This window comes from Chromatocurvus halotolerans (genome assembly GCF_004340525.1).
GTDB lineage: Bacteria > Pseudomonadota > Gammaproteobacteria > Pseudomonadales > Halieaceae > Chromatocurvus > Chromatocurvus halotolerans.
Genome location: NZ_SLWX01000018.1, coordinates 1 through 57496, shown reverse-complemented (window position 1 = coordinate 57496; position 57496 = coordinate 1). Strand labels below are relative to the sequence as shown.

Genomic DNA, 57496 nt, shown 5'->3' with positions numbered 1-57496 from the left:
TCGGCAAGCGGCTGCTGGACAAGACCCTGGCGGGATTTGAAACCGCACTGGACGAATTGCCGGTCCACCTTCTGCAGGAGTACCTTCAACGCCTCGGCTACGCCACCAGCGACGACCTCATGGACGATATTGCCCGCGGAGAGCGCCTGCCAAGCGTGGTCGCACAGCAACTTCTCGGCGAGCCTGTGGATGCGCGCGCCATGGAGACCAGCAATTCCGCCCCGCTGGCCATCCGCGGCACCGAGGGCTTCATGGTGACCTACGCCCGCTGTTGCCGGCCGCTTCCCGGCGACGCCATCGCCGGTTACCTGAGCCCGGAGCGCGGCGTCGTGGTGCACCGCGAGTCCTGCCGCAACCTGGCCGAGGTCCGCGCCAAACCCGAGCGGCTGATCGCCCTGCGCTGGGACGACAGCATTACCGGTGAATTCATCGCCCATCTGCGTGTCGAGGTGGAAAACCGTCGCGGCACGATTGCCGTGATCGCCACCCGGATCAACAGTATGGGCGTCAACATCGAGAAGATTTCCACCGAGGACAAGGACTACCAGTTCACCTACGTTGACCTGGAGGTCCAGGTCAACAACCGGGTGCACCTGGCGCGCATCCTGCGCCGGCTGCGCGGCATCGCCAGCGTACGCCGGGTCAGCCGCCTCAAGAACTGATCCCGGCAAATCATCCCACAACCCCAACGCAGATGGAGAAGGCCGCATGACAAATCGCGCCGTGATATCAACCGATGAAGCCCCGGCAGCTATCGGTCCTTATTCGCAGGCCATCAAGGTCGGCAATATTGTCTGGCTGTCCGGGCAGATACCGCTGGTGCCGGAAACCATGGAGATCGTCGCGGGGGACATCAGCGCACAGGCACGCCAGGTCTTCAGCAACCTTGCGGCGGTGGCCAAGGCCGCCGGCGGTAGCCTGGACGACGCGGTAAAGCTGAATATCTCGCTCACCGACATGAACAATTTCGGCGCCGTGAATGCCGTGATGGAAGAGTTTCTCAACGCACCATTCCCGGCGCGCGCCTGTGTTGCGGTCGCCGCCCTACCGAAAGGTGTGTCCATCGAGGTTGAGGCACAGCTCGCGGTCTGACGGCCCTGCCGATGCCCGGCAATCAGTCAGCGTCACCGGTTTTCTCCGAGCGGCCCTTGGTAGACACCAGGGCGTCCATGATCTCGATCGGCAGGGGAAACACAATCGTCGACGCATTGCCGTTGCTCATGTCGGCCAGAGTCTGCAGGTAGCGCAGCTGCATGGAACCGGAGCTCGCCGACATGACCTGCGCGGCCTGCAGCAGTTTTTCCGACGCCTGCAGCTCGCCTTCGGCGTGGATCACCTTGGCACGACGCTCGCGCTCGGCCTCGGCCTGGCGACCGATCGCGCGCACCATGGACTCGTTCAGGTCCACCTGCTTGATCTCGACGTTCACCACCTTGATGCCCCACTCCTCGGTCTGGGCGTCGATGATGTCCTGAATGTCCGAATTCAGCTTGTCTCGCTCGGACAGCATTTCATCCAGATCATGCTTGCCAAGCACCGAGCGCAGAGTGGTCTGCGCCAGCTGGCTGGTCGCCGCGCCGAAATCCTCCACGCGGATGATGGCACGCTCCGGATCGACGACCCGGAAATACAGCACGGCGTTCACATGCACCGTGACGTTATCCCGGGAAATCACGTCCTGACTCGGCACATCCAGTGTGATAACACGCAGGTCCACCCGGGTCATCTGCTGCACCCCGGGGATGATAATGATCAGGCCCGGCCCCTTGACGCCCTGAAAGCGCCCGAGGAAAAACACCACGCCGCGCTGGTATTCCGGGAGGATACGAATGGCGGCCCCGATAATGAAAACCAGAATCAGCAGCGGAGCCAGGTAGGGGATGAACTGTTCCATGGTGATCTCTCCCGTTATCGATAAGTGGATCGCAGAATCATGCCGTTCCGGCATCCGTGCTGACATGCGCCGTCAGGCCATCGACATGGTGCACGTGCACCTCGGCTCCCGCCACTATGGGCACTCTGCTAATTGCCTGCCAGCGTTCACCCGACAGCATGACATGGCCATGATAGTCGCCATCGGCATCAATGCTGAAGGTATCGACGGCGCGTGCACTGTGCCCCGGCAGGGTCTCCATACCCACCACTGGCTGGCGGCGCCGGAAATTCAGCAGACGGGTGACCATCCACAGCAGAAACCCGGCCGCGACCGCAGCGGTGCCGCCGATGGCCGGCAGCGAGACCCCCCGGTTGCTGCCGTCCATGAGAATAACGGAGCCGGCAACAAACGCCGCCAGACCGCCGAAACCCAGGACACCGAAGCTGGGCATAAAGGCTTCCGCAATGATGAAGGCCAGACCGAGGAATATCAGCGCCAGCCCCGCATAGTTGACTGAAAGCACCTGAAAGGCATACAGCGCGAGAATCAGGCAGGTGACACCGATCACGCCAGGGAACAGGCTGCCGGGGCTCGCCAGTTCGAAAATGATGCCATAGAAGCCGATCAACATGAGAAAGAAGGCAATGTTCGGGTCGGTGATGACGGAGAGGAGGCGGGTGCGCCAGTCGGGATCGACGCGGACCAGCCGCAGGTCGCGCGTGTCGAGGGTTGTCGTGCCGCGCTCAAGATCGACCTCGAGACCATGCAGGCGCGCCAGCAGCACCTCCGTGTTCTCCGCGATGACGTCGATGACGTCGATGGCCAGCGCCTCGGACGCCACCAGGTTGGCCGCGTTACGCACGGCCTCCTCGGCCCAGTCGGCATTGCGCCCGTTGCGCTCGGCCAGTGACCGGATAAGGCTGACGGCATCCTCCAGTACCTTGCGTTCGCTGGCGGAACCGCCGCTCTTTCCCGAGGCATCGTCGTCCTCGTCTTCGTCCGAAGACATGCCAGGCAAGCCCCCCATCTGCACCGGGGTCGCGGAGCCCAGGGTGGTTGCCGGCGCCATGGCCGCGACGTGGCTGGCATAGAGAATATAGGTTCCGGCGCTCGCGGCGCGGGCGCCCTGGGGTGCGACGTAGGTCACCACCGGCACCGGCGAGGCAAGAATCGCCTTGATGATGTCACGGGTGGACGCCATGAGTCCGCCCGGCGTATCCATCTGCAGGATCACGAGCCCGGCACGCTCCTCAGCGGCGCGCGCAATGCCGCGCTGCACATAGTCCATCGTCGCCGGGCCAATGGCACCCTCTACCTGCAGTAACAGCGCCGTGCCCGGCTCTTCGCCATCCTGTGCGCCGGTGAGGGCGACCGCGCCACACAGGACAAGACAGGCAGCCACCACCAAACGCAGCCAGCGCCCACCCTGACTGATGGCGGGCATCAGCATGCTGCCGACCGCTCCTGCTGCAGACCCAGCGCGGCGGCATAGCCGCTGCGATAATCCGGGTAGCGAAGCACAAAACCACTGCTGCGCCATCGCCGGTTGCTGACACGCTTGTGTCCCCTCGAGCCTGGATCTGCAGCGCTGCCCGGGTCCTCCCCGACCGGAACGGACAGGGCCGCCGCGAGCCACCGGTCAACCTCATGCTGCGGTGCAGGATTGTCGTCCACCAGGTTGTAGCAGTCGGCCGGAACCTCACCGCGGGCCTCGCGCTTGATCAGCTCGGCGATGAAACCCGCCACGTCGTCGCGGTGCACGCGATTGCCGTAATGCACGGGGCTCGCAGGACTCAGCTCACCACGCGCGATTCGTGCTGTCAGCCTGGCACTGGCACCGCCATAGAGACCGGCGCAGCGCAGGATCGTGGCAGGATGTCCGGCGTTCAGGAGCTGCCGCTCTGCGGCGACAATCATACCGGCAGGCGAATCGTCATCAGCCACGGGCGCCGATTCATCGACCCAGCCACCGTCATTCTCGGTATAGACGCGGGTGGAGGAGACAAAAAGAATCCGCCGTGGCCGGTGATGGCCGAGGGCTGCCAGCAGGTGCTTCACGGGTGTCAGAAAGCCCCGTTGATAGGCCTCTGAGTCGCGTCCACCGACAGGCTTCAGCGTGAAAACAATGGTGTCGGGCGCCAGCTGCGGCAGGCTCGCGAAAGTGCTGCCACAGGTATAGTCCCCCGCCAGGCTCTCGATGTTGTCGGGCAGGCGCTCGGGATGGCGACACAGACCAATACAGCGGACGGAGGCCGGCAGTGCCGCCGCCGCACGTATCGCCAGATCACCGCAACCGACAAACAGAGCGGTCTGCTCTGCGGTCCTGGTCGCCTGCTTTGTTGTACTCTGCGTCACTGTGAACCCTCTCGAACGGGTATCATCCATCACTATAGCGCGATTGCACCCGCGACCCTGCCAGAATACGGCAGTGGGGGCGGCACGCAAACCGCAAACCACCGAGGCGAGCGTGGCACTGATAGCCCACAAACTCACCGAGCTGCGCGGCGTGGGCCCGAAGCTCGCATCGCGACTGCAGGATTATGGTGTCCACGGCGTGGAGGATCTGCTGTTTCACCTGCCGCTGCGCTACCAGGATCGCACCCGGGTGACGCCGGTGGCGGCCCTGCGACCGGGACAGGAAGCCGTGGTGGAGGGCACCATCAAGCTCTGTGATATCGCCTTTGGCCGCCGCCGCAGCCTGGTGGCAGTACTGCAGGACGGCAGTGGCGCCCTGCTGACGCTGCGTTTCTTTCATTTCAATGCGGCGCAGCGCAACGGACTGCAGCCCGGCTGTCGCGTGCGCTGCTTTGGCCAGGCGCGCCCGGGACGCAGCGGGCTGGAGCTGATCCACCCGGAATACCGTCTCACCGGCGATGCGCCAGCTCCTGTCAACGAGACACTGACGCCGATCTACCCGACAACCGAGGGTATCGGCCAGTTACAGTGGCGAAAACTGTGCGGGCAGGCCGTGGCGCTGTTGCGGAAAAACCCACCGGCTGACCTGCTGGACGGCGTCTGCAAGCTGGACTTCACGCTTGTCGATGCGCTCATCTATCTGCATGCGCCGCCTCCGGACGCGCCGCTGGCGCTGCTGCAGGCTGGCGAGCATCCGGCACAGCTGCGCCTCGCGCTCGAGGAGCTGCTGGCACACCACCTCTCGCTGCAGGCACTGCGACAGCGCGAGCGCCGCAGTGCGGCACCCGCCATGCCGGTCGAATCCCGCGCCGTGTCGCAATTCCTCGCACGGCTGCCGTTTCGACCCACCGGGGCCCAGCAACGGGTGATGCACGAGATAGCGTCGGATCTCGCCAGCGCCAGGCCCATGCTGCGTCTGGTTCAGGGTGACGTGGGCTCGGGGAAGACCCTGGTGGCGGCCGGTGCAGCGCTGCAGGCGATGGCCGCGGGCTACCAGGTGGCCATCATGGCGCCCACGGAAATTCTCGCCGAGCAGCACCTGTCCAGTTTCGGCGCCTGGTTTGCAGAGGACGACATCGACATTGTCTGGCTGAGCGGACGCATCAAGGGACGGGCGCGACAGCAGGCACTGGCGCGTATCGCCGGCGGTCACGCCCCGCTGATCATCGGCACCCACGCGCTGTTCCAGGACGATGTCATCTTCGCCCGCCTGGGTCTGCTGATTATCGATGAACAGCATCGCTTCGGCGTCCACCAGCGACTGCAGCTCAAGGCCAAGGCCAGCGACTGGCGCCCGCACCAGCTGGTGATGACGGCGACGCCGATTCCACGCACGCTGTCCATGGTTGCCTACGCCGACCTCGACTGCTCGGTGATTGACGAGCTGCCGCCGGGTCGCCAGCCGGTCACCACCGTGCTGGTCGACAACCAGCGCCGGGAGAGCGTGATCGAGCGGGTCGCCCATGCCTGCAGCGAGGGTCGCCAGGCGTACTGGGTGTGCACCCTGATTGAGGAAAGCGACGCCCTGCAGGCACAGGCGGCAGAGGCAACCCATGCAGAGCTGGGCGAAACACTGCCTGAGCTGCGTATCGGACTGATTCACGGGCGGCTGCCAGCGACGGAAAAAGCTGCCGTCATGCAGCAGTTCAAGGCCGGCGACTACGATCTCCTGGTGGCGACCACCGTGATCGAGGTCGGTGTCGACGTGCCCCGGGCCAGCCTCATGATCATTGAGAACCCTGAGCGTCTCGGTCTCGCCCAGCTGCACCAGTTGCGCGGTCGCGTCGGTCGCGGCAGCACCGCGAGTCACTGCGTGCTGCTCTATCAGGCCCCGCTCAGCGCCAATGGCCGGGAGCGTCTGCAGGCCATGCGAGAGAGCAGCGACGGCTTTTTCATTGCCGAGAAGGACCTCGCCCTGCGCGGCCCCGGTGAAGTGCTGGGCACGCGGCAGACCGGGCTCATGGATTTTCGTATCGCCCGCCTGCCGGAGCACGACCATCTGCTCGACCACGTGCAGGTGGCGGCCGCCGCGCTGCAGGCACAGCACCCAAAGCGGGTGGCCCCCCTGATCCAGCGCTGGACCGGCAGTCGACAGGTATTTGCCGATGTCTAGCCCGCCGTGCAGCGGTCGGGCGGGGTGCTCACGCTCGCCACGCCTTGCATGCGCGGCAAAGTTGTCGCATTCTCGCGCCTTCGCGTTTGAACACAGATACCGTGGCTTCAAGACATCCGACAACGGCCCTTCGCCTGCCCGTGAATGACAAGCAATGGGCACTGCTGCAGCTGATACGCTGGGACAAACCCATCGGCACACTGCTGCTGCTGTGGCCGACGCTCTGGGCGCTGTGGATTGCGTCAGAGGGCGTGCCGCCGCTCAGCCTGCTGCTCATATTCACCCTGGGCACCTTCCTCATGCGCTCTGCCGGCTGCATTATCAACGATCTCGCGGATCGCAATGTCGATGGCGGAGTCAGCCGCACCGAGTCCCGGCCCCTGGTCACCGGGCAGGTCAGTATCAACGAAGCGGTTATCCTGTTCTGCATGCTCTGCCTGCTGGCCTTCGGGCTGGTACTTATGACCAACTGGCTGACCATCGCGCTCTCCATCCCGGCCCTGTTGCTGGCCTCGACCTATCCGTTCATGAAGCGCTATACCCACCTGCCACAGATCGTACTGGGGCTGGCGTTTTCCTGCGCCATTCCCATGGCTTTTGCGGCGCGACTGGAAGCCCTGCCCCACGGACTCTGGCTGCTGTTCACCGCCAATGTGCTGTGGACCGTGGTCTATGACACGAAGTACGCCATGGTCGACCGGCGCGACGACCTCAAGGTCGGCATCAAGTCGCTGGCCGTACTGCTGGGTGACGCCGACCGCTACGTGATTGCATCGCTGCAGCTGCTGTGCCTGACCGCACTCTATCTGGCGGGAAAACATTTTGGTCTGGGGCTCTACTACAACATCAGCCTGCTTGTGACTGCCGTCCTGTTCGGTTATCACCTGTATCTTATTCGTGACCAGGACGAAGCCGCTTGCTTCCGGGCCTTCAAACACAATCGCTGGGTCGGGATGACCATCTTCCTGGGTATCGCCGCGCACTACGGATTCCCGAACCCCACCTTCTGACGTCGGGTGCCACGCATGTCTGAACTGACGCTCGAAGCGGTCAGCACGCTCTCGTCCATCGCACCCGCCCAGTGGGAAACGCTGCGCAGCAATGACTATCCCTTCCTGCGGCATGATTTCCTGCTCGGACTTGAAAGCACGGGCTGCACAACGGCCGCGTCCGGCTGGCAGCCACACCACCTGGCCGTGCGCCGCGGCAGTACACTGCTCGCCGCGGCACCGGCCTACCTGAAATCCCACTCCTACGGCGAATACGTATTCGACTGGGCCTGGGCAGACGCCTGGCGGCGGATCGGTCTTGATTACTATCCCAAGCTGGTGACGGCAATACCCTTCACTCCCGCCACCGGACCACGGGTGATGCATGCGCAGGAACTGGATGCCGCGGAAACCTGGTCCATCCTTCTGCAGGGTGTACAGGCGCTGGCGCAACAGCAGCGGCTGTCATCCTGGCATATCCTGTTTCCCGAGCCGGACGTGGCGGAGCTGCTTGAATCATTGGGTCTGCATACGCGCCACGCCGTGCAATTCCACTGGTTCAACCGAAATTACCGCGATTTCGATGATTTTCTCGCCACTTTCAGCAGCCGCAAGCGCAAGGCCCTGCGGCGGGAGCGGCGGCGGGTCACAGAGCAGGGCATTGCGCTGCGCACGCTCACCGGTGACGAGATCAGCGCCGCTGACTGGCAGACCTTTCACCGCTTCTACCAGCTCACCTACGCCAAGCGCAGTGGTCACGGCGGCTACCTCACCCGGGAATTCTTCACCCGCACCGCCGCGGGCCTCGGTGCCCAGGTGGTCATGGTGCTGGCAGAGCAGGGGGGGCGCGACATTGCCGGCGCACTGTATTTCCGCTCCGGCGATACCCTGTTCGGGCGCTACTGGGGCTGTGAGGAAGAGCTGGACTGTCTGCACTTCGAAGCCTGTTACTACCGCGGCATCGAATACTGCATCGAGCAGGGGCTGCAGCGTTTCGATCCCGGCGCCCAGGGCGAGCACAAGATACAGCGCGGGTTCGAGCCGACGCGCACACTCTCAAGCCACTGGATCGCACACCCGGAGCTGTCCCGGGCCGTTGGCGATTTCACCCGGGAAGAACAGGTTCACGTGGAAACCTATCGTCGCGAGGCCGCGACATTGCTGCCCTTTCGCGCCGAGGGCAGCTAGGCCTGCCTGCGCCGCCAGATGATCAATCGATTGTTTGCCGGCATGGCGTGATCGGCCTGTCGCCTGAAACCCGCCGCCTCAGCGAGACTGTCGACAGCCTCGAAATCGCGGATGCCGCTGTGAGCTGAGCGCGCCCGCAGGGAAGCGTCGAACTGCGCGTTGCTCGGGGACGTAGGCTTCCCGTCGTAATTGAAAGGACCGTACACCACCAGACGACATCCGTCAGGGGCGTGCCGGTGGAGTCCCTGGAAAAACGCCTCCACCGCCGACATCGCCATGATATGCAGGGTGTTGGCGGTAAAGACGGCGTCGGGCACCGGCAGCGGCCAGGGCGCGTCGGAGACGTCCAGGGGTTGTGGCGCCAACAGGTTATCGAGCGCGCTGGCAGCGCAGCGCGGCGCAAGCGTTGCCAGCGACTGCGGGATCTCCGTTGGCTGCCAGGTCAGCCACGGCAGGTGGCTCGCGAACCACAGCGCATGCTGGCCCGTGCCCGAACCGATTTCCAGAACGCCGCGAACGCCGTCGGCAAATTCCTGCCGCAAATGCGCCAGAATGGTGTCCTTGTTGTTTTCGCAGGCGGGGGAAAAGGGCAGGTGGTCCATGCTCACTCGGGGGTATCGCGGGTGAATACCCACTCCTTCGCGGTCGATTCTTTCGCACTGTAGCGATAGCCCCCGACCCGGTATTTCTTCAGGCCCTCGGGGTCATCAAGACCATTCTCGATGATGTATCGCGCCATCTGTCCCCGGGCTTTTTTGGCGTAAAAGCTGATCACCCGATATTTCCCGCTCTTCAGGTCCCGGAACACCGGCGTGATCACCTCGGCATTCAACGCCCCGGTGGAAACCGCCTTGAAATACTCGTTGGACGCCAGATTGAGAAGCACCGCGCTGCCGGTTTTCTTCAGCTGCCGGTTCAAACTCGCGGCGATGGACTCGCCCCAGAACTGGTAAAGATTGGCACCGCCACTGTTGGCAAACTTCAGCCCCATTTCCAGCCGATACGGCTGCATGAGGTCCAGCGGACGCAAAACACCATACAGGCCGGACAGAATTCTCAGGTGTTTCTGCGCAAAAGTGAGCTCTGCGGCGCTAAGGGTTTCTGCTTGAAGCCCGGTGTAGACATCGCCCTTGAACGCCAGCAGCGCCTGCCTGGCGTTGTCGAGATCGAACGGTTGCTGCCAGTTCATGAAGCGCCGATGGTTGAGATCCGCAATGTTCTCACTGACGCCCATGAGTCCACGGATATCGTCCGGCGACAGCTGGCGCGCGTCGTCCACCAACGTTGCCGCCTGCTCAATGAACTCGGGCTGGGTTGCCTTGCGGGTGGTGGGGGGCGTCTCGAAGTCCAGGGTCTTGGCAGGGGAAATCACGGTCAGCATGTCACAGGCTCCTTGTAGCGGACGCCGCGCGTGAGCGCGCATGGCCTTCGGCGGCAACAGCGGTCTATGATAACCTCCGCTCCAATAATCAAAAAGGTCACAGCGCATCATGTCAGCGAGCCGGCGCCTGGTGAGTGCCATCGATACCTTCACCGAATGGACAGGAAAGATCATCGCCTGGCTGGCAGCGGCCATGGCAGTGCTCACCACCGTGGTCGTGGTAATGCGCTACGGCTTCAGCACCGGCTCCATCGCGGGACAGGAAGCGGTGACCTATCTGCATGCAACACTGTTCATGCTCGGTGCTGCCTATGCCCTGAAAACCGACGCCCACGTTCGCGTCGATATCTTTTACCGACGCTTCAGCCCGACCGCACAGGCATGGGTCAACGCTCTGGGTGGCATTGTTTTTCTGCTGCCACTTTGCCTCCTGATCATGATGATCAGCAGCGACTATGTGCGGCAGGCCTGGCGCATCCGGGAAATCTCCATGGATTCCGGCGGCATTCCCGCCGTTTTCCTGCTGAAGTCACTGATACCGGCCATGGCACTGACCCTGCTGCTGCAGGGCATTGCCGAGATTCTGCGCAATCTGGCGCGGCTGCAGCAGGATGCCGCCCGCTGATGGAGGGAACGCTGTCCCTGTGGCTGTTTGCCGCCGTCTGCGTGTTGCTGATGCTCGGCTACCCGGTGGCGTTCACGCTGGCGGGCACCGCCCTTATGTTTGCCGCAGGGGGCATTATCGCCGGCGTTTTCGACGCCAGTTTTCTCAGTGCGCTGCCGTCACGCCTGTTCGGCACCATGAGCAACTCCACGCTGATCGCCGTGCCGCTGTTCGTGCTGATGGGCGTCATCCTGGAACGGTCCCGGGTCGCAGAGGAACTGCTGGACAACATGTCCCGGCTGCTCGGTGGCCTGCGCGGCGGCCTCGCGCTCTCGGTCATCCTCGTGGGCATGCTGCTGGCGGCCAGCACCGGCATCGTCGGCGCCACGGTCGTCACAATGGGGCTGCTGTCACTGCCGATCATGCAGCGCGCGGGCTACAGCCCGGCGGTAGCCACCGGCACCATCTGTGCGACCGGCACCCTGGGCCAGATTATCCCGCCATCCATCGCCCTGGTCCTGCTGGGCGACATCATTTCCAGCGCCTACCAGCAGGCGCAGCTGTCGATGAATGTCTTCAATCCGAAGACAGTTTCGGTCGGCGACCTCTTCATTGGCGCCATCATCCCCGGCATGCTGCTGGTGGCGCTGTATGCATTGTTCATTCTGGGGCTCGCCTGGCTGAGGCCCGGCCTCATGCCCGCCGCAGAACGCCAGAGTTTCGACCTGTGGGCGCTGATCAAGGGGCTGGTGCCGCCGCTGTTGCTTATCGGCGTGGTGCTCGGCTCCATCCTCGCCGGTGCCGCGACGCCGACCGAGGCGGCGGGCGTCGGCGCCTTCGGCGCCTGGCTGCTGGCATCACTGAAGCATGAAATGGGTCTGGCGCGGCTGCGGGAAGTCCTGCAGAGCACCCTCAAGATCACGGCGATGGTGTTTATGATCCTGATTGGCGCCGCCGTCTTTTCCCTCGTTTTCCGCGGCTTCGGCGGTGAGGAACTGATCCACCGTTTTCTGTCCGGGATGCCGGGCGGCGTATTTGGCGCCACGCTTGTCGTCATGCTGATTATCTTCCTGCTGGGTTTCATTCTGGATTTCATAGAGATCACCTTCGTCGTGGTGCCTATCGTCGGCCCGATCCTGCTGGCCATGGGCGTGGACCCGGTGTGGCTTGGCATCATGATCGCAATCAATCTGCAGACATCTTTCCTCACGCCACCCTTCGGCTTTGCCCTTTTCTATCTGCGCGGGGTTGCCGATGACGCCATACCGACCCTGAGCATTTATCGCGGCGTGATACCCTTTATTGTGATTCAATTGCTCGTGATCGCCCTGCTGTGGCGCTGGCCGCAGCTGGCCACCTGGCTGCCAGAGCAGCTGAATCCCTGACAACCTGAGCGACCGCCGTCATGAACGATATTGATTCCACACCGACGCCGCAGGGTGAACTGGCCCTGCAGACCATCGCCATGCCGAAGGATACCAACGCCAGCGGCGATATCTTTGGTGGCTGGCTGCTGTCACAGATGGATCTCGCCGGGGCCATCACCGCCCGGGAGGTCGCCGGCGGTCGCGTCGCGACGGTCGCCATCGAGGGCATGGCCTTTATCACCCCGGTACACGTGGGCGCCGTCGTGACCTGCTACTGCGACGTGATCGAAATCGGTCGCAGCTCCATCCGTATTGTGGTGGAGGTGTGGATAGACTCACCCCACGATGGCGAACCGATCAAGGTCACCGAGGGCGAGTTCATTTTTGTGGCGATTGACGACAAGCGTCGCACGCGCACCATCAGTCGGAAGGGTTGACGCCGGGAATGGTTTCTCCGTAAGCCCGCGACCGGGCGTTGATATAGCCCTGCTCGGAAATGCGGTGGTAGGCGCGCACATCATCGTGAAAGCGATTAAACGACTCATACACCTTGCGCGCCATGCGATCGCTCTCGACCAGCCGCTGCATGACGGTGCGGCTGTTCTGGTACAGCGCATCCAGCACGTCCTCGGGCAGTTCACGCAGGGTGGCACCGTGCTCGTCGATCAGTGTTCGCAGTGATGCGTTGTTGCGCGCCGTTGCCTCATCCAGCATGTCCTGGTTGGTGGCGCGGGCCGCATAGCGCACGATCGCCTGCAGGTCCTCGGGGAGGGAAAGCAGCGCTTCCCGGTTGACGATGAACTCCAGCATCGCGCCAGGCTCGTGCCAGCCGGGATAGTAGTAATATTTCGCGACCTCCTGCAGCCCGAGCGCCGCGTCGTTGTAGGGCCCCACCCATTCCACCGCGTCAATCACCCCGGTCTGCATGGAGGTATAGATCTCGCCACCGGGAATATTGACGGCGGTCCCGCCGGCGGCAGTGAAGACTTCCCCGGCAAGTCCGGGTATGCGCATTTTCAGGCCCTTCAGGTCTTCGGCCGAGTTGAGCTCCCGATTGAACCAGCCGGCCATCTGCACGCCGGTACTGCCACCGGCGAAGGGCACCACGCCAAAGGGCGCATAGGTCTCCCGCCACAGTGCCTCGCCACCGCCGTAGTGCAGCCAGCCGTTCATCTCCTGCGCGGTCATGCCGAAGGGAACCGCCGTGAAGAATACCGCAGCGGGAATCTTGCCCTTCCAGTAGTAGGAAGCGCCGTGCCCCACCTGGGCCACACCGCCGGACACCGCATCGAATACGCCCATCGCGGGCACGATTTCTCCGGCGCCATAGACGCGCACCGTGAGCCGGCCTCCGCTCATTTCCCTGACCATGCGGGCGAAGGTTTCCGGCGCTTTGCCCAGCCCGGGCAGATTCTTAGGCCAGGTGGTCACCAGTTTCCACTGATACTCGCGACCGGCATAGGCACTGCCGCCGTCACCCCCGGCGTCCGGCCGCGTGGCGCGGTCCTTTGCCCACAGGCCGACCACCAGTACCAGGGCGCCGATCAGCGCAAGAATGATCACGGGTTGTAATCGCTGACTTACCATCTGGCTACCGTTGTTGATTGTTATCGAATGGGCGTCCGGCGCCCCGGCGGCTACATGGCTTGCAGCTTTGCGTACTGCAGGACGAGCCACTTGCTGCCCTCGGCATCGAAGTTCACCTCGACCCGCGCGCTGCCGCCTCGGCCCTCGAAGTTTAACACGACACCTTCGCCGAAAGTCGGGTGCAGTACCCGCTGCCCCAGGCTGTAGCCGCTGTCCGGTATGGCTGCGTGGGATAACGCGCTCACCGGCCGGCTCAGCCCCGCCTGTAGACGCACCTCGTGGAGCAGCTCCGGGGGAATCTCACGAATGAAGCGCGACGGCGGATTATACGACTCGCTGCCATGTATACGGCGGGTTTCCGCGTAAGTGATCACCAGCTTTTGCATAGCGCGCGTGATACCGACGTAGCACAGCCGGCGCTCCTCCTCGAGCCGCCCGGGCTCTTCCAGCGACATGCGGTGTGGGAACAGGTTCTCCTCCATGCCGGCCAGGAAAACCAGCGGGAATTCCAGCCCCTTGGCCGAGTGCAGCGTCATCAGCTGGACGCTGTCCTCGTGGGCTTCGGCCTGGTTGTCGCCGGCGTCGAGGGCGGCATTATCGAGAAACTGCTGCAGCGGCGACAGCTCGTCATCCACTGCCATGAACTGCCGCCCGGCGGTCACCAGTTCCTCGAGGTTCTCCACACGTGCCTGGCCCTTTTCGCCCTTTTCCTTCGCGTACAGCTGCAGCAGGCCCGAGGCCTCGATCACGCGCTCGGTGAGTGCCTCCAGCGTCATGTCATCGGTGCCGCTGTCGAGCTCATCCACCAGCACGCGAAAGCCTTCGAGGGCAGCGAGAGCCCGCGCCGGCAGCATCTTCTCCTCGCCCACAATGGCCATGGCCTGCCACAGCGAAACATCGCGCTCTCTGGCCAGGGAACGCAGGGTGTCCAGTGTCTTGCCGCCGATACCGCGGGGCGGGGTGTTGATGACACGCTCCATCGCCGCATCGTCGCCGCGGTTGACCAGCAGGCGCATGTAGGCCATGGCGTTGCGGATTTCCATACGCTCGTAAAAGCGTTGGCCGCCATAAATCCGGTAGGGAACCGCCGCACGGATGAGCGCTTCTTCCAATACCCGTGACTGGGCGTTGGAGCGGTAAAGTATGGCTGCGGAGGAGCGCGCATTGCCCTGCCTCAGCCAGTCCTCCAGCTGGTCGACAATGAAGCGCGCCTCGTCCTGCTCATTGAAGCCCGCGTAGAGCTGCAGCGGGTCACCGCCTTCACCCGCGGTCCACAGCTCCTTGCCGAGGCGGCCGCTGTTGTGGGCGATGACGCCATTGGCGGCCTGCAGAATGGTCTGCGTAGAGCGGTAGTTCTGCTCCAGCCGGACGACCCGCGTGCCGGCGAAATCCTCGCCGAAGCGCTGGATGTTCTCGATGCGCGCACCGCGCCATCCGTAGATGGACTGGTCGTCGTCACCCACCGCTACCACGGGGATGCTGCCGCCGGACAGCACCCGCAGCCAGGCATACTGAATGGTGTTGGTGTCCTGAAACTCGTCCACCAGGATCTGCCGGAAGCGCTGCTGGTAATGCGCCAGAACGTCGGGCTTTTTTAGCCACAGCTCGTGCGCCCGCAGCAGGAGCTCGGCAAAATCCACCAGTCCCCCACGCTCACAGGCAGCCTCGTAGGCCGCGTAGATCTGCCGCATGGTCTGCTGGAAGAGATCACCAGGGGCGGGCTCTATGTGCGCCGCGCGCAGCCCCTCATCCTTCTGTGCATTGATGAACCACTGCGCCTGCCGCGGCGGCCAGCGCGACTCGTCGAGCTGCAGCTCGCGGCAGACGCGCTTGATCAGGCGCAACTGATCGTCACTGTCGAGTATCTGGAAGTTCTGCACGAGACCGGCATCCTGCCAGTGCGCCTTCAATAACCGGTGTGCCAGCCCGTGAAAGGTGCCGACCCACATGCCATGGGCGGGAATGGCCAGCATTTCCTCAATGCGGCCACGCATCTCGCGCGCGGCCTTGTTGGTGAAGGTGACCGCCAGAATGGTCTGCGGCGACAGACCCTCGGCCCGGATCAGCCAGGCGATGCGATGCACCAGAACACGGGTCTTGCCACTGCCGGCGCCCGCCAGCACCAGCAGGTTGCCGCTGTCGGCTGCGACGGCATCGCGCTGTGCATCGTTCAGGGGAGAGAGTATGTCGGTAACGTCCATGCGCGCATTCTAGCCCAGTTGTCCGGCGCGCTCACGGATTCACTGGCATCGCTGCGCAATGCATTGGCGTGGGCAGCGGGAAAACCCTCTGGTACCATCTGACGCCAAGGCGATCCAGGGGTGAGCATCGACATGACAGGCAAAGACGACAGGGGCAAACCGCCTTTCGATGACAATGATGACTGGATTGATCGCGATGATGACGCGGCATCCGGCCCGCTCATCGATCGCGATGACGACGAGATTTTCGGCGCCGACCCGCCCCGGAGTGAACCCGGGTTTCCTGAGGAGCGCGACTACCCGCCTGTGCCGGAATGGGACGATGATGGCAGCGATCCCGGCTCCATGCCCGATTGGGATGCACCCTCGGCAGATAACGACGACCTGAACCGCGTGGCAGCGCGAGAACTGAATGACCTCGGGGATGATCCCTATGCGGCGCCGACCGAGGAGCCGCTTCCCCCGATGAGCGCCGGCCCCGCCACCGGGTCCGTCCCTTCGTCCCTGGAAAGCCACGATTTCCTGGATTCCGACTACGACGACGACTTCGGCGATGCGGATCATCAACATCCCGATGATGCCCACGTCGCACCCCCTGTGAGGGACGACTCCCTGCCGCGGAGAGCGCTTTCCGACGATGCGGATGACGCTGCGCCCCGCTTCGGTGACAGTCGGGAAGACTGGCGCGATGACAGCAGCATGGACTCGGGGGATGATTCCTGGAGTGACGAATCCGTCCCGCCAGCCGCCACGGCGAGAGACAGCGGCCCCGCCTACAGCGCGGGCGATGACGCGCTGCGCGAGATGTCGACAGCCGCAGCGCCGGAAGAAACCGGCGCAAAACGCTGGCCGATCGCCATGCTGGCAATCGCGGCCGTTGCCGTGATTCTACTCGCGGTGGGTGGCTATGGCGTCCTCAGTGAGCGCTCGGCGCTGGAGGGCGAGATACGTCAGCTTCAGGCACAGCTGGCCACCGCCGTGAGCCCGGAGGAGGTCCGCGCCAGCCGTGATGCGCAACAGGCCATCGAGCAGGAAAAAATCGCCCTGGAAGCCGAGGTGAGCGCACTGCAGTCGGAAAATGCCGACCTGCGAACAGCAATGCGCCAGATGGAAGCCAGTCTTGAAGAGCAGGCGAAAGAGACGGAGACCGCGATCGCTGCGGCTGAGGAAGCCGCCCGTACCGCCGCCTCACGCAGCAGCGCTGCAGCCGGCACGTCAGCCGCCGCGGGAGACTGGTTCGTGAACTTTGGATCCTATGCGCGGATTGCGGATGCACGCCGCTGGGCCGGCCGCCTCGAGGTCGACAGCGGCAATGTGGTGGTGCAGGATGCGATTTCACAGGGTCGAACCATACACCGCGTCCGCGTTGTCGGACTCGCCGACAAGTCGACGGCGGATCGCGTCGCAAGCCAGCTTGAGGCGGCGCACAAATTGCCGAAACTCTGGGTCGGTCGGAACTGACGGCCAGCGGCGGCGGACGGCACGACATAATAGGAGACAGCAGGAGAGCCCAATGAGAATTCTGAGGTGTGCAGTTCTGGTAGCGGCCATGGGCGCCGCAGCGTCCCACGCAGATTGCGAGGCGCCGGATGAGCCAAACATACCCGACGGCGCGAACGCCAGCATGCAGGACATGCTCGACGGACAGGAATCGGTAAAGACGTTCCAGGCCGCCAACATGGACTACCTGAGATGCCTCGAGGCGGCGTTTACAGAAGCGGAAAAGACCGCAAAGAACGCTGAGGAGAAGACCGAAGCCGCCCGGGCAATGGTCGCCTACTCGAAAGCGGTGGAAGCCTATAACGCCGCGGTATCGAAGGAAGAGAGCGTCGCCGGCGAGTTCAACACCCAGATTCGTGAATACCAGGCCAGGAGCGCCGACAAGTAGACCGGGCTCTCACGCCTGTGACGAAGACGTCGCGACCACATGACCCGCCGCGATCAGGTCGGCAATACCGTCGGCCATTCGCGCTTGCAGCTGCGCCAACGGCAAGGCTTTCCCCCTCAGGGTGAAAGACCGCGCGCAGAGATGCCGGCTCCCCGAGGTCTACCGCTGCAAAGGTCTGCCCCCGCGTTCGCCAAAGCCCGCTATCCGTCGCAATCAGCAACCCGCCATCGGCCGTTTCCGCGAAATCGTGGACATCCAGGGCATCCGCTGCCCTGTGCTCTATCGCGTGAAAACGGTTGTCCTGCCGGTAAAGCGGACCGCGGGTTGTACCGATCCACAGCCGCCCGACGGAATCGAGGTACAGCGCCTGAATATTCAGCGTGGGGATGGCGGGATTGTCCGCCGGCTCGAAAATCTCGAACCGCTTGCCGTCAAACCGGCTCAGGCCGGCCTGGGTGCCGGTCCACAGGTAGCCTTCCGGACCCTGGGCGATCGCCTGAACGGTAACCTGGGGCAGGCCATCCTGCAGCGTCCAGATCGTGCTCTCGAACTGGTGCAGGCGAAGATCGGGGGACAGGGCCTGGGCGGGCGCAACCAGGGAAAGGACCGCGAGCAGGTGCAGGAGCGATGCCAGGCAAGCCTGCGCCGCTAGGGAGGACACGGCGCCGGGAATGGATCGCTCACCGCTCATGCCCGGCAGTCCACCCTGTGCCGGCGCGGGCTCAGGGCAGGGCACCGACGATAACCGCCGACATGAGCGCGATCGTCGCATAGGCCAGCAGGACCATCAGGCCGTCGTGGGCGACCAGTGCCAGGCCGAAGGCGCAGAGCGCAAAGCCGGCAACAGACGAGGAAAAAGGCACCAGTTCCATCAGAGGCATCAAGGCGGCAACGACCAGGCAGACCAGAGCGATCAACCCCTGTGATGGCCCCCTGACCAGATAAAGCAGCCGCGGCTGCAGATAGCGGTCAATGAAGGCGCAGGGTGTCTGCAGCCAGTCGAGGACCCGCAGCAGCTTTTCCCGCTCCAGCGCGCGCGCAAGCAGCCACGCAGGTAGCCAGAAGTGCTGCCGTCCTACCAGCATCTGCACTGACACCAGCAGCACAATGAAGGCCATCGTTGAGGGAAAGAGAGGAATCCCGCTCAGGGGCGAGACCAGCAGGGTACCCGTCAGCATCAGCAGCGGCGCGAATGAGCGGGTCCCGACTGCCTCGAGTATATCGCCCAGCGTGACCCGGGTATGCTCACCGTGCACCGCCATCGCAATCTGCTCCAGCAGCTCTTCGAGATCCCTGGCGACGTGCTCACCCATGGCGACGGGCTATGACGGCAGTCAACCGGGAAGACATCCTGTCTACTCAACCGTCACCGACTTCGCCAGGTTGCGCGGCTTGTCGACATCCGTGCCTTTCTGCAGGGCAACATGATAGGCCAGCAGCTGCAGCGCCACCGTGTAGATAATCGGGTTCAGGGCCTCGGGCGCATGGGGCATCGACAGCACATGCACCCCGGGCTCATCGGTAAAACCGGCGTTGCGATCGGCAAACACATACAGCTCGCCACCGCGGGAGCGGACTTCCTCCAGGTTGGACTTGAGTTTGTCCAGCAGCTCATCCGTGGGCGCGACAGCGACCACGGGCATGTCGGCATCCACCAGCGCCAGCGGCCCGTGCTTGAGCTCTCCCGCGGGATAGGCCTCGGCATGGATATAGGAGATTTCCTTGAGCTTCAGCGCTCCTTCCATGGCGATGGGGTATTCAATGCCTCGGCCGAGGAACAGCGCATGGTGCTTCTGTATGAAGGCCTCCGCGACCTTCTCAATCTGCGAATCGAGCGCCAGCGTTGCCGTCACCAGGTCCGGAAGACTGTGCAGCTGCTGCAGGAGATCCTGCTGCTTTTCAGGTGTCATTCCGCGACGCCGTCCCAGCACCACCGTCAGCATGAGGAAAGCGACCAGCTGGGTCGTGAACGCCTTGGTTGAGGCAACACCGATTTCCGGACCGGCGCGGGTCAGAAAGGCCAGATCGCTTTCTCGCACCAGTGAGCTGTTATCGACGTTCGCGATCACCAGGCTGGCGATAAACTCCCCCGGCGCGGCGTGGCGCAGGGCCGCGAGCGTATCGGCGGTTTCGCCGCTCTGGGATACAGTCACGAGCAGGGTATCGGGGTGCTGCACGCGCTTGCGATAGCGAAACTCCGACGCCACTTCCACCTGGCAGGGAATACCGGCGAGCTCCTCTAGCCAGTAGCGTGCCACCATGCCGGCATGGTAGCTGGTGCCACAGGCAACAATCTGGACGGCGCGGGTGCGATCGAAGATTTCCATAGCTTCAGCGCCAAAGGCCGACTCATCCAGCTCACCGGCGCCGTCGCGGGTAAACGTGGCGGCAAGCGCCCGGGGCTGCTCGTAGATCTCCTTGAGCATGAAGTGCTCGTAATCGCCCAGCTCGGCCGCCTCAATGCCGGTGGAGATGCGCTTTACCGGGCGCTCCACTGGAACGCGTTCAGCATCCCAGACCTGGAGCTGCCCCGCAGACAGCAGCACACTGTCACCCTCTTCAAGATAGATGAAGCGGTCGGTGACCTGGCGCAACGCGAGGGTATCGGATGCGAGAAAGTTCTCACCGATACCCACGCCGATGACCAGCGGGCTGCCGATGCGGGCCGCAACCACCTGTTCCGGGTGTGCGGTATCCACCGCGGCCAGCGCGAAGGCGCCGGTGAGTCTCGGAATCACCGCGTGCAAAGCATCGATCAGCGATAGCCCCCCCTGAAGCTCGCGATGCATCAGGTGCACCACGACCTCCGTGTCTGTGGCGGAGACAAATTCGAAACCCTCACTTTTGAGCTCCTCGCGCAGTGCCGCGTGATTCTCGATAATGCCGTTATGCACCAGCGCGATGCGCTGTCCCGACAGGTGGGGATGCGCATTCACCGCGGAGGGCGGCCCGTGGGTGGCCCAGCGCGTATGGGCGACGCCGACGCAGCCGAGAATGGGATTCATAGCCTGTGCGTCTTCAAGGCGCGCGACTTTGCCCTGGTGCTTGTGCAATTGCAGGCGCTGCTCGTTATCGATCAGCGCCATACCGGCGGAGTCGTAGCCGCGGTATTCCAGCCGCCGCAGTCCCTCAAGGAGGATTTCCGAGACTTCCCGCCGCGCACAGGCAGCTACAATGCCACACATGGTCTAACTCTCCGATTTGTCGTTGCGAGGCGCGTTGCGCGCCTCGCCGTCACTGCCGGGTCGGCGCCAGCCGCTGATATTGCGCTGCCTGCCGCGCGCAACAGCCAGTTCCTCGACACCGATATCGCGGGTGACCGTGGAACCGGCGGCGACAAAACCACCCTCGGCAACGGTGAGCGGGGCTACGAGCGTGGCATTGGAGCCCACGAAGGCGCCATCACCAATGGTCGTCTGGTGCTTGTTGACGCCATCGTAATTGCAGGTGATGGTTCCGGCACCGATGTTTACACCCTCGCCGAGGACAGAGTCACCGAGGTAGCTAAGGTGGTTGACCTTGCTGCCGTTGCCGACATGCGTTTTTTTCGTCTCGACAAAATTGCCGACACGGGCGTCATTGCCCAGTCGTGTCCCCGGGCGCAGGCGGGCGAAGGGGCCGACGCTACAGCGCTCGCCGACTTCCGCCTGCTCCAGATGACTCATGGCATGGACAACACTGCCCGCGCCGATCACGCAGTCGCGCAGGACGCAGTTTGCGCCGATACTGGCACCGTCACCGATCTGCACATCGCCCTCGAACACCGCATTGACGTCGATGAAAACGTCGCTGCCACAGCGCAGATCGCCGCGGATATCAATCCGTGCCGGATCCGCAAGACCGACACCGGCCAGCATGAGTGCCCCGGCCCGGCGGCGCTGCAGCTCTCTTTCAAGCGCCGCGAGCTGTGCGCGATCATTGACGCCGAGAATGTCCATTTCGTTGGCTGCCAGCACGCTGCCGATCTGGCGACCGGCGGCCAGCGCCAGTGGCAGCACGTCGGGCAGGTAATACTCTCCCTGGCTGTTGGCATTCCCCACCTGCGGCAGGAAAGCCTTGAGGTCGGCGGCGGACATGGCCAGAACACCGGTATTCACCTCGGCAATCGCCTGCTGCGCCTCGCTGGCATCCTTGTGTTCCACAACACCGAGCAGATGATCCGCGGCATCGCGAAGAATACGGCCGTAGCCGGCGGGATCCGCCAGTTTTGCCGTCAGCAGGGCAGGGCCGCTGGCAACCAGGGTTCGCAAGGTGTCTGCCGTCAGCAGCGGCACGTCACCGTACAGGACGAGCACGTCGCTGCCATCATCCACTGCGGGAAGCGCCTGCAGAACGGCATGCCCGGTCCCGAGCTGCTTGGCCTGCTGCACCCACTGGATATCGTCCGCGTGAAGTGCGGACTGCACCTCGTCGCCTCCATGGCCGACAACAACATGCAGTGCCTTTGGCTGCAGTGCGCGCGCAGTTGCCAGCACGTGTGCGAGCAGCGGCTGGCCGGCGAGGCTGTGCAACACTTTCGGCTTTCGGGAGCGCATCCGCGTGCCCCGGCCGGCGGCGAGTACGATAATCTCAAGCGACATGCGTCGGCCCTTCACCAGATTTGAACTGAAACAACGGAAACAGCGTGCATCTTAGCGTCAGTGCCGGGCATTACAACGACGGAATGACCGGGTCTGTGACCCGATACACAGGTGGCGGGCAGTCGTCGGACACAAAAAAGCCGGGAACCTGTCCCGGCTTTTCCGATGTTGCGTACTGCGAAGCGCCGCCGCAGTGATAACACTGCGCGCGGGACGCGCTCAGCCGCGACCCGCGCGATTGCGCATCTTGCGCAGGGTTGCCAGCTGTGCCGCTGCCTCGGCGAGCTGCGCAGAAGCGCGACCGTAATCGAAGTCACCGGTCTGGTTGGCCAGCGCATGTTCCGCCTCGCGGCGCGCACTTTCAGCAGCGGCTTCATCGACATCATCGGCGCGCAGCGCGGTGTCTGCCAGAATGGACACCACGCCCGGCTGCACTTCCAGGAAGCCACCGGAGACGTAATACACGGCTTCCTCGCCCTTCTGCGTGACGATCCGCACCGGACCGGGGCGCAGCGCCGTCAGCAGTGGTGCGTGCCCGTAGGTGATGCCAAGTTCGCCCATGTCCCCCGTGGCGACCAGCGTTTCCACGAGCCCGGAGTAAATGGATTCCTCAGCGCTGACAATGTCGCAATGGATCGTCATAGCCATGTTGTCGTCCCGTTCTCAGGTAAGAAGCCGAATGAAGGTTCGATAAAACGCCGCTTACAGTTTTTTCGCCTTTTCAACGGCTTCTTCGATGCCGCCGACCATGTAGAAGGCCTGCTCCGGCAGGTGATCGTATTCCCCCGCGAGAATGCCCTTGAAGCCGGTAATCGTGTCCTTCAGCGACACATATTTGCCCGGCGCCCCGGTAAAGATCTCCGCGACGTGGAAGGGCTGGGACAGGAAGCGCTCGATCTTCCGTGCTCGGGCGACCGTCTGCTTGTCTTCTTCCGAGAGCTCGTCCATGCCGAGAATGGCGATGATGTCCTTCAGCTCCTTGTAACGCTGCAGCACCGTCTGCACACCGCGGGCGGTATCGTAGTGATCATTGCCGATCAGCAGCGGATCGAGCTGGCGCGAGGTGGAGTCCAGCGGATCGACCGCCGGATAGATACCCTTGGCGGCAATATCCCGCGCCAGAACCACCGTGGAGTCGAGGTGGGCGAAAGTTGTTGCCGGCGATGGGTCCGTCAGGTCGTCCGCCGGAACGTATACCGCCTGGATTGACGTGATCGAGCCGACTTTGGTGGAGGTAATACGCTCCTGCAGAACACCCATTTCCTCGGCCAGTGTCGGCTGATAGCCCACCGCAGAGGGCATGCGACCGAGCAGTGCCGACACCTCGGTTCCCGCGAGGGTATAACGATAAATGTTGTCGATAAACAGCAGGACGTCACGACCCTCGTCGCGGAACTTCTCGGCCATGGTCAGGCCGGTCAGGGCCACGCGCAGGCGGTTGCCGGGCGGCTCGTTCATCTGGCCATAGACCATGGCCACTTTCGAATTACTGAAGTTCTCGACGTCGACAACCTTGGACTCCTGCATTTCGTAGTAGAAGTCGTTGCCCTCCCGGGTGCGCTCACCAACGCCGGCGAACACGGACAGGCCGGAGTGCTCGGTCGCGATATTGTTGATCAGCTCCATCATGTTCACGGTCTTGCCCACACCGGCGCCGCCGAACAGGCCCACCTTGCCGCCCTTGGCAAACGGGCACACCAGGTCGATCACCTTGATTCCCGTTTCGAGCAGTTCGTTGGATGCAGCCAGGTCCTCGTAGGCGGGGGCATCGCGATGGATGGACGCGCGCTCGTTTTCACCGATGGGGCCACACTCGTCAATCGGGTTACCAAGCACATCCATGATGCGGCCCAGCGTCTCGATCCCCACCGGCACAGAAATGGGTGCCCCGGTGTTGGTGACCGCGAGGCCACGGCTGATGCCCTCGGAGGAGCCCATGGCAATCGTGCGCACAACGCCGTCACCAAGCTGCTGCTGCACTTCCAGGGTCAGTTCCTTGTCACTGACCACCAGCGCGTCATAGATCCGCGGGACGTTTTCGCGTGGAAATTCCACGTCGATTACCGCGCCGATAATTTGTACGACTCGTCCGCTACTCATGTCCGGATCCTCTGTTGCTGTTGCGTTCGTTCTGGTCGCGGCGCCGATTCCCGGCACCGCCCATTGTCTGTGTCGTTATCCGGGCGTCAGCTGATTGCCGCTGCGCCGCTAACGATTTCCGACAGTTCCTGCGTAATCGACGCCTGCCGTGCCTTGTTATAGACAAGCTGCAGATCATCAATCAGGTCGCCGGCATTGTCGGTCGCGTTCTTCATCGCGAGCATGCGGGCCGCCTGCTCACAGGCGCCATTCTCCACCACAGCCTGGTACACCTGTGATTCGATATAGCGGGTAAGCAGCCGCTCCAGCAGCTCTTTGGCATCGGGCTCGTAGATATAATCCCAGTGGTGTGCCATGTCGTCGCTTTCTTCCGCTTCCAGCGGCAATAACTGCTCGACGACAGGATTCTGCGTCATGGTGTTGACGAACTCATTGCCCACCAGGAACAAGCGGTCGATGCGGCCATCCTCGTACGCATCCAGCATGGTCTTGATGGCGCCGATCAGGTCCGACAGGCTAGGCGCCTCGCCGATGTCCCGCACCGCAGCAACGACGTTGCCGCCGTAGGCGTTGAAGAACGCGGAGGCCTTGGCACCAATCAGCGACAGGTCGATTTCCGCACCGGCATCCGCCCACTCCTTCATCGACCGGATGGTAGCCTTGAACAGGTTGACGTTGAGACCGCCACACAGACCGCGGTCCGTCGCGATCACGATGAAGCCGACCCGCCGTGCCGCTCGCTCCTGCATGTAGACATGCCGGTACTCCGGCGCCGAATTGGCGATGTGGCCAACAACGGAGCGCATGCGCCGCGCGTAGGGCTTGCCGACCTGCATACGCTCCTGCGCCTTGCGCATCTTGCTTGCGGCGACCATTTCCATCGCACTGGTGATCTTCTGCGTGCTCTTGATGCTCGAGATCTTGGTGCGAATTTCCTTGCCAACTGCCATCAGTCTCTCCGGTGCTTACCAGGTTTGCGTGGCCTTGAATTTCTCGATCGCTGCCTTGAACGTGGCAGCGACGTTATCGCCGTAGTTGCCGGACTCCGCCAGCTCCTTCATCAGGTCACCGTGCTCCGCGTGCATGTAGGACAGCAGGGCGCTTTCGAAATCGCCTATCTTGTTGACCTCGACGTCGTTGAGGAAGCCTTCATTGGCGGCATAAAGCATGATGCCCATTTCGGACACGCTCTGCGGCGCATACTGCCCCTGTTTCATGAGCTCGGTCACGCGCTCACCGTGGTCCAGCTGGGCCTTGGTGGCGTCATCGAGGTCCGATGCAAACTGGGAGAAGGCCGCCAGTTCCCGATACTGGGCGAGGGCAGTACGTACGCCCCCGGCAAGCTTCTTGATGATCTTGGTCTGCGCAGCACCACCAACCCGGGAGACCGAGATGCCGGCGTTCATTGCGGGACGGATGCCGGCGTTGAACATGTCCGCCTCAAGGAAGATCTGGCCATCGGTAATGGAGATCACGTTGGTCGGTACGAAGGCAGACACGTCGCCGGCCTGGGTCTCGATCACCGGCAGGGCGGTCAGCGATCCTGTCTTGCCCTTGACTTCGCCATTGGTGAACTTCTCGACGTAATCCGGATTCACCCGGGCGGCACGCTCGAGCAGACGCGAGTGCAGGTAGAATACGTCACCGGGATAGGCTTCGCGGCCCGGCGGACGGCGCAGCAGCAGCGAGATCTGACGGTAGGCCCAGGCCTGCTTGGTCAGGTCATCGTAAATGATGAGGGCATCTTCACCACGGTCGCGGTAGTACTCACCCATGGTGCAGCCGGCAAACGGCGCCAGATACTGCATGGCCGCGGGGTCTGAGGCGGTTGCAGCAACCACGATGGTGTGGTCCATGGCACCGTGCTCTTCCAGTTTGCGCACGACCGCGGCGACGGAGGACGCCTTCTGGCCCACCGCCACATAGATACACTTGATGCCGGTATTCTTCTGGTTGATGATGGCGTCGACCGCGATGGCGGTCTTGCCGATCTGGCGGTCACCGATGATCAGTTCGCGCTGTCCGCGGCCGATCGGCACCATGGCGTCAATGGCCTTGAGGCCGATCTGCACCGGCTGGTCAACCGACTGACGAGCAATAACGCCGGGCGCCACCTTTTCCAGCGCATCGGTCATTTTCGCGTTGATCGGGCCCTTGCCATCTATCGGTGTTCCGAGGGCATCGACGACGCGACCCTGCAGCTCAGGTCCAACAGGGACTTCAAGGATACGGCCGGTACAGCGGCAGGACTGGCCTTCGGCAATACCCTTGTAGTCACCGAGGACCACGGCGCCGACGGAGTCACGCTCGAGGTTGAGCGCCATCCCGTAGGTACCGCCATCAAACTCGATCATTTCACCGTACATGACCTCATTCAGGCCGTGTATGCGGATAATACCGTCGGTGACCGAGACAACGGTGCCCTCATTCTTGGCTTCACTGCCGACCTCCAGCTGGTCAATACGCTGGCGGATGATGTCACTGATTTCCGAAGGGTTCAGTTGCTGCATGCTCTGTTCCTCAAATTCTAGTTTGTCAGTGCTTCGGCAAGCTTGTTCAGCCTGCCGCGCACGGAGCCATCGATAACGGTATCGCCGGCCCTGATAAGGAGCCCACCGAGCAGGCTGCTGTCTGTTTCACTGCTGAGCCGTACCTCGCGCTCGAGTCGCTTGCCAAGGACATCGGACAAACGGTCACGCGCTTCCTGCGAGAGCTCATAGGCTGAAATGACGTGCACGTCGATGGATTTCTCTCGCGCTGCTCGCAGCTCGGCAAACTGCGCACTGATCTCGGGCAATAGCGTCAGGCGACGATTGGCTGCCAGTACGCGAACGAAATTGGCCATCGGTGCCGATATCGCCTCGCCGCACAGCTCGATGAACAGCTCTGCCTGCTTTTCGGTCGTCAGCGCCGGCCGCGAGAGTACCTCGCGCACCCGCGCTTCCGCTGCGATAGCGGCGGCGGTCGCAAGCTCCTCCAGCCAGGCATCCAGTGCCGAATGGCCATCGGCGTATTCAAACGCGGCCCGGGCGTAGGGACGTGCCAGCGTGCTTAATTCAGCCATGGAACCCTCTCAATTACAGCTCGGCGACAAGCTTGTCCACCAGCTCACTGTGTGCCTGCTGGTCTATGGAAGCACCCAGGATCTTCTCCGCACCCGCCAGCGACAGGGCACCGACCTGGCCACGCAGCTTCTCGCGTGCCCGATTGACCTCCTGCTCGATTTCAGCCTGCGCAGAAGCCTTGACACGATCGGCTTCAACGACGGCAGTCTGCTTCGCCTCGTCGACGATCTGACTGGCGCGCTTGTTTGCGGACTCGACGATAGACGCCGCTTCCTGCTTGGCTTCCTTCAGGCGTTCGACCGACTTTTCCTTGGCCAGCTCCAGATCGTGCTCGGCTTTCTCTGCGGCTGCCAGACCATCGGCAATCTTGCGCTCGCGCTCCTGCATGGCGCCCATGATCGGTGGCCACACATACTTCATGCAGAACACGACAAAGGCGACAAAGGCCAGCATTTGCCCGATCAGCGTAAGGTTAATATTCACACCTTGCTCCTCACGAATCCTGGGGGTGGACAAGCCACCCCGTTGAAATGGTTACCGCTGTTGTTCAGCCGGCAACCACGAAGATCAGGTACATCGCGATACCGACACCGATAATCGGGATAGCGTCCACGAGGCCGGCGCCAAGGAAGAACGTGGTTTGCAGCTTGGGTGCCAGCTCCGGCTGACGCGCAGAGCCTTCGATCAGCTTTCCGCCGAGCAGTCCAACACCGATAGCGGCGCCAAGACCACCGAGACCCATCATTATTGCGGCAGCAACGTAAATCAGTTCCATCATTTTCTCCTAGGGGTTGATTACCTGACAGTGGGGTAATTAATGATCTTCATGAGCCATGCTGAGATACACGATCGTCAGCACCATGAAGATGAAAGCTTGCAGTGTAATAATCAGAACGTGGAATATTGCCCAGCCGATCTGCATGAGCGCAGCGGGCAGCAACCACATGATACCGGCGCTGAACAACGCTGCAATCAGAATGAAGATCATCTCACCGGCATACATGTTGCCAAACAGCCGCAGCCCGAGCGAGAACGGCTTGGCCAGAAGACCCACAACCTCCATGAACAGGTTGATGGGAATGAACACCGGGTGGTTGAACGGTGTCAGCGTCAGTTCCTTGAGAAAACCCACGCCCTTGATCGTGATTGAGTAGTAGAGCATCAGAATGAAGACACCCAGCGCCATGCCCATGGTGATATTCGGATCGGTGGAGGGCACGATTTTCTGGTATTCAACGCCAAGCAGCATGAGGGTATGCGGGATAAGATCGACCGGCACCAGGTCCATGAGGTTCATGAAGAACACCCAGACAAAGATAGTCAGCGCCAGTGGGGCAATCATGCTGTTGCGCGCGTGAAAGCTGTCCTTGACGGTGTTGTCGACGAAACCGACGATCATTTCAACGGCGTTCACCACGCCGGAGGGCACGCCCGAGCTCGCCTTTCTGGCCACGGAACGGAACAGCAGGCAGAAGACGACGCCAAGGCCGATTGACCAGATCATGGAGTCGACGTGAATCGCGGAGAACCCCATGGCCGCCGCTTCGTCACCGCCGTGGGCCATGACCCATGCACCGCCGTCTGCTACCACAGAGCCATCATAACGCTCGTACCCGCCGGGCAACTTGCCATAGGTCAGGTTGGTGAGGTGGTGGACAATGTATTCTGAAACCGTCTGGTTTTCGCCTGCCATGAAACTCACTCTCTGCGCTTTGTATTTCCTGCTACCCAGGTCTGTGCGGGACCCCGCCCCGCAGCCTACTCAGTAGCCCGCTCTCAGCAACCGTGCTGATCCCACCGTCTGCAGCGTCCACATGATGCCGAACCCGGCGAACACTGCCGGCGCACTGACCGGCCTTAGCAGCGCAAACACCAGGGCAAACCCCGCTGCGCTCAACAAAAACTTGCCGGCGTGTGCCGCGTAAGCACCCCGCGCAGCCCGCAGCAGGGATCGACGCTGCCGGAAACCGAACACCAGCACGGCAAACCACGCCTGGGGCAGGATACTGACCGCTGCCCCGGCAGCAAACGACACGGCACTGGTACGGTCGAACAACCAGGCGACGACGGCGAAAGAAGGGAGGAGGACAGCCAGCTGCGTCAGTGTAATGTTGTGCACTGGCGGCGGCCTTAACCGGACTCTGTTCCCATTGTCACCGGCACTTTTCTGCTTGCCGTCAGCCACGCGAGTGTGTCCTCGTTTCGGCGCGCGCATTATAGGGATAAAGTGGACTACGTTCAACTTTATCCCGGACAGCAGCGGAAGTTCACCGCGTGCTGAGGCGTGAGGGTACTACATATGGAAACCCCGGCAGGATAACGGCATAGATATGGTATGCAGCTGCGCAGGATTTGTTTACTTGATATGCGCCAGTATACCGTCGAGTTCATCCAGGCTGCTGTAGTTAAGAACCAGCCGACCCTTGCCGCCCGCACCGTGCTGAATGCTGACCCGGGCACCCAGTTTATCCGACAGCTCGTCCTGCAGCTGCCGGATGTTCGGATCTATCGTCGGCGCTGCCTTGTCATCGCCCTGCGGGCTGGCCAGCCATTGCCGCACCAGTGCTTCCGTCTGTCGCACGGAGAGCCCGCGTCCCACAACCGTCCGCGCGGCATGCGACTGGGTCTCGCCCTCAAGCGCCAGCAGGCAGCGCGCATGGCCCATATCGAGGTCCCCATGCTCAAGCAGTCGGCGCACATCCGGCTGCAGAGCCATCAGGCGCAGAAGGTTGGCAACCGTGGAACGGGACTTGCCAACCGCTTCCGCCACCTGTTGCTGAGTCAGTTCGAATTCTGTCTGCAGCCGCTGAAGTGCTGCGGCTTCCTCGATCGGATTCAGGTCCTCCCGCTGGATATTCTCGATCAGCGCCATTGCGATGGCCGCATCATCGCCGACATCCCTGACCATTGCCGGAATCGCATCCAGACCTGCCAGCTGGGCGGCACGCCAGCGACGCTCACCGGCAATGATCTCGTAGCGCTTGTCGGATATCGGTCGAATCACAATGGGCTGCATCAGCCCCTGCGCACGTATGCTGTCGGCCAGCTCCTGCAGGCTTTCCGGCTCGATGTCGCGTCGCGGTTGATACTTGCCACGCTGTATAAGATCCACCGGTACCGATTTCAGCTGCCCGTCCACCGCAGTCTCGTCCACAAGCGGCTCGTCGGTACGCACGGATGCCGTGTTGGCAGATGCCAACAAGGCGTCCAGACCACGTCCCAGGCCGCGTTTTCGACTGCTCATGGCATCGCCTCGTCTGTTGCTACCCCGGTAGCCGCCGCAACCCGCTGCTCCTCACGCCGGATGATCTCGCCCGCCAGGGCCATGTAGGCGCGGGAGCCGCGCGAGTAACGGTCGTAATACATGGCGGGCAAGCCGTGGCTGGGGGCCTCGGCGAGGCGGACATTGCGCGGAATTACCGTGCGATAGACCTTGTCGCCAAAATAGCCATGAAGCTGGGACGACACATCGTTGGTCAGGCTGTTGCGCGGGTCGTACATGGTGCGCAGTATACCTTCGACCTGCAGTGAGGTGTTGACGCTGTCCGCCACCCGGCGAATCGTGTCCATGAGAGCAGACAGGCCTTCGAGGGCGTAGTACTCGCACTGCATGGCGATGATCACGCCGTCTGCAGCCACCAGTCCATTCAGCGTCAGCATGTTCAGTGATGGCGGACAGTCAATGAGAATGTAATCGAAATCCTGGGCGGCGGTCGCAAGACTGGCCCGCAGTCGTCGTTCGCGACCCTCCACCTGCATCAGCTCCACCTCGGCAGCGGTCAGATCCCCGTTGGCAGGCAGTACGTGGAAGCCCGACTCACCGGCCGGCTGCGCTACCTCGCTGACCGGGGTGCGATGAACCAGAACATCGTAAATACTCTGCTCAACCGCATATTTGTCGACACCGCTGCCCATGGTCGCATTGCCCTGGGGATCGAGATCCACCAGCAGCACCCGCTGTTTCATCGCTGCCAGCGACGCCGCGAGATTGACACAGGTCGTCGTCTTGCCGACGCCGCCCTTCTGGTTCGCTATCGCTATGATGCGTGGCAACTGTCTATCCCCGAGTTTTCATGTGGTCGCTGCCACGTCGGCCGGCATCTCGCTTGCCCGGCGGGTAAATTGTCACGAGACTTCTCGGCTCATCCAATCCCGGTACATGCAGTGGTTCGCAATGCGCCGGCATCCCGGACTGCTGGAGGCCATGGGTCTCATCCTCGCCGGCTGCCCCCCTCATGGCATACAGGTGGGCACCGTCTAGCATGAGGTGATCGCACAGAGTAACCATGTCAGGGAGGGATGCAAAGGCACGCGACAGAACCCCGTCAAACGGCTGCGCTGGACGATAGTTTTCAATGCGGGAATCGACGATCTCGACGTTGGCCAGCGACAGTGCCAGGCGCACCTGAAAGAGAAAGCGGGTTTTCTTGCCATTGCTGTCGAGCAGCACGAACTGCCGCTGGGGCTCGAGAATGGAAAGGGGGATACCCGGAAGCCCCGCGCCCGTGCCGATATCCAGAAATCGGCTGCCCCGAAGATGAGGCAGCACCGACAGACTGTCGAGGAGGTGGCGTACCAGCATGTCGCTGCGCTCGCGAATCGCCGTCAGGTTATAGGCACGGTTCCACTTTTCCAGAAGATCCAGATAATCTAGGAGCGTATCGAGTGCGCCGGGCGGTGTCGACACCCCAAGCTGCCGGCATCCGTCCCTCAGGATCCCGACTTCTTCGCCACGACTCACGTCAGGCGCTTTTACGCGTGTCGGATGCGCCCCTGGCAGCGTCACCACCCGCCTTTTTCAGGTGCACCAGCAGGAGTGACACGGCAGCCGGCGTGACACCGGGCAGACGCCCGGCGTGGCCGAGGGTCTCCGGTCGTGCCGCGGCCAGCTTGAGACGGACTTCGTGGGAGAGTCCTTCCACGATATCGTAATCCAGCGTATCCGGCAGGCGGAGGGACTCGAATCGCACCATGCGCTCTATTTCAGCCTGCTGCCGCTCGATATAACCGGCGTATTTGGCCTGGATAGCGACCTGCTCTGCCACCTGCGGGTCAGCGCTTGCTCCTTCGAACAGGGGCGCTATGTCCGCGTACTCGATTTCCGGTCGCTTCAACAGATCAGCCAGAGAATATTCGCGCGACAGGTCGCTGCCGAGACGCGCTCTCAATTGCTGGGCCTGTGGGCTACCCGCCTGCACATAGTGCTGGCGCAGCCGCGCCTGTTCCCGCTCGATCCCCTCGCGTTTTTCCTCGAAGGTCTGCCAGCGGGCATCAGTCACAAGCCCCAGGCGCCGCCCATGGTCAGTAAGCCGCAGGTCGGCATTGTCCTCACGTAACAGCAGGCGGTACTCGGCCCGGGAGGTGAACATGCGATAGGGTTCAAGGGTGCCCATACTGATGAGATCATCCACCAGCACCCCGATGTAGGCCTCGTCGCGTCGTGGACACCAGGGTTGCTCGCCGCGTGATGCCAGCGCTGCGTTGATGCCGGCGAGCAGACCCTGCGCCGCCGCCTCCTCGTAACCGGTAGTGCCATTGATCTGGCCGGCAAAGTAGAGCCCCCGCACCGCCCGGGTCTCGAGGGAGTGTCGCAGATCGCGCGGATCGAAAAAATCGTACTCGATCGCATATCCCGGTCGAGTAATAACCGCGGACTCCAACCCGGCAATGGAGCGCACCAGAGCCACCTGGATGTCGAAAGGCAGGCTGGTGGAAATGCCGTTTGGATACAGTTCGTTGGTGGTAAGGCCCTCGGGTTCCAGAAAAATCTGGTGGGAAGTCTTGTCGGCGAAGCGGTGTATCTTGTCTTCGATACTCGGGCAGTACCGCGGCCCCACACCCTCGATAACGCCGGAGTACATGGGCGACCGGTCAAGTCCAGTGCGAATGATGTCGTGAGTCTGCTCGTTGGTATGGGCGATCCAGCAACAGCGTTGCTCGGGATGCATGCCGGTGTTACCGAGGAAGGACATCACCGGCTCAGGCTGGTCACCCCATTGCTCCTGAAGCCGCTGGAAATCCACCGATCGCGCGTCAATGCGCGGCGGCGTGCCGGTTTTCAATCGGGCGACGCGGAATGGCAGAGCGCGAAGTCGCTGAGCGAGCGCGTTGGCGGGCGCGTCGCCAGCTCGGCCACCGGCCGAGGTTTCCAGACCGATGTGAATCTTGCCACCGAGGAATGTCCCGGTAGTGAGAATGACGCGATCCGCCAGGAAATCGACCCCCATCTGCGTGCGTGCACCGATGACACGGTCACCGCTGATCATCAGGTCATCGACAGACTGCTGGAAAATGTGCAGATTTTCCTGACGTTCCAGCGTCTCCCGAATGGCGCTGCGGTAGAGCACGCGATCGGCCTGGGCGCGAGTCGCGCGGACTGCAGGTCCCTTGCGCGCATTGAGGACGCGGAACTGTATTCCGGCGCGGTCGGTGGCCAGTCCCATCGCTCCACCAAGAGCGTCAATTTCGCGGACCAGATGGCTTTTGCCAATACCACCAATCGCCGGGTTGCAGGACATCTGCCCCAGGGTGTCAATGCTGTGAGTGAGCAGGAGCGTGCTACAACCCATACGGGCCGCGGCCAGGGCCGCTTCCGTACCGGCGTGCCCGCCGCCAATCACAATGACATCGAATGTTTCCGGAAACTGCATGCACCCAACCCGTATTTACATTTTCCCCGTACCGGGGGCGACGCAGTATACGCCCGCAGTGAACAGTCAGCAAAGCGCTGCGTGGCGAAATTTTAACCAGTCACAGGTTTAAAAGATTTATAGATTAGAAATATAGTTTAAAAGATATATAAAGGATTACTACTGTTACTGATGGTCAAGCGACTGTCTGTTGAAAACCCCGACTATGTTATATAAAACAATGATTTACGCCAATAATATCCCTGTTCAGCAAGAGGCCCCGACTCCGGTATTGACGGTGCACGCCGTGTTGATGGATCTCGGGGCAAGCACGCGTTGCAACGGTATATCCATGATTGTCCACAGGGGCACACCGGATACCCAGTGGTTTTACCCGACTTCTCCAGTGCAGATTTCTATGGTCCCGCAGACGTTTTTTTAAACGCCTGCAGGATTGATACACGCGTTGATGGAGCCAGCTGCCTCACTTGCCAATACAGAAACTGCTGAAAATCTCCCCCAGCAACTGATCGCTGGTCACCCTGCCAGTGATGTCTCCGAGCTGATCCTGGCAGCAGCGCAGGTCCTCTGCCACCAGCTCTCCTGCACCGGCGTCGCGCAGCTGGGCAATGGCGGAAACCAGATAGCGTCGCGCTCTGGCGAGGGATTCCAGGTGCCGGCGACGTGCACTGAAAGGGGTTTCCACGACACTGGCATCGAGTCCCGCGACGTCACGTAGATGCTGTCGAAGCGTCTCTACACCGAATCCTGATCGTGCGCACAAGGTGATTTCAGCGCCTGTTTCCGTAGCAACGATTCCCGATGGACGGCCGCTCAGATCGCACTTGTTGCGGATCAGGGTAAGGCCAGTACCGTCGGGGAGTGGCACGATGCCGGGAGGCCAGAGCATGGCCTGGTCAACGGTGTCGGGAAGATGACTGTCGTCCACAACCAGTAATACCCGATCGGCCTCCTGGATTTCCGCCAGAGCCCGTCGAATTCCCTCCTTTTCAACGGCATCCGCGCTGTCCCGCAGGCCCGCGGTATCCACGATATGCAGTGGCAGGCCATCGATGTCGATATTCTCATGCAGGAGGTCGCGCGTAGTTCCGGCCACGTCCGTCACGATGGCCGTATCGCGGCCCGCCAGGGCGTTGAGCAAGCTGGATTTACCGGCATTGGGCGCACCCGCAATCACCAGCTTCATGCCCTCACGGATACGACTGCCCTGCCGGGCGGCAGTCATCACTGCGTCCAGCTGCGTCAGCAGATCCTCGAGCCGGGCGCCGACGTCACCCTCAGCAAGGAAATCGACTTCCTCCTCCGGGAAGTCCATGGCGGCTTCCACGTAGACGCGCAGACCGATGACTGCCTCTACCAGGGCATCGATCCGCGCAGAAAACACGCCGGTAAGGGAACGGCTGGCATTGCGCGCAGCGGCGGCGGTGGTGCTGTTGATCAGATCGGCGATCGCCTCGGCCTGTGTCAGGTCGATCTTGTCATTCAGGAAAGCCCTGCGGGAAAATTCACCCGGCAGCGCAGTGCGGGCGCCGGCGTGACAGGCCGCCTGTACCACCAGGTCAAGCAGTATGGGCCCCCCGTGACAGTGCAGCTCAACCACATCCTCACCGGTGAAGGAGTGCGGCCCCGGGAAGCGCAGCGCCAGCCCGTCGTCCAGCAGCTCGCCGTTGGCATCGTGCACGGTGACGCGGGTCGCGTGGCGCGGTTTCAGCGCTGTGCCCTGGGTAAGCCTGGCGGTGATCGTGTCGGATTGCGGACCGGAAAGACGGACAATACCCACACCGCCCCGTCCCGGTGCGGTGGCGATCGCGACTATCGTGTCGTCGGGCAATCCTGTGAGCGTCATTCCATGCCTTGCCGATAGAGACCGAGCCCGAAGGCCCGGCTCAGGCGGGTTTCTGGGCCGCGTTCTCTATCTGTCGGGTGATATACCACTGCTGCGCCATCGACAGCAGGTTGTTGACCACCCAGTAAAGGACAAGCCCCGCCGGGAACCAGAGGAAGAAGAAGGTAAACACAACGGGCAGCCACTGCATGATCTTGGCCTGCATTGGGTCCGGTGGTGGCGGGTTGAGTTTCTGCATGAACCACATGCTGGCACCCATCATCAGAGGCAGCACGAAGTAGGGGTCCATGACCGACAGGTCGTCAATCCAGAGCACGAAGGGAGCGTGGCGTAACTCGACACTTTCCATCAATACCCAGTAAAGGGCGATGAACACTGGCATCTGCACGAGAATCGGCAGACAGCCACCGAGAGGATTGATCTTCTCCTTGCGATAAAGCTCCATCATGGCCTGCGACTGTTTCTGCTTGTCGTCGCCGTACTGTTCCCGGATATCCTGCATTTTCGGCTGCACGCGACGCATGTTCGCCATTGAGCGATAGCTGGTGGCGGACAGCTTGTAAAATGCCGCCTTGATAACCACCGTAAGGAGAATAATGGAAAGTCCCCAGTTCACGACAATGTTCTGTATTTGCGTCAACAGCCAGAACAGCGGCTGCGCAATCCACCACAGCCAGCCATAGTCGACGCTCAGCTCCAGGTAGGGCGAGATTTCCTCGAGTCGATACTGGTTCTTGGGGCCGGCATAGAACTGGGCCGCGGTGGAGCCGGTGCTACCGGGATCGACCACCAGGGCCGGGCTGGTAAAGCCAGCAATGTTGAAGCCGTCGGCGGTCACCCGGGTGCTGTAGCTGTGGGTCTGCTGCGGATTGGGAATCCAGGCGCTGAGAAAATAGTGCTGGATCATGGCCATCCAGCCACCCGTGAGCTGGCGCTTGAACGGTTCCTCCGCCATGTCATCAAAAGAGAACTTGGTAAAGCGATCATCCGGTTGAGTCGTCGCGGCGCCCAGGAATGGCTGCATTCCCATGCCGGCATCGCTACTGGGTGCCGGCGAACTGTCGCGCTTGATCTGTCCGAACAGGTTGGCCTGCCAGCGCTGGTCGGTATTGTTTTCGACCAGATATTTGACGTCCACGACATACAGATCCCGGCGAAGGGTGTAGCGCTTGGTAACGCGGATGCCGTTGTTGCCTTGCCACTGCAGATCGACAGTGAGTGTGTCTTCGCCGGGCGCCAGTTCATAGCGTCGCGAATCGCTGGTAAAGCGCGCCCGCTGCTGTGAATCGATACCGTCTTTGCCGATGAGACCACTCTGGGCGACGTAGGTGCGTCGACTGTTTCGCTCCAGCAGAACAAACGGGGTGTCCGGGTCATCAATTTCTGCCAGGTGCTTGGGCAGGGCAACTTCCACAATGTCGCCGCCGTTCAGATCAATCGCGAGCTGCAGTGTTCCCGTAAAGACCTGGATAATGTCGTCGTTCGTTTCACTCGTGTTGCGCTCCTCGACCGATTCGCCGGTGTTGTCGGGCGCCGGGGGCAGATCCTGGGGCAGGTCGTTGACCGTGCTCTGTGCTGTAGCGGTGTCGGTGATGGCCGCGGATCTGGCTGAGCCAGGCTCGCTGACAGAGGGAGTGTCCCGCGTCTGTGTGTCGCCATTGGCGGTCAGGCGCTCCGCGCCCTGCTCGAGGACGCTCCTCCTTTCGTCCTTGAATGCGACCCACTCCGTGAGCAACATGAAAGACAGAAGAACGATGGCACCAATCAGAAGCGTGCGTTGTATATCCATAGAAGCGTCAACAATTATCCGGGCAGGGTGGAACGGGATCGACACCGCCTTCGTGCCACGGATGGCATTTCAGCAGGCGGCGCAACGCGAGCCAGGAGCCACGCAGACTGCCATGCGTGGCAATGGCTTCACAGGCATAGGTAGAACAGGTTGGGTAGAAGCGGCAGTGGTGACCGACGAAAGGGCTGACACACCACTTGTATAGCTTGATGATGAAGATCAGCACCTGCTTCATGACGGGGTGTCTGCCTGCACGGCGGCCTTACTGCACAGGCGTTGAAGCTGGCGCGGCAAATCCCTGGTGTAGACGTCATTGCTGGTTTTCGCGGCACCCGGTCGGGTCAGGAAAATAATGTCCAGCCCCGGCTCACTGTCGGGCAGATGGCGAAAGGCCTCGCGAGCGCCGCGCTTGATGCGGTTGCGCTGCGTGGCGTGGCGCACGTGTTTTTTTGCCACGGCAAGCCCCAGTCGGTGATGACCGCAGTTATTGGATCGCGCGAGGAGCAGAAATTCGTTTTGTCCTGCCCGCAGAGAGGCACCGCTGAATACCACACGGTAATCGCTCGCACTGAGCAGTCGCTTGTGCCTGCCAAAATGATTTGACATCGGACACGGCAGAGAGGAGCGGATACCCGCTCGCTACCGTTACCCGGGCGTCAGGCCGAGAGGCGCTTGCGGCCCTTGGCGCGACGGCGGTTGATCAGGGCGCGTCCTCCCCGAGTGGCCATTCGCGCGCGAAAGCCGTGTGTGCGCTTGCGCTTGAGGACGCTGGGCTGGAAGGTTCTTTTCATGACGGAATCTCGTGGTTGCGTAAAGGCCGCGTCGGTGTACAGGGTCGCTTGGCGACCGACCCAGCGGACGGTAAAAAAGGAGGTGCATTCTAGAGAAAGCCTCCGGGCAATTCAATGACTTGCAGGCTTTTCTTTGTCGCTGGCTGCCTGCCAGGCTGCTGGCAAAGCCGTTCGCGTTAGCTTCACGTTGTTTTCAGGTCAGTTGAGCGAGTAATGTTCGGGCGTCGCGGTGTATTACCGATGCCCTGACCCCGCCCTCCCGTCGGCGGTGTTGCCGAGTAGTGGTGGCTGACACACGTCACTGGCATCGCCCCCCGAACATGCCGCGGCGCGCCGACGGGAGGCCCTGTGAACACGTGACCTGTGGCCATCGACAAACAGTTTCCCCCAAAGAAATTAACAGGTTATCCACAGAAAACCGTGTGCTCACGCGGAATTGGGTTATTTCTCAGAAATGGGCGATAAAACCGGTAAGTAACTGAAATTAATAAGAAATAAAAATAAAAAATATTGAGTAAATGTGTGGATAAGTCAGTTTGCGGCGGTTATGATGACGTTTTTCGGGGAGAGCCCGCCGGGTTCGTCAACAGAGCCGATCGAAGCACATCAGCTGATAACAAGAAGTCACGGTTTGAGCCCTGGTGGTTCAATCGGAAGAGGGTAGGTTTTGTCTCAGGTATCATGGTCACAGTGTAAAACCCGGCTGCAGGACGAGCTGCCGGCCCAGCAGTTCAATACGTGGATTCGCCCCCTGCAGGCGAGCGAGGAAAGTGGGCTTCTGCGTCTGTTTGCCCCCAATCGTTTCATCCGCGATTTCGTGACGGATAAATTCGCCGGGCGAATATCGGAGCTGGTCAGAGAGTATCCCGGGGGCGCGGGGGTTGATGTTGTTCTGGAAATCGGCAACGCACAGGCGACCTCGGGAACACAGGCATCGTTTGCCACCTTTTCAGCCAGTCCCTCCACGCACACGGCACCGGCGGGTGATTCGCTGTCCTATGCGTCGCCTGCGCCATCTGCGCTCTCGTCCAGGAATGCAGACGAGAGCGCACCGGCAGCGCGCGCTATGCCGTCAGCGCCGACAGCCAGCTTTGGCCGCGCCAATGATTCCGAGGTGCACGAAGCACTGCAGCATCAGCACAATCTTGTCAGCAACTATACCTTCCAGAATTTTGTCGAGGGTAAGTCCAACCAGCTCGCGCTCGCGGCGGCACAGCAGGTCGCAGAGAATCCCGGGGATGCCTACAACCCGCTGTTCCTGTACGGCGGCGTGGGTCTTGGCAAAACACACTTGATGCATGCTGTGGGTAACGCGCTGAAAGTCAACAATCCTGAGGCGCGTATTGTCTATCTGCATTCCGAGCGCTTTGTCGCCGATATGGTCAAGGCGCTGCAGCTCAACGCCATCACGGATTTCAAGCGCTATTACCGCTCGGTGGATGCACTGCTGATCGACGATATCCAGTTTTTCGCGAAAAAGGACCGGTCGCAGGAAGAGTTCTTCCATACGTTCAATGCCCTGCTTGAGGGTGGACAGCAGATGATTCTTACCTGTGATCGCTATCCGAAGGAAATCGATGGCCTTGAGGAACGTCTGAAATCCCGGTTTGGCTGGGGTCTGACGGTTGCTGTCGAGCCACCCGACCTGGAGACACGGGTGGCGATTCTCATGAAAAAAGCGCAGCAATCACAGGTTGACCTGCCCCCTGAGTCGGCCTTCTTTATCGCCCAGAGGATCCGATCCAATGTGCGCGAGCTCGAGGGAGCGCTGAAGAGAGTGATAGCAAGTGCTAACTTCACTCGGCGCGCCGTGGACGTTGACCTGGTCAAGGAAAGCCTGAAGGATCTGCTGGCGCTGCAGGACAAGCAGGTCAGCCTGGACAACATCCAGCGCACGGTGGCGGAATATTACAAGATCAAGGTGGCAGACATGATGTCACGCCGTCGCAGTCGCTCCGTGGCGCGTCCTCGGCAAGTCGCGATGGCACTGGCCAAGGAGCTGACTAATTACAGTTTGCCGGAGATCGGCGACAGTTTTGGTGGACGCGATCACACCACAGTTCTTCACGCCTGTCGAAAAATCAAGGAATTGCGAGAAACAAGCTCGGATATACACGAAGATTACAAGAACTTGTTGCGATCTCTAACGACTTGAGCACAATGTCAGGGTCGGCCGTAGGCGTGCCGATCATCAGACCCGTGACTGCAGCTGCGAAGGAAAATCCATGAAATTCAGTGTTCCGCGAGACGCCCTTATCAAGCCCCTTAGCCTCGTTGCGGGTGTCGTGGAGCGTAGAAATACCCTTCCCGTGTTGGCCAACGTTCTGCTGCAGATTGATGGCGAGCAGCTTTCGTTAACCGGTACCGATCTGGAAGTTGAGCTGGTGGGGCGCGTGGCGTTGCCCGCCGGCGCAGAGCCGGGTGAAATCACGGTTCCGGCCCGCAAGCTTCTCGATATCTGCAAGTCGCTCCCAGAGGGCGGCGACATCCAGTTTCACGTCCAGGATGGAAAAGCGGTATTGACTTGCGGGCGCAGCCGCTTTTCGTTGCTGACCTTGCCAGCCAGGGAGTTTCCGAACATAGAAGACAGTATCGGCAGTCATCATTTCGTGCTGTCAGCGCATCAGTTGCGGCGATTGATTGACCGGACATCGTTTGCGATGGCGCAGCAGGACGTGCGCTACTATCTGAACGGTATGCTCTGGGAAATACGAGGTGGGCGATTGCGTTTCGTGGCCACCGACGGGCATCGCCTGGCGATATGTACATTACCTGACGCGCTCGAGTCGGTGGACGATATCCAGGTCATTCTGCCACGTAAAGGTGTTCTTGAGCTGGGCCGACTGCTAGGCGATGACACAGACGAAGTTACGGTCATTCTCGGCGATAATCATTTTCGTGCGACCACGCCGGGCTTCAGTTTCACCTCCAAGCTTGTGGATGGGAAATTTCCGGATTATGAACGCGTGCTGCCACGATCGGCCGAGAAGGTCGTTGTTGCTGATCGGCTGCAGCTTCGTCAGGCTTTTACCCGCACGGCCATCCTGTCCAACGAAAAATACCGCGGTGTACGACTGAAGCTGTCGCAGGACACGCTGGAAATCGAGGCAAATAATCCCGAGCAGGAACAGGCGGAGGAAGTCGTACCGGTCGAGTATACCGGCGACGCCCTGGAAGTCGGGTTCAATGTTGGTTATCTCCTGGATGTGCTCGGTGTCCTGTCTGGCGAAGCGGTGCGTTTTTCCCTTTCTGATCCCAACAGCAGTGCGGTCCTTGAAGAGTCGGATGCCGGTGACTCGCTGTATGTCGTCATGCCCATGCGGCTGTAAAGCGAATATTTCTCCGCTGATTCATTTTTGTCCAAGACAGCAGTCTACGGCTTCTATTACGGAGAGATTGCTGGATTCGGCAGCACCGACGCGGTTTCCATGCTGACACGTCTGGATATTCACAATGTCCGCAACCTCGCGCAGGTGCGGCTTACCGATCTGTCGCCGGCAAATATACTCTATGGCGCTAACGGTAGTGGCAAGACGAGTGTACTGGAGAGTATCCACCTGCTGTCTGCCGCACGCTCTTTTCGTTCATACACCGCTCGCTCTGTCATCAGTCATGGTGCAGGCAATCTCACTGTCTACGGTGAAGTTTCGTCAGGCAACGAGGAACGGGACGCGCGAGAGCGCTCATTGGGGGTTCAGCGACATAGAAACGGCGACGCTGACATAAGGATTTCCGGGCTACCGGTTCGATCTGCCGCTCACCTTGCCGCAGAGCTGCCGGTATTGGTGCTTAACAGCGACAGCTTTGATCTGCTGACTGGCTCTCCTCGTGACCGCCGTCGCTTTCTCGATTGGGGCGTGTTCCACGTGGAACACACCTTCTTTACGGTTTGGCAGCGCTATCAACGTTGCATCAGGCAACGCAATACCCTTCTGCGGCGTGGTAATATACGGGATGCTGAGTTGATGTCGTGGACTCACGAACTCGCGGCCGCTGGCGAGTCGTTGACGCTGAGCCGACAGGTTTACTTCAGCAGGCTCAGCACGCGATTTGCGCAGGTCGTCGCGTCAGTACTTCCGGACAGTTTGCCGGTTACGCTGCAGTTCAGACGGGGCTGGGACCGAGAGAGATCATTGCTTGAAGTCCTGAATGCCGGTTTGGTGGTGGACCTTGAGCAGGGCTTCACCCACAGCGGGCCGCAGAGAGCCGACATTCGGATTCTCGCCGGTGATGCTTCCGCGTCGGACACTTTGTCGCGTGGACAGCAGAAGCTGGTGGTAAGTGCGCTCAAGCTTGCTCAGGGGCACTTGTTCGCCGAAGACGGGGGCGGAGACAGGTGCATTTTCCTGCTGGATGATCTGCCGTCAGAGCTGGATGATGAACATTTGCGTTTGGTCTGCGAGGAGGTAGAGCAAACCCGCGCGCAAGTTTTCATCAGCTGTATTGATCTGGCTGATCTACACGACGTCTGGAGGCCGCCAGATCCGTTGTCAGTGTTCCACGTGGAACATGGGCAGATAGTGAAAGAGAAATGATACGCATGGGGACGCATTTCTGTTGCGGAAGACGCTTCTTCCCGGCCGCGCCTATTGAAACAAAGAGATCAGACATATGACCGATCACGACAACGACCACGCCTACGATTCTTCGAGTATCAAGGTCCTTAAAGGCCTGGATGCAGTACGCAAGCGACCGGGTATGTATATCGGCGATACGGATGATGGCACCGGCCTGCATCATATGGTGTTCGAGATCGTTGATAACTCCATCGACGAGGCTCTGGCCGGCCACTGCAGCACGGTCGACATCGTGATTCACCCGGATGAATCGGTCACTGTCAGTGATGATGGGCGCGGCATACCGACGGAAATGCATGACGAGGGTGTTTCCGCCGCGGAAGTCATTATGACGGTACTGCACGCCGGCGGAAAGTTCGACGATAACAGCTACAAGGTATCCGGTGGTCTCCACGGCGTTGGTGTATCAGTGGTCAATGCGCTCTCAGAGAGTCTGACGTTGAGAATCTGGCGCGAAGGGAAGGTGTTCGAGCAGGAATATCGCCACGGTGTTCCCCAGGCGCCGCTCGCCGAGGTTGGAACCACCGAAAAATCCGGCACGCTGATTCATTTCAAGCCCTCTTCGGAAACCTTCAGCAATATCAAGTTTCATTTTGACCAGTTGGCCAAACGCCTGCGTGAACTGGCATTTCTGAATTCCGGCATCAACATCAACCTCAAGGACGAGCGTTCTGGCAAAACCGATAATTTTCACTACGAAGGCGGCCTTCAGGAGTTTGTTCGATACCTCAACCAGAACAAGACACCGGTCAACCAGGCATTTCACTTTCTGCTGGAAACGCCCGACGGTATCGCTGTTGAGGTCGCCATGCAGTGGAATGATTCTTTCCAGGAGAACATCTTCTGTTACACCAACAATATTCCCCAGCGGGATGGTGGAACCCACCTGGCCGGCTTTCGCGCAGCGCTGACGCGAAGCCTGAACAACTACATAGAGCGGGAAGGTCTTGCCAAGAAGGCCAAGGTGAACACAACCGGCGATGATGCGCGGGAGGGGCTGACCGCGGTGATTTCCGTGAAGGTCCCCGACCCCAAGTTCTCCTCGCAAACCAAGGACAAGCTGGTCTCGTCTGAGGTGAAGACCGCCGTGGAGCAGGCGATGGGCCAGCATTTTGGTGACTACCTGCTGGAGAACCCCCAGGAGGCCAAGGCCGTAGTCGGCAAGATGCTGGATGCTGCCCGCGCCCGCGAGGCGGCCCGAAAGGCCAGGGATATGACCCGGCGCAAGGGCGCACTCGATATCGCTGGCCTGCCCGGGAAGCTCGCGGATTGCCAGGAGAAAGATCCCGCGCTTTCAGAACTGTATCTGGTGGAGGGTGATTCGGCCGGTGGTTCCGCCAAGCAGGGCAGAAACCGTAAATACCAGGCGATTCTGCCCCTGAAGGGCAAGATTCTGAATGTGGAAAAGGCCCGGTTTGACAAGATGTTGAGCTCGGTGGAAGTTGGCACCATGGTGACCGCCCTTGGCTGTGGCGTTGGAAAAGAAGAGTTCAATGCGGACAAATTGCGTTACCACAGTATCATTATCATGACTGACGCCGACGTAGATGGGTCCCATATTAGAACCCTCCTGCTGACCTTCTTTTTCCGACAGATGCGAGAGCTGATTGACCGTGGGCATGTGTTTATTGCGCAGCCACCGCTGTTCAAGATCAGTCGCGGCAAGCAGCACCAGTACCTGAAAGATGAAGCTGCCCTGACAGACTATTTGACCTCCTCCGCGCTCGACGGCGCCGCGCTGTACGTCAACCCCGACGCCCCGCCGATTACAGGCGAGGGGCTGTCAGAGCTGGTAGCAAAGTATCGTGCCGTGGCCGCTACCATCGATCGTCTCTCCCGGGTCTATGCGCCTCCCGTGCTGTGGCAGATGGTTGATGGTCTGCACCTGACCGTCGAAGACATGAAGGACGAATCTGCGGTGACCGGCTTTGCAGAAGCGCTTCGCGATCGCCTGCAAACGGCGACGGAAAAAGGCTTCCGCTACACGGTTCTGGTACGCCGTGAGCCGGAGCAGGGCTATTTCTACCCGGTGGTGCGCCTGTTGGCCCACGGCGTAGAGACAGACACCGAAATCCGTCGGGATTTCTTTACCTCCGGCGAATATCGCAGCCTGCGTTCACTGGGTGACGAGCTGAATAACCTGATCGAGGCCGAAGGCTACTTCCGGCGTGGCGACAAGACGCTCGCGACGCAGGATTTCGCTGAAGGTCTGACATGGCTCATGGCAGAGGCACGCAAGGGCTATAGTATTCAGCGTTATAAAGGCCTGGGCGAGATGAATCCAGATCAGCTCTGGGAAACCACCATGGATCCTGAAACCCGTCGTATGCTGCAGGTCACGGTTGAGGACGCGATCAAGGCCGACCAGATTTTCACGACACTGATGGGTGACCAGGTTGATCCACGGCGGGAGTTTATCGAGCAGAATGCTCTGTCGGTAGCTAACCTCGACGTCTGATTGCGAGTTTTGTTCGCGTTGAAAAGTAATGGGCGATCATGTGACTCCAGCGCCATAGCCACCGTGCTATACTGCACCAATAGTATGAAGCGAGTGCAGGGATTCAGCGATGGCCACGGTACGTAAGACGATTACTTTGACGGATGCCCAGGACGACTGGATCAAGGCGCAGGTCGTCAGTGGCGATTACACCAACGACAGCGAGTACCTGCGAGACCTGATTCGGCGCGAGCAGGAAAAGGCCAGCGCGCTCAAAGCCGCCATCGATGAAGGCCTTGCCAGCGGGCCGAGTGATCAGATTCTTGACGATATCTGGGCCAGCGCGGAGGCCCGATACCGTTCGTCGGATGGCTGAGTATCGCTTTTCACGTCGCGCGGCAGTGGATCTTGAGGCGATCGCCGACTACACCATCAAGCGCCACGGGATTGAACAGTCGCGGTGCTATCGCGATGAGCTCGGCGCATGTTTCGATCGACTTGCAGACAATCCCAGGCTGGGGCGTCGCGCCGAACACCTCGGAGCGGGACTGCGCCGATACGAACACCGCTCGCACATCATCTTCTACCAACAGACTGGTACGCACCTTCAGATAGTGCGCGTACTGCACTACCGCATGGAGGCCCCCCGGCACCTTTGGTAGTTTCAACCTGAGCGATCGAAATCGAACAGCGCAGTGCCGTTATCCGCTCGCGACAATTCAGATTATCGCCGCACCGAGCCCCGGTATTCGGTGGCGGTCAGCTTCCGGCCGATAGACCGCGCGCCCACAGTCACGTGCAGTCTTTCGCAGCGTCAATATGCTGCCGCATGGCGATACCGGTAGCACCAAACTTCTCCACCCGGGCAATCAGCTCATGGCTCTCCGGGATCGGCGCATCGGATAGCAGCAGCACATCATTGAGGCTGGGTGTACTGCGCATTTGCAGACAGTGATCGTAGTAGCCGGAGAGCTTTCCGATTAATTTACGTGTTTTGTAGTCGCTGCTTATCGCGATGTTTACCACAACAACCCCGCCGGGGGCGAGGTTCGCCCTTATGTCCCGGAAAAAGCGGTGTGTTGTCAGGGACATCGGAAGCTCGTCGGCATCGTAGGCATCGAGAAAGATGTAGTCATAGAGCGTGTTGCGCTGCTTTACAAATTCCACCGCGTCCACAACGTGGACTCGCAGCTTTTCTGCCTCCTTAAGCGAGAAGTATTTTTTGGCGATTCGGGCAACTACAGGATCGATCTCAACGGCATCCACGTAAACTTCGGGTAGCCGTGCCTGCACGAAACTGGGGAAGGCACCGCCGCCCAGCCCGATCATCAATAGCCTTTCCAGCCTAAGGGGCACGGCCAGGCCAACGGCCGCGCTGCGGAGATAGGGCATGGGCAATTGCTCCGGATGGCCAAGCCGGATCCGGCTCTGATCTTCGCCAGACAGGTTGCCAAAGCGCATGGAGCGGAAGCCGTCCTTGTCCACGACAAAAACGCGGCGGTTGAAGTCACTGGGCGCCTCGAAAACGACCTGTGCTGGCGCCGGCGACTGGATCTGTAACGGTGGCGCGGCTTGCGACCGCGCAGTAGTCGCCAAACAGCATGTGTACAGGGCGAACGCCAGGGAAAAGCAGATTCCGGTGCTGCCGCCGCGCAGGATTTTCATAGCTTCAGTCTCGCATTGAGGCTGCACTTGCCCATGCAACCGGTCGATCAAGCGCTCACGAATCCCGTAATCAGCGCAGCTTCCGCTTCCGGTACAGCTCAGAATCTGCGCGCGCCACGAGGTCCTCGCTCGAGTCCTCTGGTCTCAGCTCAGCGAATCCGGCGGTCACAGAGGCTGGCGACGGGCAACGCGCCAATTCCTCATTCACCTGCGCCAGCCGTAGCTCACCAAAGGAGCTGTCCGAGTCAGGGAAAATGCAAACGAACTCGTCACCACCGTAACGGAAGATAAGGTCGGAAGCCCGCAGTCGGCTGCGCAACGTGCTGGCTACGTTCAGCAACATCTGGTCGCCTGCGGCGTGGCCCTGCCCGTCATTGACAGTTTTCAGATGATCGACGTCGATGAAGCAGACCACGAGAGGAATGTTCGTACGCCGGGCCCGGGCGATATCGCGGCTCAGCGCTGCGAAGCCTGCTCTGCGGAGAAGGACCCCTGTGAGTGGGTCGATGGAGGCGTCCTCGCGATCTACCGCTGATACTTCGCGGTCAATGCGGGCGCTTGACCGGTCAAGTTGCGCATTGGCGCGTTCGGACAGCCCTGCGGCTCGGTCGCTGGATGCGGTGTTGCGATCGGCTTCGGCGAGCCTACGCTGCCGGGCACCGACGTGCCGGTCTGCCAGTGCTGCCCGGCGATCGCGTTGGGCCTCTGTCCTCTCCTGTGCACTTGCGCTGCGATCCTGAAATGCGGCCTCTCGGTCGGATGCCGCCTCATGGCGAGCAAGTTCTGAACGGAGAATCCGATTTGGAGATCGGCTCCGGTTCCGCGAATCAAACTCCTCGGCAGTCCGGTCACGCTGTTCAGCGGCAGAATCGCGCAGTCCGGCCACATGATCGCGGACGTCCCCGGCATTATCCCGCTCATCCCCAGCGCCGTCTCGTGCCTGACCCGCCAGATCAGACATGTCCAATTTATCGTCCCGTGCCTGACCGGCCAGATCACGCTGATCTGCACGCCGGTCTCGCCTGTTGGAGGCATCATCCCGCGCACCGCCAGCAGTCTGCCGCTTATTTGCGAGATCATCCCGGGTCTCACTAGATTTTTTCATCGGAGCGATTGCCTGAGGTTTGGGGCCGAGGGTCGGCTGGAGGGCACCATGAATGCTCAGTCTAGCACTTGACCAGCCATTGACATGGAAAGCTGATGGGGTGGGTCCGTGTACGAGCACAGCTCCCGTCCCGTAAATTGAACAAGGGTGCGATCCACCAGCGGCTTTCAGGGTAGTTCTGCTCCCTCGCCAGGTCATGTCTCTGCACAGTCCCGAGTCAGCCTATTTTCACCAGGTGATGGTTTTTCTGCGCCTCGGGGACTGATTTAGCTGACCGAAAGCCCCGATGAGCCCAGCTACCGCGTATGCTATGGACTGCAAACACTGAGAGGTGTGATGGGTTCATCGCGTGCCTCGAAAATCATCGTCAGGTAAAGTAGGTACAGCATCATGGCCAAGAAGAAAGAGGAGCTCTCGCGCCGGGAGCTTGATCAGCAAATTCAGACTTACAAGCGAGATGGCGGGAAAATCACGGCAGTCCCCTCCGGGGTCAGCGGCGTTCAACCCAAAGAGAAGAAGGCGACTCCTGCCTGACGTGTAGAACATGGGCGCAGTCAGCGCCGGGTGATGGATGGTTAATGGGCAGTTTGTCGCCACAGATCAGGCGCTGCGTTGCAGTAAGGCGAAAGCCCTCTGGTTCCCGTCAGGGGAATATGGGTCCGAGCGTTCCTTGCCTACGGTCCGGTATTTCACGACGTCCCATCCGCTGCGCTTGAACAGACGATGGAGGGCAGTTTCGCTGAACACCCAGAAGTTCGTAGGATCGTTATTCGCTTCTCGTGAATCGAGGAAGTAAGCGAGCGGCAGATCGGCAATGCAAACGGCATCTGCCTCGGGACCTGCGTGGGACGCAACCTTCGTAGACAGAAGCAGGGTGTTTACGCGCTTGCCGATCTGCTTTAACGCGTAAACCGGATTCTCCAGATGGTAAAGCACGCCCAGAAGCAGGCCGACGTCATAGTCTTCGGGTAGCTCGAAGGAGCCGTTGAGATCAATCTCGTGAATCGGCACCTTCGACTGAAGCGCATCCTTCATGGCCCGGATGCCCTGCATTCCATTGTGATTGGTGGGCGGGTTATCGATAGCCGTGCAGTTGATCCCCAGGCTTTCGTAAAAGAAAGCGTTGTCGCCGTCCTGCGCACCAAGGTCAACCAATGACTTCCCCTTGAGCAGGTCCATCAACTCTTCGTCGGGGAACATGGCATCGAGGTGCCACAGGCTGCTCAAGGTCCCATAGGGATACCACTTGAAGGCGGTTATCTGCTCCTTCTCGACATCGAAGCGTTTCTTCGTCGCCATTGCGGCTTCTTTTAGCTCATCGATATTCACTGCGTGTCGTTACACCGGCAATTCATGGGACATCAACGGTACCGGTCTGTGGTGACGGCGTAAACAGTGCCAGACCCCCCTAACGCATGGTGCCCCGCCGCGCGCTGCTTACGCCTGTCTTGCCGTGCAGTGAGCGGTACAGCGGCACGCGAGTCCGTTTTTCATCAACTGTCTTCATCGCTGCCATCCAGCCGCCGGGCCTGCATGGCGAGATCGATTCGCTCGCCTTCGCTGTCCAGGTGCAGCGACTCCATGTCGGGCAGAGTCTTGCTGGCGCGCGCCGAGAGTCCCTTGAAGCGATCAACCTTGCCATGTAACCCCTGGTTTCCCACGAGAGCGGTGACGGTACTGTTGTAGTGATTGCTTGCGGCGGTGAGAGACTTTCCGAGTCCGGAAAGTCGCTTTGACAGGGTGCTTACCTGATTATAGATATCGCCGGCGGCGTCGGCGATTTCGCGGACTTCACGATGGCTGCGGTCAACCATCCACAGGTTTGCCACCGTTCGCAGTACCGGCATCAGGGTCGTGTGCGACACCAGCACCACATTGCGCTGATAGCCGTAGTCGAAGAGTCCGCGGTCGGCTTTCAGGGCTTCGATGTAAGCCGGTTCCACGGGCATGAACATCAGCACGAAGCTGGGGCTTCCCAGTTCAGCGAGGTTGCCGTAATCCTTGGCCGCCAGATCATCAATGTGCCGTTTCACAGACTTTGCGTGAGAAGTCAGCGCTTCCTTACGTTCGGTTTCGCCGGGAGCGGACACTGCGCGGCTGTAGTCGAGCAGAGATACCTTGCTGTCGATGACCAGGTGTTTGCCGTCGGGAAGCTTGATGAGAAAATCCGGCAAGCGTCGACGCCCATCCGGGTCGGTGAAAGCGCGCTGGCTGTCGTAGTGATCGCCGCGCAGCAGTCCCGACAGCTCCAGCGTGCGCTCCAGCTGCGCTTCACCCCAGTTGCCCATGGCCTTGTTGTCGCCTTTCAGGGCCTGTGCCAGATTGCTCGCCTGCACGTTCATCTGCAGGCCGGTCTCGAGGACCTTGCGGATTTCCCCCTCCAGCAGGGTATTGCCGCGCAGAGCCTCGGCGTGCACCTCGTTGACGCGCGACTGGAAGCTGTGAATCTGCTCCCGGAAGGGCCGCAGCAGTGCCTCGAGGGATTCACGACTGCTGGCGTTGAAACGCCGTCCCTTGTCGTCGAAGATGCGGTTGGCGAGATTTTCGAAATCGCGCGTCAGCTGTTCCCGGCTGTCACGCAGAAACTTTACCTGCTCGCGATAGCGTCGATCACGCTCCTGCAGCGTCGCCTCGCTACCGGCAAGACGCCGGGAAAGGTCGGCGTGCTGTTTCTGCAGTCTCTCCAGCCGGCGCAGGCGCGGCCAGACGAGGGCGAGGCACAGCAGGACCCCGGCGACGGCACCCGATACCAGACAGGTGGCAATCAGCGGATACAGCGATGCGTCGATAGCGGGCATACGCAGAGCGTATCCGTATCAGCGTGACACCACCAGCTGTGAGATATCCGCTACCTGCATGAACACCTGCCGAAGCTCGTGCAGAAGATTCAGCCGGTTGCGGCGCAGGGACTCGTCCTCTGCATTGACCATGACCCTGTCAAAAAAGGCGTCGACGGGATCGCGCAGTGCTGCAAGCTCAGCCAGCGCCTCGGTGTACGCACCGGCAGCGAGCTGTTGTCGGGCGGCATCGCCGGACTGCGCCAGGGATTGCCATAGCGCGCCCTCTTCTGTTTCAACAAAGCGTGTCGGATCGACGCTGGCAAAGCTGTGTTCGCGATCGAGCTTGCCCAGGATATTGGCAACGCGCTTGTTCGCCGCGGCGAGAGCCGCGGATTCCGGAAGCTGGCTGAAGCGATGCACGGCATGCACCCGCTGCTGGAACTCCAGCGGCCGGGTGAGACCCAGCGCGGCCACAGCGCGGAAGTGCTCAGCCGGAATGCCCTCGTCCTCGAACCAGGCGCGGAAGCGCTCCAGCATGTAATCGAGCACGGGGTCGATACTGTCGGTGCCTAGCACGCCCTGCGGATACTGGTCCCGCGCCAGCTCTAGGCAGACGCGCAGGTCGGTATCGATGGCTTTCTCCACCAGGATGCGCAGCACCGCGAGGGAGGCGCGGCGCAGTGCAAAGGGGTCACGTGATCCGGTGGGTGGCTGTCCGATCCCGAATATCCCCACGAGCGTATCGAGGCGATCCGCCAGTGCCAGGCAGGTCGCCACCGGTTCCGATGGCAGCCGGTCGCCGGAAAAGCGCGGCCAGTACTGTTGCTGCAGCGCGGTAGCTACCGCCTCCGGTTCACCGTCGTTGCGAGCGTAGTAAGCGCCCGCTATCCCTTGCAGGTCAGCAAACTCAAGCACCATCTCGCTGACAAGATCGGTCTTGGCCAGCCTGGCTGCACGCTCGCAGTGCGCGGGATCGGCGCCCAGGGTGCCCGCCAGCCCGCGAGCCAGTCCCGTCAACCGCAGGGTCTTGTCGTAGAGCGTGCCGAGTGCTTTCTGGAACACGACCTGCTCGAGTGAGTCCACGCGACTGTCGAGGGTTTTCCGGCGATCCTGCTCATAGAAGAACGCGGCATCGCTCAGGCGCGGTCGGATGACGCGCTCGTTGCCCGCGATCACCTGAATCGGGTCCTTGCTCTCGATATTGCTGATGGTGATGAAATTCGGCAGCAGCTTGCCGCCGTCATCCACCAGGTGAAAATACTTCTGATGTTCCTTCATGGAAGAGATAAGCGCTTCGGCGGGCACGTCGAGGAAGCGCGCTTCAAACGCGCCGGTGAGGGCGACAGGCCATTCCACCAGGCCGGTGACCTCGTCCAGCAGATCGTCGTCGATGACGGCGTGCGCGCCGATGGCGCTGGCTTCCACCTTTACCTGATCGAGAATCATCTGGCGGCGACGGGCAACCTCAGGCACCACGCGTGCCGCTTCCAGTGTTGACACGTAATCGCCGGGGGCAGACAGCTCAATGTCGTGATTGCTGTGCACGCGATGGCCGCGCGTCGTCCTGCCAGTGGCGATACCGAGTACCTCGCCCTGAACGACGTCTTCATCGACGAGAGCCACCACCCAGTGCGCGGGGCGGACAAATTCAACGCGGCTGCTGCCCCAGCGCATGCGCTTCGCGATGGGCAGGTTGGATATGCTGCTGTTGATCGCATCGATCAGTACGTCGCGGAGACTGGCGCCGGCCTGCTCCTGCTGCAGGCCCAGTCGAAGACCTTTCTCCGTATCGATTTCCTGCAGCTGTGCAGGCTCAATGCCCTGTTTGCGCGCGAAACCGAGTGCGGCCGGGCTCCAGTCGCCGGTGTTCGTGCGTGCCCTGTCTGCCGGTGGCCCCAGCAGGGTGATGGTGGTCGCCGCCGCCTGTGTCTCCACGGCGTCAATCACCACGGCAAGACGTCGGGGCGTGGCATACCACTGCGCATCGCCGTGAATGACCAGCCCCTGCTCTTTCAGCGCAGCGACGATACCGTCGCGGAACGCCAGGCCCAGTGCTGCCAGCGACGTTGGCGGCAGTTCTTCAGTGCCCAGCTCTACCAGTACGGCCGCGGTGCTCATGATTTCGCCTCCGCTGCCTGCCACTGTGACAGGGCCTGCTCACGGTGGGCGTCGGATGCCATGGGGAAGCCCAGGCGCGCGCGGGCGTCGACATAGGCACCGGCAACTGCCCTGGCCAGGGTTCGCACCCGCAGGATGAATCGCTGGCGCTCGGTGACCGATATGGCGTGGCGCGCGTCGAGCAGGTTGAACGTGTGTGATGCCTTCATGACCAGCTCATAGGCCGGCAGGGGCAGCGCTGCCTGAACCAGCCGCTGCGCCTCTTTCTCGCAGTGGTCAAACTGCTGGAACAGGAAATCGACATCCGCCTCCTGAAAATTGTAGCGCGACATTTCCACTTCATTCTGATGGTAGACGTCGCCGTAGGTGACAGGCCCCGCTGGCGTCTGCGCCCAGACCAGGTCGTACACGCTATCGACGCCCTGCAGATACATCGCGATCCGCTCCAGGCCGTAGGTAATTTCACCCGTGACCGGGAAACACTCAAGGCCGCCGGCCTGCTGGAAGTAGGTGAACTGCGTGACTTCCATGCCGTTGAGCCACACTTCCCAGCCCAGACCCCAGGCACCCAGAGTGGGCGACTCCCAGTTATCCTCGACAAAGCGGACGTCGTGGATTTCCATGTCCACCCCGAGGGCAGTGAGGGATTGCAGGTACAGCTCCTGGAAATCCGGCGGTGACGGCTTCATGACCACCTGGAACTGGTAATAATGCTGCAGGCGGTTCGGATTCTCGCCGTAGCGGCCGTCGGTCGGTCGACGGCTGGGCTGGACGTAGGCGGCATTCCAGTTTTCCGGTCCCAGAGCGCGCAGGAAGGTTGCCGGGTGGAAGGTGCCAGCGCCGACTTCCATGTCCAGAGGCTGCAGTATCACGCAGCCATGTTCGCCCCAGAAGGCCTGCAGGCGCAGGATCAGGTCCTGAAAGGTGAGGGTCTGTTGCATAGGGTTGCGCGTGCCTTTGCCTGTCCTGTTGCGATCACTGGAAGTCAGTGGCGCAAAAAGGGCGCTATTATACAGTGTCTTTTGGCGGCATAATATGCGGCGATGTCGCGTCGCTCTCCCCCGTTAACACCCTCAACATTGCCCCGATCCGTCAGGGCTGGCGCAGTGCGCCTCCTGCTGGGTATTTGCGCCTGGCTGCCGCTGTCTGCAGCCCGCGCGCTGGGGCGCGTCGCGGCGCGGGTCGCATGGCTGCGGTCCCCGCCCAGTCGCCGCATCACCGAGCGCAATGTCCGCCTGGCTTTTCCGGAACTTGGCCCGCCTGAGCAGCATCGACTGGCTCGTGGGAGTTTTTCCGCCACCGCACAGGCTGCCTGTGAAATGGGGCATGTGTGGCTCAGAGACATCGGGCACGTAAAGGGACTGATTCGCGAAGTCTCTGGAGAAGACGCCGTGCGTGCCGCCTTGGCTTCAGGCCGTGGCGTAGTCGTTCTCGGACCGCACCTCGGCAATTGGGAGGTGCTTGGCCTGCATGTTGCGTTGTTGGGTCCCCTGGTATCGCTTTACGAGCCGCCTCACATGCGGGAACTGGACGGACTGCTGCGCAGCGCCAGGGAGCGCAGCGGGGCCCGGCTGGTGCCGACGACTCCCCGCGGCCTGGCGGCCCTGGTGCGCAGCGTGCGCGAGGGGCAGATTTCCGGCATTCTTCCGGATCAGGTGCCACGGGCGATGACGGCGGGTCTCAATGTGCCATTCATGAACATTCCATGTTTTACCGGTACGCTGGCGAGCAAGGTCATACAGCGTAGCGGCGCGCTGGCCGTTTTCGGCTTTGCGCAGCGAGTGAAGGGCGGGTTCCACATCCGCTTTCTGCCCGCCGAGGAGGATATCTACTCTGCCGACCTTGAGCGCTCTCTGGCGGCCCTGAACCGAGGCGTCGAGGCCTGTCTGCGCCATTGTCCCGAGCAGTACCAGTGGGAGTACAAGCGTTTTCGACAGCGGCCCGCCGTGTACCCGGATCATTACAGAAACCTTTAGGATGCTTCCATCCATGATGCCTCCATCCATGACCGATTCAGGCAACGCTTATGTTCTACGGTAAGCTCGTAGCCGGCCTCATCGGTCTTCTGGTCGCCGGCCCGGTGGGACTTATTCTCGGTCTTCTCCTCGGCCACGCGTTTGATCGCGGGCTGCTGAAAACGCTGCACTACGGCTCCCCCGAGCAGATAGCCAGGACGCAAAAAAGCTTTTTTGACACCTGTTTCCTGTTGCTGGGCCATGTTGCCAAGGCCGATGGTCGGGTGTCAGAGAAAGAAGTTGCGCACACCGAGGCCCTGTTCCGGCAAATGGGTCTCGATGCGCACCAGCGTCAGGAGGCCATCAGCCTGTTCAAGCGGGGCTCTGCGGCGGGTTTCGACCCTGAGCCGGTGGTTGCCGAGTTCCTCAGGGCCTGCCACGGTCAGCGCCGCCTCAGGCAGACGCTGCTGCTCTTCCTGATTTCGCTGGCGCTCGCGGATCATGCGCTGGAGCCCGCGGAGCGTGCCGTGCTCGGTCGCCTGGCCGGCCTGCTGGGTTACAGCGATGCCCAGCTGGAGCAGCTGCTCAACATGACCCGGGCGCAGGAGCACTTCCACGGCGACCGCGGTGCCTCGGGGGGCGTGCAGCCGGGGACGAGCCTCAAGGATGCCTATGCGGCACTGGGCGTCAGCGAGAAGGTGGATGACCGTGCGCTCAAGCGCGCCTATCGCAAACTGATGAGTGAGCACCATCCCGACAAGCTGATCGCCCGCGGCGTGCCCGAGGACATGCTCAAGGTCGCGACGGAGCGGGCCCAGGAGATACAGGTGGCCTACGACATGATCCGCAAGTCGCGTGGCCTGAAGTAGGCCGTCGCGATCAGCGTCGCCAGAATGCCGGCGTGAACAGCACCAGCAGCGTAAAGATTTCGAGTCGCCCCAGCAGCATCGCAAGGCATAGGACGCCCTTGCTGAAATCCGTGATCCCCGCATAGTTGGCGGCGACCTCGCCGAGACCGGGGCCGAGATTGTTCAGCGTTGCTGCCATGGCAGAGAACGCGGTCAGAAAATCCAGTCCCGTGGCCATGATCGCAAGCATCAGGACAATAAACACAAAGGTATACACCGCGAAAAAACTCCACACGGCACTGATCACGTTGGCCTCAACCCGCCGGTTGCCCACCTTGAGCGGAATCACCGCATGCGGGTGGACCAGCTGCTTCATCTCGCGTATTCCCTGTTTATAGATGAGCATCAGCCGCATGGCCTTGATGCCCCCGGCGGTGGAGCCCACGCAGCCACCCATAAAGGAAAACATGATCAGCATGATGGGCAGGAACAGCGGCCAGATACTGAAATCCTGTGTGGCAAACCCGCTTGTCGTGACAATGGAAATGGTCTGGAAAAGACCGTGCACCAGGCTGTCCTCAAGATCCAGCGTGGCACTGGCGAGCAGAAAACCGCAGGTGATGATCGTGCAGATGGCGATGGCGTTAAGATAAAAGCGCGTCTCCGAGTCGCTGCGGTAGCCGCTGAAGTTGCGCCGGCTCCAGGCAATGTAGTGCATGCCGAAGCTGATACCCGAGATCAGCATGAACAGGCTACAGATCAGAAGAATCACGTTGCTGTCGAAGAAACCCATGCTCGCGTCATGCGTGCTGAAGCCACCGATGGCAACCGTGGACATGGCATGGCAGAGGGCATCGAAGGCGCTCATGCCGGCGGCATAGTAGGCCGCACCGCACAGCACCGTCAGCGAAAGATAGACGGCGGACAGCGCCTTTGCGGTGCCCGCGATGCGCGGCGTCAGCTTGGTGTCCTTGGACGGCCCGGGTATTTCTGTTCGGTACAGCTGCATGCCCCCGATGCCTAGCATCGGCAGAATGGCCACCGCGATGACGATGATGCCGATGCCGCCGAGCCACTGCAGCAGTTGCCGGTAAAGCAGAATGGAGGCGGGCATATCGTCAAGGCCGGTGAGTACCGTGGCGCCGGTCGTGGTCAGTCCGGAAATGGACTCGAACACGGCATCCATCGGGTCGACGCCGAGGGACTCCGTCAGCGCGAAGGGCAGCGACCCGAACAGCCCCAGGATGGTCCAGAACAGGGATGTCACGAGGAAGCCGTCGCGTATGCGCAGCTCGCGCTGACGCGAGCGGAAAGGCAGCCAGAGCGTCAGACCGCTGGTGAGGGTGAGCGCGAAGGCGTAGGAGAATCCGGTGACTGTGGCGTCGTCGGCAATCACCGCCACGGTGAGTGGAACCAGCAGCGTACTGCTGAACAGGGTCAGCAGCACGCCGAGTATCTTGGCGATGATCGAGAAGTGCACGGCTACCGCCTAGCAGTCTGTCGGACTCACGTCCGACAGACACGGTTTAAAGTCGTGGTAACGGTTCAAAGCTGTTAGTTTTGCTTCTGGTGGTTCTGAGT

At 61.3% G+C, this 57496-nt stretch carries 56 protein-coding genes (1 of these 56 cut by a window edge); 19 read left to right on the top strand and 37 right to left on the bottom strand.

From position 1 onward, the window contains the following. On the top strand, nt 1-662 hold the final stretch of the coding sequence (gene spoT, locus EV688_RS15175) for a bifunctional GTP diphosphokinase/guanosine-3',5'-bis pyrophosphate 3'-pyrophosphohydrolase (RefSeq protein ID WP_117319256.1). It extends 1453 nt beyond the left edge of the window; the window shows 662 of its 2115 coding nt (coding positions 1454-2115); the start codon falls outside the window, past its left edge; the stop codon is at nt 660-662. 46 nt (nt 663-708) lie between these two features. Next, nucleotides 709-1092 carry a RidA family protein gene (locus tag EV688_RS15170; protein WP_117319257.1) on the top strand — a complete coding sequence of 128 codons (384 nt, stop codon included), beginning with the start codon at nt 709-711 and terminating at the stop codon, nt 1090-1092. A gap of 22 nt (nt 1093-1114) precedes the next feature. Here EV688_RS15170 and EV688_RS15165 read toward each other — a convergent pair whose 3' ends face one another. From EV688_RS15165 to EV688_RS17760, 3 genes are read right to left on the bottom strand one after another with little or no spacing between them, the layout of a single operon-like run. After that, nucleotides 1115-1894: a slipin family protein gene (locus tag EV688_RS15165; RefSeq protein ID WP_117319258.1), complete on the bottom strand. Its 780-nt coding sequence runs from the start codon at nt 1892-1894 to the stop codon at nt 1115-1117. Nucleotides 1895-1931: 37 nt separating this feature from the next. Then, nucleotides 1932-3326, bottom strand: coding sequence for an NfeD family protein (locus EV688_RS15160; RefSeq protein ID WP_117319259.1), 1395 nt, complete (start codon nt 3324-3326; stop codon nt 1932-1934). Beyond that, on the bottom strand, nt 3320-4231 hold the full coding sequence (locus tag EV688_RS17760) for an NAD(P)H-binding protein (RefSeq protein WP_162883981.1): 912 nt from the start codon (nt 4229-4231) through the stop codon (nt 3320-3322). Before EV688_RS17760 ends, EV688_RS15160 begins: the two co-directional genes overlap by 7 nt. 73 nt (nt 4232-4304) lie before the next feature. Here EV688_RS17760 and recG point away from each other — a divergent pair, with 73 nt between their 5' ends. The 3 genes from recG (at nt 4305) to EV688_RS15140 (ending at nt 8581) form a co-directional block, all read left to right on the top strand. Then, nucleotides 4305-6404 carry an ATP-dependent DNA helicase RecG gene (gene recG, locus EV688_RS15150; protein WP_276309900.1) on the top strand — a complete coding sequence of 700 codons (2100 nt, stop codon included), beginning with the start codon at nt 4305-4307 and terminating at the stop codon, nt 6402-6404. A 101-nt stretch (nt 6405-6505) separates the two neighbouring features. Beyond that, nucleotides 6506-7414 (top strand): 4-hydroxybenzoate octaprenyltransferase, encoded by a 909-nt coding sequence (gene ubiA / locus EV688_RS15145; protein ID WP_240624435.1) that lies wholly within the window; start codon nt 6506-6508, stop codon nt 7412-7414. A gap of 15 nt (nt 7415-7429) precedes the next feature. Then, nucleotides 7430-8581: a GNAT family N-acetyltransferase gene (locus EV688_RS15140; protein ID WP_117319261.1), complete on the top strand. Its 1152-nt coding sequence runs from the start codon at nt 7430-7432 to the stop codon at nt 8579-8581. On the opposite strand, the gene EV688_RS15135 is transcribed toward EV688_RS15140, so the two are convergent. Both EV688_RS15135 and yaaA read right to left on the bottom strand, forming a co-directional pair. Continuing rightward, nucleotides 8578-9183: a DUF938 domain-containing protein gene (locus EV688_RS15135; protein ID WP_117319262.1), complete on the bottom strand. Its 606-nt coding sequence runs from the start codon at nt 9181-9183 to the stop codon at nt 8578-8580. The two genes, EV688_RS15140 and EV688_RS15135, sit on opposite strands and share 4 nt — an antisense overlap. Before the next feature lie 2 nt (nt 9184-9185). Further along, nucleotides 9186-9962: a peroxide stress protein YaaA gene (gene yaaA, locus EV688_RS15130; protein ID WP_117319263.1), complete on the bottom strand. Its 777-nt coding sequence runs from the start codon at nt 9960-9962 to the stop codon at nt 9186-9188. 109 nt (nt 9963-10071) lie between these two features. Between yaaA and EV688_RS15125 the strand changes: the two genes are divergently transcribed. The 3 genes from EV688_RS15125 to EV688_RS15115 are packed head-to-tail and all read left to right on the top strand — an operon-like array spanning nt 10072 to nt 12370. Beyond that, on the top strand, nt 10072-10587 hold the full coding sequence (locus tag EV688_RS15125; protein ID WP_117319264.1) for a TRAP transporter small permease subunit: 516 nt from the start codon (nt 10072-10074) through the stop codon (nt 10585-10587). Further along, on the top strand, nt 10587-11951 hold the full coding sequence (locus EV688_RS15120; protein WP_117319265.1) for a TRAP transporter large permease: 1365 nt from the start codon (nt 10587-10589) through the stop codon (nt 11949-11951). Before EV688_RS15125 ends, EV688_RS15120 begins: the two co-directional genes overlap by 1 nt. Nucleotides 11952-11971: 20 nt before the next feature. Beyond that, nucleotides 11972-12370 carry an acyl-CoA thioesterase gene (locus EV688_RS15115; RefSeq protein ID WP_117319266.1) on the top strand — a complete coding sequence of 133 codons (399 nt, stop codon included), beginning with the start codon at nt 11972-11974 and terminating at the stop codon, nt 12368-12370. On the opposite strand, the gene EV688_RS15110 is transcribed toward EV688_RS15115, so the two are convergent. Further along, the gene (locus EV688_RS15110) at nt 12354-13520 is read right to left on the bottom strand and encodes a TRAP transporter substrate-binding protein (protein WP_117319267.1); all 1167 of its coding nucleotides are present in this window, start codon (nt 13518-13520) and stop codon (nt 12354-12356) included. The genes EV688_RS15115 and EV688_RS15110 overlap by 17 nt on opposite strands. A 50-nt stretch (nt 13521-13570) precedes the next feature. Next, a complete protein-coding gene (uvrD, locus tag EV688_RS15105; RefSeq protein ID WP_117319268.1) occupies nt 13571-15721 on the bottom strand; it encodes a DNA helicase II in 2151 nt (716 codons plus the stop codon). Between the two features lie 132 nt (nt 15722-15853). On the opposite strand from uvrD, the gene EV688_RS15100 reads away from it, so the two are divergent. After that, nucleotides 15854-17182 carry an SPOR domain-containing protein gene (locus EV688_RS15100; RefSeq protein ID WP_131917695.1) on the top strand — a complete coding sequence of 443 codons (1329 nt, stop codon included), beginning with the start codon at nt 15854-15856 and terminating at the stop codon, nt 17180-17182. Nucleotides 17183-17234: 52 nt separating this feature from the next. Further along, complete coding sequence (locus EV688_RS15095) at nt 17235-17609, top strand: hypothetical protein (protein ID WP_117319270.1); 375 nt, start codon at nt 17235-17237, stop codon at nt 17607-17609. On the opposite strand, the gene EV688_RS15090 is transcribed toward EV688_RS15095, so the two are convergent. The 22 genes from EV688_RS15090 to rpmH form a co-directional block, all read right to left on the bottom strand. After that, nucleotides 17563-18300 carry a ligand-binding sensor domain-containing protein gene (locus EV688_RS15090; RefSeq protein WP_162883982.1) on the bottom strand — a complete coding sequence of 246 codons (738 nt, stop codon included), beginning with the start codon at nt 18298-18300 and terminating at the stop codon, nt 17563-17565. The two genes, EV688_RS15095 and EV688_RS15090, sit on opposite strands and share 47 nt — an antisense overlap. 31 nt (nt 18301-18331) lie before the next feature. Next, nucleotides 18332-18922 carry an exopolysaccharide biosynthesis protein gene (locus tag EV688_RS15085; protein ID WP_117319272.1) on the bottom strand — a complete coding sequence of 197 codons (591 nt, stop codon included), beginning with the start codon at nt 18920-18922 and terminating at the stop codon, nt 18332-18334. 42 nt (nt 18923-18964) lie between these two features. Then, entirely contained in the window at nt 18965-20794 is a 1830-nt protein-coding gene (gene glmS / locus EV688_RS15080; RefSeq protein WP_117319273.1) for a glutamine--fructose-6-phosphate transaminase (isomerizing), read from the bottom strand. Between the two features lie 3 nt (nt 20795-20797). Continuing rightward, complete coding sequence (glmU, locus tag EV688_RS15075; protein WP_117319274.1) at nt 20798-22189, bottom strand: bifunctional UDP-N-acetylglucosamine diphosphorylase/glucosamine-1-phosphate N-acetyltransferase GlmU; 1392 nt, start codon at nt 22187-22189, stop codon at nt 20798-20800. A gap of 219 nt (nt 22190-22408) precedes the next feature. Beyond that, nucleotides 22409-22837, bottom strand: coding sequence for a F0F1 ATP synthase subunit epsilon (locus EV688_RS15070; RefSeq protein WP_117319275.1), 429 nt, complete (start codon nt 22835-22837; stop codon nt 22409-22411). Between the two features lie 54 nt (nt 22838-22891). Further along, nucleotides 22892-24289 carry a F0F1 ATP synthase subunit beta gene (gene atpD, locus EV688_RS15065; protein WP_117319276.1) on the bottom strand — a complete coding sequence of 466 codons (1398 nt, stop codon included), beginning with the start codon at nt 24287-24289 and terminating at the stop codon, nt 22892-22894. Between the two features lie 86 nt (nt 24290-24375). Continuing rightward, nucleotides 24376-25239, bottom strand: a complete 864-nt coding sequence (gene atpG / locus EV688_RS15060) for a F0F1 ATP synthase subunit gamma (RefSeq protein WP_117319277.1) — start codon at nt 25237-25239, stop codon at nt 24376-24378. Between the two features lie 15 nt (nt 25240-25254). Continuing rightward, complete coding sequence (gene atpA, locus EV688_RS15055) at nt 25255-26799, bottom strand: F0F1 ATP synthase subunit alpha (protein ID WP_117319278.1); 1545 nt, start codon at nt 26797-26799, stop codon at nt 25255-25257. Nucleotides 26800-26816: 17 nt separating this feature from the next. Then, the gene (locus EV688_RS15050) at nt 26817-27353 is read right to left on the bottom strand and encodes a F0F1 ATP synthase subunit delta (protein ID WP_117319279.1); all 537 of its coding nucleotides are present in this window, start codon (nt 27351-27353) and stop codon (nt 26817-26819) included. 13 nt (nt 27354-27366) lie between these two features. After that, nucleotides 27367-27837, bottom strand: coding sequence for a F0F1 ATP synthase subunit B (locus tag EV688_RS15045; RefSeq protein WP_117319280.1), 471 nt, complete (start codon nt 27835-27837; stop codon nt 27367-27369). A gap of 64 nt (nt 27838-27901) precedes the next feature. Further along, a complete protein-coding gene (gene atpE / locus EV688_RS15040) occupies nt 27902-28129 on the bottom strand; it encodes a F0F1 ATP synthase subunit C (RefSeq protein ID WP_117319281.1) in 228 nt (75 codons plus the stop codon). A gap of 39 nt (nt 28130-28168) precedes the next feature. After that, nucleotides 28169-29047 carry a F0F1 ATP synthase subunit A gene (gene atpB, locus EV688_RS15035; RefSeq protein WP_117319282.1) on the bottom strand — a complete coding sequence of 293 codons (879 nt, stop codon included), beginning with the start codon at nt 29045-29047 and terminating at the stop codon, nt 28169-28171. 69 nt (nt 29048-29116) lie between these two features. Next, on the bottom strand, nt 29117-29473 hold the full coding sequence (locus EV688_RS15030) for an ATP synthase subunit I (RefSeq protein WP_162883983.1): 357 nt from the start codon (nt 29471-29473) through the stop codon (nt 29117-29119). A gap of 237 nt (nt 29474-29710) precedes the next feature. Further along, entirely contained in the window at nt 29711-30598 is an 888-nt protein-coding gene (locus tag EV688_RS15025; protein WP_117319284.1) for a ParB/RepB/Spo0J family partition protein, read from the bottom strand. Continuing rightward, nucleotides 30595-31407 carry a ParA family protein gene (locus EV688_RS15020; RefSeq protein WP_117319285.1) on the bottom strand — a complete coding sequence of 271 codons (813 nt, stop codon included), beginning with the start codon at nt 31405-31407 and terminating at the stop codon, nt 30595-30597. The genes EV688_RS15025 and EV688_RS15020 overlap by 4 nt, the downstream gene beginning before the upstream one ends. A gap of 4 nt (nt 31408-31411) precedes the next feature. Beyond that, complete coding sequence (gene rsmG / locus EV688_RS15015; protein ID WP_240624436.1) at nt 31412-32041, bottom strand: 16S rRNA (guanine(527)-N(7))-methyltransferase RsmG; 630 nt, start codon at nt 32039-32041, stop codon at nt 31412-31414. A gap of 55 nt (nt 32042-32096) precedes the next feature. After that, nucleotides 32097-34004, bottom strand: coding sequence for a tRNA uridine-5-carboxymethylaminomethyl(34) synthesis enzyme MnmG (gene mnmG, locus EV688_RS15010; protein ID WP_117319287.1), 1908 nt, complete (start codon nt 34002-34004; stop codon nt 32097-32099). A 463-nt stretch (nt 34005-34467) separates the two neighbouring features. Next, a complete protein-coding gene (gene mnmE / locus EV688_RS15005) occupies nt 34468-35850 on the bottom strand; it encodes a tRNA uridine-5-carboxymethylaminomethyl(34) synthesis GTPase MnmE (protein WP_117319289.1) in 1383 nt (460 codons plus the stop codon). A 40-nt stretch (nt 35851-35890) separates the two neighbouring features. Further along, nucleotides 35891-37639, bottom strand: a complete 1749-nt coding sequence (yidC, locus tag EV688_RS15000; RefSeq protein WP_117319290.1) for a membrane protein insertase YidC — start codon at nt 37637-37639, stop codon at nt 35891-35893. Nucleotides 37640-37646: 7 nt separating this feature from the next. Beyond that, nucleotides 37647-37874 (bottom strand): membrane protein insertion efficiency factor YidD, encoded by a 228-nt coding sequence (yidD, locus tag EV688_RS14995; protein ID WP_117319291.1) that lies wholly within the window; start codon nt 37872-37874, stop codon nt 37647-37649. Further along, on the bottom strand, nt 37871-38245 hold the full coding sequence (rnpA, locus tag EV688_RS14990) for a ribonuclease P protein component (protein ID WP_117319292.1): 375 nt from the start codon (nt 38243-38245) through the stop codon (nt 37871-37873). Before rnpA ends, yidD begins: the two co-directional genes overlap by 4 nt. Nucleotides 38246-38295: 50 nt before the next feature. After that, a complete protein-coding gene (gene rpmH / locus EV688_RS14985) occupies nt 38296-38430 on the bottom strand; it encodes a 50S ribosomal protein L34 (RefSeq protein WP_117319293.1) in 135 nt (44 codons plus the stop codon). A gap of 667 nt (nt 38431-39097) precedes the next feature. Between rpmH and dnaA the strand changes: the two genes are divergently transcribed. The 6 genes from dnaA (at nt 39098) to EV688_RS17935 (ending at nt 46106) form a co-directional block, all read left to right on the top strand. Then, on the top strand, nt 39098-40585 hold the full coding sequence (gene dnaA / locus EV688_RS14980) for a chromosomal replication initiator protein DnaA (RefSeq protein WP_117319294.1): 1488 nt from the start codon (nt 39098-39100) through the stop codon (nt 40583-40585). Between the two features lie 70 nt (nt 40586-40655). After that, on the top strand, nt 40656-41759 hold the full coding sequence (gene dnaN / locus EV688_RS14975) for a DNA polymerase III subunit beta (protein WP_117319295.1): 1104 nt from the start codon (nt 40656-40658) through the stop codon (nt 41757-41759). Nucleotides 41760-41786: 27 nt separating this feature from the next. After that, nucleotides 41787-42965, top strand: a complete 1179-nt coding sequence (gene recF / locus EV688_RS14970) for a DNA replication/repair protein RecF (RefSeq protein ID WP_205686713.1) — start codon at nt 41787-41789, stop codon at nt 42963-42965. Between the two features lie 76 nt (nt 42966-43041). After that, a complete protein-coding gene (gene gyrB / locus EV688_RS14965) occupies nt 43042-45465 on the top strand; it encodes a DNA topoisomerase (ATP-hydrolyzing) subunit B (protein ID WP_117319297.1) in 2424 nt (807 codons plus the stop codon). A gap of 109 nt (nt 45466-45574) precedes the next feature. Continuing rightward, a complete protein-coding gene (locus EV688_RS14960; RefSeq protein ID WP_117319298.1) occupies nt 45575-45820 on the top strand; it encodes a type II toxin-antitoxin system ParD family antitoxin in 246 nt (81 codons plus the stop codon). Then, nucleotides 45732-46106 (top strand): type II toxin-antitoxin system RelE/ParE family toxin, encoded by a 375-nt coding sequence (locus tag EV688_RS17935; RefSeq protein ID WP_117319299.1) that lies wholly within the window; start codon nt 45732-45734, stop codon nt 46104-46106. The genes EV688_RS14960 and EV688_RS17935 overlap by 89 nt, the downstream gene beginning before the upstream one ends. A 130-nt stretch (nt 46107-46236) precedes the next feature. Here the strand turns inward: EV688_RS17935 and EV688_RS14950 are convergent, their stop codons facing one another. The 3 genes from EV688_RS14950 to EV688_RS17745 form a co-directional block, all read right to left on the bottom strand. After that, nucleotides 46237-47109: a spermidine synthase gene (locus tag EV688_RS14950; protein ID WP_117319300.1), complete on the bottom strand. Its 873-nt coding sequence runs from the start codon at nt 47107-47109 to the stop codon at nt 46237-46239. Between the two features lie 70 nt (nt 47110-47179). Next, nucleotides 47180-47617, bottom strand: coding sequence for a GGDEF domain-containing protein (locus tag EV688_RS17750; protein ID WP_279388124.1), 438 nt, complete (start codon nt 47615-47617; stop codon nt 47180-47182). Nucleotides 47618-47634: 17 nt separating this feature from the next. Further along, complete coding sequence (locus tag EV688_RS17745; protein WP_240624440.1) at nt 47635-48189, bottom strand: hypothetical protein; 555 nt, start codon at nt 48187-48189, stop codon at nt 47635-47637. 415 nt (nt 48190-48604) lie between these two features. On the opposite strand from EV688_RS17745, the gene EV688_RS17490 reads away from it, so the two are divergent. Next, on the top strand, nt 48605-48748 hold the full coding sequence (locus tag EV688_RS17490) for a hypothetical protein (RefSeq protein WP_162883986.1): 144 nt from the start codon (nt 48605-48607) through the stop codon (nt 48746-48748). Nucleotides 48749-48814: 66 nt separating this feature from the next. On the opposite strand, the gene EV688_RS14940 is transcribed toward EV688_RS17490, so the two are convergent. The 4 genes from EV688_RS14940 to glyQ form a co-directional block, all read right to left on the bottom strand. Then, nucleotides 48815-49543 (bottom strand): methyltransferase domain-containing protein, encoded by a 729-nt coding sequence (locus EV688_RS14940; RefSeq protein ID WP_117319302.1) that lies wholly within the window; start codon nt 49541-49543, stop codon nt 48815-48817. A gap of 164 nt (nt 49544-49707) precedes the next feature. Then, nucleotides 49708-51012 carry a DNA recombination protein RmuC gene (gene rmuC / locus EV688_RS14935; RefSeq protein WP_117319303.1) on the bottom strand — a complete coding sequence of 435 codons (1305 nt, stop codon included), beginning with the start codon at nt 51010-51012 and terminating at the stop codon, nt 49708-49710. A gap of 18 nt (nt 51013-51030) precedes the next feature. Continuing rightward, nucleotides 51031-53112, bottom strand: coding sequence for a glycine--tRNA ligase subunit beta (glyS, locus tag EV688_RS14930; protein ID WP_117319304.1), 2082 nt, complete (start codon nt 53110-53112; stop codon nt 51031-51033). Then, complete coding sequence (gene glyQ / locus EV688_RS14925; RefSeq protein WP_117319305.1) at nt 53109-54053, bottom strand: glycine--tRNA ligase subunit alpha; 945 nt, start codon at nt 54051-54053, stop codon at nt 53109-53111. The genes glyS and glyQ overlap by 4 nt, the downstream gene beginning before the upstream one ends. A 165-nt stretch (nt 54054-54218) precedes the next feature. Here glyQ and EV688_RS14920 point away from each other — a divergent pair, with 165 nt between their 5' ends. Next, nucleotides 54219-55088, top strand: coding sequence for a lysophospholipid acyltransferase family protein (locus EV688_RS14920; protein WP_243650302.1), 870 nt, complete (start codon nt 54219-54221; stop codon nt 55086-55088). 50 nt (nt 55089-55138) lie between these two features. Further along, the gene (djlA, locus tag EV688_RS14915) at nt 55139-55936 is read left to right on the top strand and encodes a co-chaperone DjlA (protein WP_117319307.1); all 798 of its coding nucleotides are present in this window, start codon (nt 55139-55141) and stop codon (nt 55934-55936) included. Between the two features lie 10 nt (nt 55937-55946). Here djlA and EV688_RS14910 read toward each other — a convergent pair whose 3' ends face one another. After that, on the bottom strand, nt 55947-57395 hold the full coding sequence (locus EV688_RS14910) for a TrkH family potassium uptake protein (protein ID WP_117319308.1): 1449 nt from the start codon (nt 57393-57395) through the stop codon (nt 55947-55949). Nucleotides 57396-57496 lie beyond the last annotated feature (101 nt).

Coding starts and splice junctions, on each gene's coding strand:
- EV688_RS15170 (WP_117319257.1), top strand. CDS start 709: ATGACAAATCGCGCCGTGATATCAACCGATGAAGCCCCGGCAGCTATC.
- EV688_RS15165 (WP_117319258.1), bottom strand. CDS start 1,894: ATGGAACAGTTCATCCCCTACCTGGCTCCGCTGCTGATTCTGGTTTTC.
- EV688_RS15160 (WP_117319259.1), bottom strand. CDS start 3,326: ATGCTGATGCCCGCCATCAGTCAGGGTGGGCGCTGGCTGCGTTTGGTG.
- EV688_RS15140 (WP_117319261.1), top strand. CDS start 7,430: ATGTCTGAACTGACGCTCGAAGCGGTCAGCACGCTCTCGTCCATCGCA.
- EV688_RS15135 (WP_117319262.1), bottom strand. CDS start 9,183: ATGGACCACCTGCCCTTTTCCCCCGCCTGCGAAAACAACAAGGACACC.
- yaaA (WP_117319263.1), bottom strand. CDS start 9,962: ATGCTGACCGTGATTTCCCCTGCCAAGACCCTGGACTTCGAGACGCCC.
- EV688_RS15125 (WP_117319264.1), top strand. CDS start 10,072: ATGTCAGCGAGCCGGCGCCTGGTGAGTGCCATCGATACCTTCACCGAA.
- EV688_RS15120 (WP_117319265.1), top strand. CDS start 10,587: ATGGAGGGAACGCTGTCCCTGTGGCTGTTTGCCGCCGTCTGCGTGTTG.
- EV688_RS15115 (WP_117319266.1), top strand. CDS start 11,972: ATGAACGATATTGATTCCACACCGACGCCGCAGGGTGAACTGGCCCTG.
- EV688_RS15110 (WP_117319267.1), bottom strand. CDS start 13,520: ATGGTAAGTCAGCGATTACAACCCGTGATCATTCTTGCGCTGATCGGC.
- uvrD (WP_117319268.1), bottom strand. CDS start 15,721: ATGGACGTTACCGACATACTCTCTCCCCTGAACGATGCACAGCGCGAT.
- EV688_RS15100 (WP_131917695.1), top strand. CDS start 15,854: ATGACAGGCAAAGACGACAGGGGCAAACCGCCTTTCGATGACAATGAT.
- EV688_RS15095 (WP_117319270.1), top strand. CDS start 17,235: ATGAGAATTCTGAGGTGTGCAGTTCTGGTAGCGGCCATGGGCGCCGCA.
- EV688_RS15090 (WP_162883982.1), bottom strand. CDS start 18,300: ATGAGCGGTGAGCGATCCATTCCCGGCGCCGTGTCCTCCCTAGCGGCG.
- EV688_RS15085 (WP_117319272.1), bottom strand. CDS start 18,922: ATGGGTGAGCACGTCGCCAGGGATCTCGAAGAGCTGCTGGAGCAGATT.
- glmS (WP_117319273.1), bottom strand. CDS start 20,794: ATGTGTGGCATTGTAGCTGCCTGTGCGCGGCGGGAAGTCTCGGAAATC.
- glmU (WP_117319274.1), bottom strand. CDS start 22,189: ATGTCGCTTGAGATTATCGTACTCGCCGCCGGCCGGGGCACGCGGATG.
- EV688_RS15070 (WP_117319275.1), bottom strand. CDS start 22,837: ATGGCTATGACGATCCATTGCGACATTGTCAGCGCTGAGGAATCCATT.
- atpD (WP_117319276.1), bottom strand. CDS start 24,289: ATGAGTAGCGGACGAGTCGTACAAATTATCGGCGCGGTAATCGACGTG.
- atpG (WP_117319277.1), bottom strand. CDS start 25,239: ATGGCAGTTGGCAAGGAAATTCGCACCAAGATCTCGAGCATCAAGAGC.
- atpA (WP_117319278.1), bottom strand. CDS start 26,799: ATGCAGCAACTGAACCCTTCGGAAATCAGTGACATCATCCGCCAGCGT.
- EV688_RS15050 (WP_117319279.1), bottom strand. CDS start 27,353: ATGGCTGAATTAAGCACGCTGGCACGTCCCTACGCCCGGGCCGCGTTT.
- atpE (WP_117319281.1), bottom strand. CDS start 28,129: ATGGAACTGATTTACGTTGCTGCCGCAATAATGATGGGTCTCGGTGGT.
- atpB (WP_117319282.1), bottom strand. CDS start 29,047: ATGGCAGGCGAAAACCAGACGGTTTCAGAATACATTGTCCACCACCTC.
- EV688_RS15025 (WP_117319284.1), bottom strand. CDS start 30,598: ATGAGCAGTCGAAAACGCGGCCTGGGACGTGGTCTGGACGCCTTGTTG.
- mnmG (WP_117319287.1), bottom strand. CDS start 34,004: ATGCAGTTTCCGGAAACATTCGATGTCATTGTGATTGGCGGCGGGCAC.
- mnmE (WP_117319289.1), bottom strand. CDS start 35,850: ATGACGCTCACAGGATTGCCCGACGACACGATAGTCGCGATCGCCACC.
- yidC (WP_117319290.1), bottom strand. CDS start 37,639: ATGGATATACAACGCACGCTTCTGATTGGTGCCATCGTTCTTCTGTCT.
- yidD (WP_117319291.1), bottom strand. CDS start 37,874: ATGAAGCAGGTGCTGATCTTCATCATCAAGCTATACAAGTGGTGTGTC.
- rnpA (WP_117319292.1), bottom strand. CDS start 38,245: ATGTCAAATCATTTTGGCAGGCACAAGCGACTGCTCAGTGCGAGCGAT.
- rpmH (WP_117319293.1), bottom strand. CDS start 38,430: ATGAAAAGAACCTTCCAGCCCAGCGTCCTCAAGCGCAAGCGCACACAC.
- dnaN (WP_117319295.1), top strand. CDS start 40,656: ATGAAATTCAGTGTTCCGCGAGACGCCCTTATCAAGCCCCTTAGCCTC.
- gyrB (WP_117319297.1), top strand. CDS start 43,042: ATGACCGATCACGACAACGACCACGCCTACGATTCTTCGAGTATCAAG.
- EV688_RS14960 (WP_117319298.1), top strand. CDS start 45,575: ATGGCCACGGTACGTAAGACGATTACTTTGACGGATGCCCAGGACGAC.
- EV688_RS17935 (WP_117319299.1), top strand. CDS start 45,732: ATGAAGGCCTTGCCAGCGGGCCGAGTGATCAGATTCTTGACGATATCT.
- EV688_RS14950 (WP_117319300.1), bottom strand. CDS start 47,109: ATGAAAATCCTGCGCGGCGGCAGCACCGGAATCTGCTTTTCCCTGGCG.
- EV688_RS17745 (WP_240624440.1), bottom strand. CDS start 48,189: ATGATCTCGCAAATAAGCGGCAGACTGCTGGCGGTGCGCGGGATGATG.
- EV688_RS17490 (WP_162883986.1), top strand. CDS start 48,605: ATGGCCAAGAAGAAAGAGGAGCTCTCGCGCCGGGAGCTTGATCAGCAA.
- rmuC (WP_117319303.1), bottom strand. CDS start 51,012: ATGCCCGCTATCGACGCATCGCTGTATCCGCTGATTGCCACCTGTCTG.
- glyS (WP_117319304.1), bottom strand. CDS start 53,112: ATGAGCACCGCGGCCGTACTGGTAGAGCTGGGCACTGAAGAACTGCCG.
- glyQ (WP_117319305.1), bottom strand. CDS start 54,053: ATGCAACAGACCCTCACCTTTCAGGACCTGATCCTGCGCCTGCAGGCC.
- djlA (WP_117319307.1), top strand. CDS start 55,139: ATGTTCTACGGTAAGCTCGTAGCCGGCCTCATCGGTCTTCTGGTCGCC.